Annotated in this window: 39 protein-coding genes (2 of these 39 cut by a window edge); 13 read left to right on the plus strand and 26 right to left on the minus strand. The window is 37.3% G+C overall.

Annotated features, from left to right (window positions below):
* Positions 1-449: the beginning of a MipA/OmpV family protein gene (locus C1E24_RS05055; protein ID WP_171040790.1), read on the minus strand. The gene continues 487 nt to the left of window position 1, outside the view; 449 of the gene's 936 nt are visible here — the first part of the coding sequence; the start codon lies at positions 447-449; its stop codon lies beyond the left edge, outside the window.
* Positions 450-623: 174 nt separating this feature from the next.
* Between C1E24_RS05055 and C1E24_RS05060 the strand changes: the two genes are divergently transcribed.
* Positions 624-2,669 (plus strand): beta-propeller domain-containing protein, encoded by a 2,046-nt coding sequence (locus tag C1E24_RS05060; protein WP_171040791.1) that lies wholly within the window; start codon positions 624-626, stop codon positions 2,667-2,669.
* A gap of 473 nt (positions 2,670-3,142) precedes the next feature.
* On the opposite strand, the gene C1E24_RS05065 is transcribed toward C1E24_RS05060, so the two are convergent.
* The gene (locus C1E24_RS05065; RefSeq protein WP_138479334.1) at positions 3,143-5,320 is read right to left on the minus strand and encodes a malate synthase G; all 2,178 of its coding nucleotides are present in this window, start codon (positions 5,318-5,320) and stop codon (positions 3,143-3,145) included.
* Between the two features lie 249 nt (positions 5,321-5,569).
* On the opposite strand from C1E24_RS05065, the gene C1E24_RS05070 reads away from it, so the two are divergent.
* The 3 genes from C1E24_RS05070 (at position 5,570) to C1E24_RS05080 (ending at position 9,974) form a co-directional block, all read left to right on the plus strand.
* Positions 5,570-7,174 carry an isocitrate lyase gene (locus tag C1E24_RS05070; protein WP_138479336.1) on the plus strand — a complete coding sequence of 535 codons (1,605 nt, stop codon included), beginning with the start codon at positions 5,570-5,572 and terminating at the stop codon, positions 7,172-7,174.
* A 159-nt stretch (positions 7,175-7,333) separates the two neighbouring features.
* Complete coding sequence (locus C1E24_RS05075; RefSeq protein WP_138479338.1) at positions 7,334-9,367, plus strand: ATP-binding protein; 2,034 nt, start codon at positions 7,334-7,336, stop codon at positions 9,365-9,367.
* A 115-nt stretch (positions 9,368-9,482) separates the two neighbouring features.
* Positions 9,483-9,974 (plus strand): hypothetical protein, encoded by a 492-nt coding sequence (locus C1E24_RS05080; RefSeq protein WP_138479340.1) that lies wholly within the window; start codon positions 9,483-9,485, stop codon positions 9,972-9,974.
* A gap of 49 nt (positions 9,975-10,023) precedes the next feature.
* Here the strand turns inward: C1E24_RS05080 and rmuC are convergent, their stop codons facing one another.
* The 6 genes from rmuC to C1E24_RS05110 all read right to left on the minus strand — a co-directional run bounded on the left by rmuC (position 10,024) and on the right by C1E24_RS05110 (position 18,153).
* Positions 10,024-11,487 (minus strand): DNA recombination protein RmuC, encoded by a 1,464-nt coding sequence (gene rmuC / locus C1E24_RS05085; RefSeq protein ID WP_138479342.1) that lies wholly within the window; start codon positions 11,485-11,487, stop codon positions 10,024-10,026.
* A gap of 65 nt (positions 11,488-11,552) precedes the next feature.
* Positions 11,553-12,236, minus strand: a complete 684-nt coding sequence (locus C1E24_RS05090; RefSeq protein WP_138479344.1) for a response regulator — start codon at positions 12,234-12,236, stop codon at positions 11,553-11,555.
* Between the two features lie 14 nt (positions 12,237-12,250).
* A complete protein-coding gene (locus C1E24_RS05095; protein WP_138479346.1) occupies positions 12,251-12,451 on the minus strand; it encodes a hypothetical protein in 201 nt (66 codons plus the stop codon).
* Between the two features lie 229 nt (positions 12,452-12,680).
* Positions 12,681-15,785 carry a DEAD/DEAH box helicase gene (locus tag C1E24_RS05100; RefSeq protein ID WP_138479348.1) on the minus strand — a complete coding sequence of 1,035 codons (3,105 nt, stop codon included), beginning with the start codon at positions 15,783-15,785 and terminating at the stop codon, positions 12,681-12,683.
* Between the two features lie 156 nt (positions 15,786-15,941).
* Positions 15,942-16,904 (minus strand): transcriptional regulator, encoded by a 963-nt coding sequence (locus C1E24_RS05105; protein ID WP_138479350.1) that lies wholly within the window; start codon positions 16,902-16,904, stop codon positions 15,942-15,944.
* 10 nt (positions 16,905-16,914) lie between these two features.
* Positions 16,915-18,153 (minus strand): AAA family ATPase, encoded by a 1,239-nt coding sequence (locus C1E24_RS05110; protein ID WP_138479352.1) that lies wholly within the window; start codon positions 18,151-18,153, stop codon positions 16,915-16,917.
* Positions 18,154-18,828: 675 nt separating this feature from the next.
* On the opposite strand from C1E24_RS05110, the gene C1E24_RS05115 reads away from it, so the two are divergent.
* Complete coding sequence (locus C1E24_RS05115; RefSeq protein ID WP_130254783.1) at positions 18,829-20,043, plus strand: replication protein A; 1,215 nt, start codon at positions 18,829-18,831, stop codon at positions 20,041-20,043.
* Positions 20,044-20,052: 9 nt separating this feature from the next.
* On the opposite strand, the gene C1E24_RS05120 is transcribed toward C1E24_RS05115, so the two are convergent.
* Positions 20,053-20,922, minus strand: coding sequence for a DNA replication terminus site-binding protein (locus C1E24_RS05120; RefSeq protein ID WP_138479354.1), 870 nt, complete (start codon positions 20,920-20,922; stop codon positions 20,053-20,055).
* 2,297 nt (positions 20,923-23,219) lie between these two features.
* Between C1E24_RS05120 and C1E24_RS05125 the strand changes: the two genes are divergently transcribed.
* Positions 23,220-24,569 carry a class II 3-deoxy-7-phosphoheptulonate synthase gene (locus C1E24_RS05125; protein ID WP_138479355.1) on the plus strand — a complete coding sequence of 450 codons (1,350 nt, stop codon included), beginning with the start codon at positions 23,220-23,222 and terminating at the stop codon, positions 24,567-24,569.
* Between the two features lie 106 nt (positions 24,570-24,675).
* Here the strand turns inward: C1E24_RS05125 and ppsR are convergent, their stop codons facing one another.
* Positions 24,676-25,485, minus strand: coding sequence for a posphoenolpyruvate synthetase regulatory kinase/phosphorylase PpsR (gene ppsR, locus C1E24_RS05130; RefSeq protein ID WP_138479357.1), 810 nt, complete (start codon positions 25,483-25,485; stop codon positions 24,676-24,678).
* A 139-nt stretch (positions 25,486-25,624) separates the two neighbouring features.
* On the opposite strand from ppsR, the gene ppsA reads away from it, so the two are divergent.
* Both ppsA and ydiJ read left to right on the plus strand, forming a co-directional pair.
* Complete coding sequence (ppsA, locus tag C1E24_RS05135) at positions 25,625-28,003, plus strand: phosphoenolpyruvate synthase (RefSeq protein WP_138479359.1); 2,379 nt, start codon at positions 25,625-25,627, stop codon at positions 28,001-28,003.
* A 368-nt stretch (positions 28,004-28,371) separates the two neighbouring features.
* Positions 28,372-31,407 carry a D-2-hydroxyglutarate dehydrogenase YdiJ gene (gene ydiJ / locus C1E24_RS05145; protein WP_138479363.1) on the plus strand — a complete coding sequence of 1,012 codons (3,036 nt, stop codon included), beginning with the start codon at positions 28,372-28,374 and terminating at the stop codon, positions 31,405-31,407.
* A gap of 64 nt (positions 31,408-31,471) precedes the next feature.
* Here the strand turns inward: ydiJ and C1E24_RS05150 are convergent, their stop codons facing one another.
* Positions 31,472-32,683 (minus strand): tyrosine-type recombinase/integrase, encoded by a 1,212-nt coding sequence (locus C1E24_RS05150; RefSeq protein WP_138479365.1) that lies wholly within the window; start codon positions 32,681-32,683, stop codon positions 31,472-31,474.
* 191 nt (positions 32,684-32,874) lie between these two features.
* On the opposite strand from C1E24_RS05150, the gene C1E24_RS05155 reads away from it, so the two are divergent.
* On the plus strand, positions 32,875-33,381 hold the full coding sequence (locus tag C1E24_RS05155) for a DUF4240 domain-containing protein (RefSeq protein ID WP_138479367.1): 507 nt from the start codon (positions 32,875-32,877) through the stop codon (positions 33,379-33,381).
* On the opposite strand, the gene asd is transcribed toward C1E24_RS05155, so the two are convergent.
* The 10 genes from asd to C1E24_RS05205 form a co-directional block, all read right to left on the minus strand.
* Positions 33,378-34,487, minus strand: coding sequence for an aspartate-semialdehyde dehydrogenase (gene asd, locus C1E24_RS05160; RefSeq protein ID WP_138479369.1), 1,110 nt, complete (start codon positions 34,485-34,487; stop codon positions 33,378-33,380). The two genes, C1E24_RS05155 and asd, sit on opposite strands and share 4 nt — an antisense overlap.
* Positions 34,488-34,700: 213 nt before the next feature.
* Positions 34,701-37,415 (minus strand): TonB-dependent receptor plug domain-containing protein, encoded by a 2,715-nt coding sequence (locus C1E24_RS05165; RefSeq protein ID WP_138479371.1) that lies wholly within the window; start codon positions 37,413-37,415, stop codon positions 34,701-34,703.
* 75 nt (positions 37,416-37,490) lie between these two features.
* The gene (locus tag C1E24_RS05170; RefSeq protein WP_138479373.1) at positions 37,491-39,146 is read right to left on the minus strand and encodes a hypothetical protein; all 1,656 of its coding nucleotides are present in this window, start codon (positions 39,144-39,146) and stop codon (positions 37,491-37,493) included.
* 216 nt (positions 39,147-39,362) lie between these two features.
* Positions 39,363-40,664 (minus strand): tetratricopeptide repeat protein, encoded by a 1,302-nt coding sequence (locus tag C1E24_RS05175; RefSeq protein ID WP_138479375.1) that lies wholly within the window; start codon positions 40,662-40,664, stop codon positions 39,363-39,365.
* A gap of 28 nt (positions 40,665-40,692) precedes the next feature.
* Positions 40,693-41,298, minus strand: coding sequence for an energy transducer TonB (locus C1E24_RS05180; RefSeq protein ID WP_138479377.1), 606 nt, complete (start codon positions 41,296-41,298; stop codon positions 40,693-40,695).
* Between the two features lie 8 nt (positions 41,299-41,306).
* Positions 41,307-41,717: an ExbD/TolR family protein gene (locus tag C1E24_RS05185; protein WP_058032525.1), complete on the minus strand. Its 411-nt coding sequence runs from the start codon at positions 41,715-41,717 to the stop codon at positions 41,307-41,309.
* Between the two features lie 20 nt (positions 41,718-41,737).
* A complete protein-coding gene (locus tag C1E24_RS05190) occupies positions 41,738-42,265 on the minus strand; it encodes a MotA/TolQ/ExbB proton channel family protein (RefSeq protein WP_058032524.1) in 528 nt (175 codons plus the stop codon).
* A gap of 2 nt (positions 42,266-42,267) precedes the next feature.
* Entirely contained in the window at positions 42,268-43,632 is a 1,365-nt protein-coding gene (locus C1E24_RS05195) for a MotA/TolQ/ExbB proton channel family protein (protein WP_138479379.1), read from the minus strand.
* 11 nt (positions 43,633-43,643) lie between these two features.
* On the minus strand, positions 43,644-44,396 hold the full coding sequence (locus C1E24_RS05200) for a DUF3450 domain-containing protein (RefSeq protein WP_138479381.1): 753 nt from the start codon (positions 44,394-44,396) through the stop codon (positions 43,644-43,646).
* Between the two features lie 240 nt (positions 44,397-44,636).
* The gene (locus C1E24_RS05205; RefSeq protein ID WP_138479382.1) at positions 44,637-46,526 is read right to left on the minus strand and encodes a methyl-accepting chemotaxis protein; all 1,890 of its coding nucleotides are present in this window, start codon (positions 46,524-46,526) and stop codon (positions 44,637-44,639) included.
* Between the two features lie 442 nt (positions 46,527-46,968).
* On the opposite strand from C1E24_RS05205, the gene C1E24_RS05210 reads away from it, so the two are divergent.
* Complete coding sequence (locus tag C1E24_RS05210; protein ID WP_171040793.1) at positions 46,969-48,891, plus strand: tetratricopeptide repeat-containing sensor histidine kinase; 1,923 nt, start codon at positions 46,969-46,971, stop codon at positions 48,889-48,891.
* Positions 48,892-48,947: 56 nt separating this feature from the next.
* Here the strand turns inward: C1E24_RS05210 and C1E24_RS05215 are convergent, their stop codons facing one another.
* From C1E24_RS05215 to C1E24_RS05225, 3 genes are all read right to left on the minus strand, one after another.
* The gene (locus C1E24_RS05215) at positions 48,948-49,445 is read right to left on the minus strand and encodes a YcgN family cysteine cluster protein (RefSeq protein WP_138479386.1); all 498 of its coding nucleotides are present in this window, start codon (positions 49,443-49,445) and stop codon (positions 48,948-48,950) included.
* A gap of 91 nt (positions 49,446-49,536) precedes the next feature.
* The gene (locus tag C1E24_RS05220; RefSeq protein WP_138479643.1) at positions 49,537-51,339 is read right to left on the minus strand and encodes a DUF885 domain-containing protein; all 1,803 of its coding nucleotides are present in this window, start codon (positions 51,337-51,339) and stop codon (positions 49,537-49,539) included.
* Positions 51,340-51,422: 83 nt separating this feature from the next.
* Complete coding sequence (locus C1E24_RS05225) at positions 51,423-53,306, minus strand: sensor histidine kinase (protein WP_171040794.1); 1,884 nt, start codon at positions 53,304-53,306, stop codon at positions 51,423-51,425.
* Positions 53,307-53,653: 347 nt separating this feature from the next.
* On the opposite strand from C1E24_RS05225, the gene C1E24_RS05230 reads away from it, so the two are divergent.
* Together C1E24_RS05230 and C1E24_RS05235 are read left to right on the plus strand one after the other, a co-directional pair.
* Positions 53,654-54,793, plus strand: a complete 1,140-nt coding sequence (locus C1E24_RS05230) for a Na/Pi symporter (RefSeq protein ID WP_138479388.1) — start codon at positions 53,654-53,656, stop codon at positions 54,791-54,793.
* A gap of 141 nt (positions 54,794-54,934) precedes the next feature.
* Positions 54,935-55,477, plus strand: coding sequence for a GbsR/MarR family transcriptional regulator (locus C1E24_RS05235; protein WP_138479389.1), 543 nt, complete (start codon positions 54,935-54,937; stop codon positions 55,475-55,477).
* A gap of 73 nt (positions 55,478-55,550) precedes the next feature.
* On the opposite strand, the gene C1E24_RS05240 is transcribed toward C1E24_RS05235, so the two are convergent.
* The gene (locus tag C1E24_RS05240; protein ID WP_431188314.1) at positions 55,551-56,567 is read right to left on the minus strand and encodes a lytic murein transglycosylase; all 1,017 of its coding nucleotides are present in this window, start codon (positions 56,565-56,567) and stop codon (positions 55,551-55,553) included.
* Complete coding sequence (locus tag C1E24_RS05245; protein WP_138479391.1) at positions 56,560-56,841, minus strand: YcgL domain-containing protein; 282 nt, start codon at positions 56,839-56,841, stop codon at positions 56,560-56,562. Before C1E24_RS05245 ends, C1E24_RS05240 begins: the two co-directional genes overlap by 8 nt.
* Positions 56,842-57,008: 167 nt before the next feature.
* Between C1E24_RS05245 and minC the strand changes: the two genes are divergently transcribed.
* Positions 57,009-57,671, plus strand: the 5' portion of a protein-coding gene (gene minC / locus C1E24_RS05250; protein WP_138479392.1) for a septum site-determining protein MinC. 36 nt of this gene lie beyond the right edge of the window; only the first 663 of its 699 coding nucleotides appear in the window; it begins with the start codon at positions 57,009-57,011; the stop codon falls past the right edge of the window.

Here is a 57,671-nt window from a genome sequence, read left to right on the forward strand (position 1 = left end):
TTATCTGTATCAGGGAAAAGGTCTTCAGACCCATCAGAATCAGGAGAGGTTGGCACCTCAGAGTTTCCACCATCACTCAGTGCCCCATCAACGCCAATAATATTACCGGCATGCAGCCGATTAAAATGCTTTTGCTCACCATTGAGTTCTAAAATAGCACTTATGTCAAAGTGTTCAGCTTCTTGAAATGTATAACCAAGTGTGGTGTTTTCAAGAAAAAACTGTTCATTGTAGTAACTGACATAAGGCACCACAATGAGAGGAATATTTTCGCCACCTTGCAAAGGGTTTGTCAGTACACCGCCCCCAACAGCTAACGACACCTGCCATTGACCAATTTCGATACATTCCTCATTGGCTTGCAAGCAAGTTGCTGGCTCAGCAGCTAAACCTAATCGTGGCGTTGTTAACGCAGCCAACAACAATAAATACTTTAAAGAAGCTTTCAAAATCAAACCTTTCTATTTCCCTGACTATAATTTACCACTCCTAAGTTATTTTTCTACGCTCGGTTACATTAAATAACAATTCGTCTAGCTAAAATAACAGATATTCTAGACAGGCTGATTAAGATTAAAAAATACACAACGACTTTTAACTTAATCACTTTCAAGGAGCCCAAAGTGAAACGTTCTCTTTTACTTAGTTCACTGACATTAGGTATTTTAATCGGCTGTGGGGGTAGTAATAACACAGATACACCACCAATAGATGAACAAAGAATTCCAAAATTAAATGATATAAAAGTATCGGCAGCGCCACTTATCAAAGCATCTGAGTTTCAATTTTCTCAAAACCTTAAGAACGGATTATTCAAACGTTATCAAGCGCGCCTTTCAAGCTATGACGCACCAGAAAACGATGCAACCGCTTCGCCTTCAACATCAAAAGACTTCTCTCAAACAAATCAACAAGAGCAAAATGTTGATGAAGCTGACAGAATTAAATATGACGGTGAGTTTTTATTTATTGCGGCTAATTCATTTCACGATATAGATCATGATTCAAATGAAGGTGAAAACTATATTCGTATTATGCAACGCAATGAAAAGGGTGAAATGAACCCGATACAAAACCTGACTTATTCTGACGTACACAGTTCAGACCAACAGCTCTACCTTCATGATAATACACTCGCTATTTTAAATTTTTCACCTAGCTACTTTTCATTCCCCATAGCAAATGACATGGCAGCGACTGTAGAGCCATTTTTCTATTACGGTGATAATGAATTTGAGTTAAGCCTGGTTGATGTCAGTCAACCTAGTCAAGCCGCCATCAAGCACCAATTTAAAATTGAAGGAGGATTAATCGATAGCAGAGTTATTGATGGGTCTCTTTACCTAGTGAGCAACTACCACCCTAATTTTACTGGATTTGATACGAGTAATAATGATGAAGCGACTGTGCTGGCAAACTATCAAAACCTCAGTAAAGTGCAACTGGCTGAACTGACACCTAACATTACTAATACAGCCACTCAGGATAGTGAGGAGTTGGTCACGCCAGATAACTGTTATATTTCATCTGATACATCAGATAAAGATGGATTCGACAGTATTATTACTATCACTAAAGTTAATTTAAGTAACCCTGAACAAAGGGAGTCACTTTGTATAAATACGAATATCTATGGGATATATGCTTCAGAGAACGCACTCTATACACATGGTACTGTATCTCAAGATGATACCGTAAAAACCGTTATTCATAAGTTTGACTTGGCTAGCGATACCCTTGAATACACAGCAACAGGCGCTGTCGAAGGGCACTTAGGTAGAGGGCCTGAGAATTTAAGATTCAGCGAATTTAATAACGATTTGCGTATTGTCACCACAACTAATTTACCGTTTAACGAGTCTGCTGGTTTCTCGCCATTTAAACATCAGTTATTTGTTTTACAACAACAAGAGAACTCATTAGCGCCCATTGCAAAACTGCCTAACGATACGTATCCCACTCCCATCGGCAAAACCAATGAGCAGGGCTTAGTTGATGAGAATATTTATGCAGTTCGTTTTTCTGAAGATAGAGCGTTTATCGTGACGTTTAGACAAATAGACCCACTTTATGTCGTCGATTTAGCTGATAAAACAAAGCCTAAAATTGCAGGCGCATTAGAGATCCCTGGGTATTCAGCCTACTTGCATCCGGTCAGTGAAAACTTACTGCTTGGTATCGGACAAAATATTCAAGATTGGCAGGCTCCAAATGCGCAAGAGGTTGAAAATGGCGCCAAAGTCACACTCTTTGATATTTCAGATATCACAAATCCGAAAGTCGTTAATGAGAAAGTATTTGCAAATGCTTACACTCCTGCAGAGTGGGACTATAAATCACTCAGCTTTTTGGCGACCGGATCAGGGGTATTACGATTCACCATGCCTGTAGAGACATGGCAAAGTCAATCTGATAACAACACTTCATATTTATGGCATAGAGTGAGTGAGCTTGCTTCATTTGAAATAGATACAACAGAAGCGCCCGCACTTAATTACCTTGGTAGCAGCAAAGTAGATTATTCAAGTATTAGCTCAGAGAGCGCGCCATATGTATGGGGTGGATTAGACAGGGCTGTAATTCATAGCGATGATTTATATTACATTCATGGCAATTACATCTGGCATAGTTTATGGCAAACGCCGAGTGACAATAAAGGTCCACTCTAACAATAAAGTTTACGCATAATGCCCTAATTGGGTATTACCAAAGCTGGCAAATGCCAGCTTTTTTTTATTTTGGAATGCACGAATACCGGTGCTCGATTGCGTTGAGAAACTAAATTTTACCCTAGTTTAGTCAGAGATGTTTTACTAACTTGTAAAGGGGCTTTACATACTTAAAGAGGAGTAATGAGATATAAAAAAGGCGGAGGGAAACTGAGAAAACCCTCCGCCTCAAGCGTACTCTTTAACTGAATCGATACTCATCAACTAATACGGGCGATTAGTAATAAGTCCACCTTTTCAAGGGAAAAGAAAGTACATCACTTAAAACAGTTGTTACAATATAACAAAAACAAAAGTGTTACAACATCACATTTTGAGTTTTTTTAATTAATTATATTTTTATGAGTAATAAACAAAAAATGCCAACTTTACGTTGGCATCAATCTAGGAAAGAAATTGGTTAAATGAGCGCTTTAGTTATTTGCCGCTTTGTATTTAAGGCGGTAACTATGTAACAGTGGCTCAGTATAGCCATTAGGTTGCTGTTCACCTTCGAATACCAAGGCTAACGCAGCTTGATAAGCAAGATTACTTGTTAGGCTCTCATTACTTGATGCCATTGGCGTATAGTGTGTGTCGTGCTGATTTTGCGTATCGACCACTTCGGCCATCTTGGCAAATGTCGCCTGCACTTGCTCTGGTGTACAAATGCCATGTTTCAACCAGTTTGCGATATGCTGGCTTGAAATACGTAAAGTCGCTCTGTCTTCCATTAAACCAATATGATTAATATCTGGTACTTTTGAACAACCAACACCTTGGTCTATCCAACGTACTACATAACCCAAAATACCTTGTGCATTATTCTCAAGTTCAGATTGAATATCTTCTTTACTTAGCTCTACATCAAGCAACAAAGGTGGCGTTAATAAGTCGTCGAGTGACGCTTGTTGACGCGCTTGCAGTTCAGTCTGAATAGCAAAAACATCCACTTGATGATAATGCATCGCATGCAGCGTTGCCGCTGTTGGAGAAGGCACCCAAGCCGTATTGGCACCAGATTTAGGATGATCCAACTTTTGTTCCATCATCATTGCCATTTTATCTGGCATCGGCCACATGCCTTTACCGATCTGCGCCTTGCCACTGAAACCACACTTCAGACCAATATCGACATTCTGATCTTCATACGCCGCTATCCAAGGTTGTGCCTTGATCTGAGCTTTAGGCAATACCGGACCCGCGACCATTGAAGTGTGAATTTCATCACCCGTTCTGTCCAAAAACCCTGTGTTAATAAATACCACGCGAGATTTAGCTTGATTAATACACGTCATTAAATTCACGGAAGTGCGACGCTCTTCGTCCATAATACCCATTTTTAATGTGTTTTCTGGCAAACCTAATAAACTTTCAACACGAGAGAATAGGGTATTGGTAAAGGCGACTTCTTCTGGACCATGCATCTTAGGTTTAACGATATTTACACTCGCTGCCGTCGAATTTTTAAATGGGCTGTTGCCTTGTAGATCATGCATTGCACACAGCGACGTGATCACCGCATCCATGATACCCTCAAAGATCTCTTCACCATTTTGATCTAAGATCGCAGGGTTCGTCATTAAATGCCCTACATTACGCACAAACATCATGCTACGACCTTTCAAGCTCAAACGCTCACCACTCTTACTGGTATATTCGCGATCGGTTGCTAAGCTGCGCGTCAGTTCTTGACCATCTTTTATAAACGTATCCGTCAAGGTACCTTTCATCAAGCCCAGCCAGTTACTGTAAACACTGACTTTATCTTCAGCATCAACAGCGGCCACAGAGTCTTCACAGTCCATGATGGTCGTTAACGCGGCTTCAAGTAATACGTCTTTGATCCCCGCTTTGTCGGCTTGTCCGATAGGGTTATGTGGGTCAATTTGAATTTCGATGTGTAAATCATGATGCTTGAACAATAAAGCCGTTGGATTCTGTGCTTGACCTTGATAACCCACAAGCTGTGCAGGTGTCGATAGTGAGACTTGCGAGCTGTCATTCAACGTAACAACTAGTTGTTCGTCAAGCACTGAGTAATTAGTACTCTCAATATGAGAGCCTGATTGCAGCGGCAGGGCAATATCTAAAAATTGTCTAGCGTAAGCCATTACTTTAAAGCCACGCACCGGATTATACGCTTTTTGCTTTTCAGCGCCGTCTTTTTCTGACAATAAATCCGTGCCGTACAAAGCATCATAGAGCGAGCCCCACCTTGCATTCGCCGCATTCAATGCAAAACGTGCATTGCTTACAGGCACAACCAGCTGTGGGGCTGCTGTAAGCGCAACCTCAGGTTCAACGTGTTCAGTTGTAATTGTTGCTTCTTCTGGCTCAGGTACTAGATAACCTATTTCAGTCAAAAATGATTTATAAGCCTCAGCATCCCATTGCACTTGCTGCTTATGGAAGGCATCAATCTGCAACTGCAGCGTATCGCGCTTTGTCAGTAATGATTTATTGATTGGTGTAAGTTCATTGACCAGATCAGCAAAACCTTGCCAAAAAGCCTCTGCTTGCAAACCGGTGCCGGGCAAAGCCTGTTGATTAACGAAGTCATAAAGTTGCTGATCTATGGTTAAGCCAGCTTGTTGAACTGTTGCACTCATGAATATCTTCCTAAGCATAAAATTTGAACGGGTTTAGACAAACCATATCTTAAAAACAGCGAAAACCTAACCCCTAGGCCATTCATAAAAAGAATACCCAGGATAACAACTATAAATTTAAAAAATCACAAAAATCGGCCTAGTGTTGAATTAAGCGCCAAACAGAGCAAATAACCAACAGCTTTATGGTGTCACTCTCATAAACATGAATAAAAAGTTACACAGCAACCCGTTCGAAGGATTTTTATTATGACTAGCTATCAATCAAAACTTGACCACTTCAGCACACTTTGCCAAACACAGGGCAATACGTGGCAATCAATCAGTCCTGAGTTTGCAAGCCGCATGAATTTGCAAAACCGCTTTAAAACAGGCTTAGACATCGCAAAGTACACTGCAAAAGTGATGCGTGAAGACATGGCGGCCTATGACGCAGATAGCAGTCAATACACCCAATCTCTAGGGTGTTGGCACGGCTTCACTGCACAGCAAATGATGATGGCAGTTAAGCGTCATCAAAAAACCACAAAGCGCTCTTACGTTTACCTAAGTGGCTGGATGGTTGCGGCACTTCGCTCTGAATTTGGTCCACTACCAGACCAAAGTATGCATGAAAAAACCTCTGTGCCTGCACTTATCGAAGAAATCTATACTTTCTTGAAGCAAGCAGATGCACGTGAACTAGATCACCTATACAAAGAGCTAGATGAAGCAAAAGCAAACGGCGGCGACGTTGAAGCGGTACTAAGCAAAATCGACAACTTCGAAACACATGTAGTACCAATTATTGCAGATATCGACGCAGGTTTCGGTAACGAAGAAGCAACTTATCTACTGGCTAAGAAAATGATTGAGGCGGGCGCATGTGCCATCCAAATTGAAAACCAGGTATCTGATGCAAAACAATGTGGTCACCAAGCTGGTAAAGTAACTGTGCCACACGAAGACTTCTTAGCAAAAATCAACGCTGTTCGTTATGCATTCCTTGAGCTAGGTGTTGAAGATGGTGTGATTGTTGCACGTACTGATTCATTAGGTGCAAGCCTGACACAAAAAGTGCCAGTATCTAAAACACCAGGTGATTTAGCTAGCCAGTACACTGCATTCTTAGACACAACGCCAATCTCTGGCGGTGCGGATCTAGAAGAAGGAGAGATGGCAATTAAGCTAAACGGTGAACTTTGCAAGCCAGTACGTCTAGACAATGGTTTATACCAATTCAAAGAAGGCACAGAAAAAGACCGCGTAGTATTAGATTGTGTGACTAGCCTACAATCAGGTGCTGATTTACTATGGATTGAAACTGAAAAACCTCACGTTAAACAAATCGCTGAGCTTGTTAATCGCGTTCGTGAGCAAGTACCAAACGCGAAGCTAGTATACAACAACTCACCGTCATTCAACTGGACGCTTAAGTTCCGCGAGCAAGTATACGCAGAGTGGCAGGCACAAGGTAAAGACCTATCTGCTTATCCAGATCCGTCTCAAGACATCAAAGCATTGATGGCACCTGAGCTTGATAGCTCAGAGCTTGCAGCAGCGGCAGATGTACTAGTACAAAACTTCCAAAAGGATGGCGCACGTGAAGCGGGTATTTTCCACCACTTAATCACGCTACCGACTTATCACACGGCCGCACTAAGCACAGATATTCTTGCTGAAGGCTACTTCGGTGACCTAGGCATGCTGGCTTACGTACGAGATGTTCAACGTCAAGAAATCCGCCGTGAGCAAGCATCAGTGAAGCACCAAGACCTAGCAGGTTCAAACATCGGTGATACACACAAAGAATATTTCTCTGGTGAAAATGCGCTAAAAGCAGGTGGTGAAGCCAACACCATGAACCAGTTCTAATTTTTGAGTCATATAGTTCCTTATCAGCAAAGGGCCCAGTCGGGCCCTTTTATCGTTTTAAGTAACCCCTCTGAAAACATGTAAAGGGCCTTTACACTCCACATTTCAATCACAATTTACGCTTAGTATTAAATAAATAATTCCCTTTTGAAAAGCCACATGAAACGTTTTACCTTGTTGTTAGCGGCTTGGGCCTTTAGTTTAAGCGCCACACCGTTAACATCAGAAGTTATTTCTGAAGCCAAAAAGCTCACCAAGGAAGGTAAACTCGATGTCGCATTGAAAACGCTCGAACGTGAAAAACAGTTAATTTTTCAACCTCAGGTTAATTTGCAAAGAGCTAAAATAGCCCGTGAGCAAGCGCAATATAACCAAGCCATAGAGCTTTTATTACCACTACTCACACTACCTGAACAAAGCCTAGAGTTCAGATATGAGGTTAATAAAGAGTTAGGTGTTAACTTCCGTCGAAACATGAATACAGATAAAGCGGAATATTATTATTTAGCTGCAAAACAAGTTGCGCTTTCTCTCAATAATAATGACCTTAAAGCGCAGTCAATGATCAACCTTGGTGTTTTATATGAAGCCCAAGGTGCATTTGATAAAGCGATGGAGCAACAAACTAAGGCACAAAAAGCGTTAGAAAGCTCAGAAAACAATGAACTAAAAGCTGCCAATTACTACAACCTGTTTGGTTTATCTAATATGCTGCGTCAAGGGACACAAGCGCGTTTTTTCCTTGAACAAGCCCTTGTTTACGATAAAAAAACCGGCCATAAACGCAATATAGCTTCAACAGCCCTAACGCTCGCACAACTATCAGCTAAGGAAGATGACTATCAAAACGCCATTCCTCAATTGAATGAAGCTATCTCGTTATTAGAACAGCTAAATGCCAATGAAGGCTTATCTAGTGCACATGGCACCTTATTCAGTATCTATGCAAAACAAAATAAGTTTTCTGAAAGTTTATGGCATGCCAAAAAAGAAAACGCTTATGCTGAAAAGACTGAATCTACAGTTCGTAAGTTTTGGTCATATATTCATTTGGCACAAGCCTACGTCCAACTTAAGCAACCAGATTTGGCAATCAATTACCTTGAGATGGCCAAACCGCTTACAGAGCAATTTAAATCTGCTTTTTTTGCTCATCAATATAATTTATATACCAGTGAGACTTATGCACAGAAAGAGAACTTTGAGCAAGCATATAAGTACCTTCTCAAGGCATCTAAAAATTACAAAGCTGTTTCTGAAAACAAAGAGGAGCGGGATACCGCCACAATTAAAAAGCGCTTGGATAACTTATTAAAGTCATTGAAACTTGCGCAGGAAGAAAAGAAACACGCACTAACAACCATAGAATTAGAAAATGAAACCTTGCAAAAACGCATTTGGTTATTAGCCAGCTTACTCATCTCAGTTGTGAGTGGTTTTATTATTTATGCTTACTATATAAAGCAAAAAAATACTCACTATAAGGCTCAAATGTATCAGCATAACCTTGAACAAAAGGAACAAATGCTTGCTGATATTTCTCATGAACTTCGCACTCCCCTGAGTGTACTCAAACTGCATATTGAAGCGCTCGAACATAACCTGATCGATGATAAGTTTTTAGCCTACGGCAAGATCAATGACAAAATTGCACAGCTTAATAATCTTATTTCGGATGTATACCAACTATCTCAATTGCAAAATAAAGCTCTCTATATCGATTTGCAAGAAGTCAATTTACACCAGCTTACGCAAAAGTTTATGTCCGATATTAAAGTACTGACAGAGCAAAACCAGCTTAGATTTATAAGTGACATCGACTTTGCTGCAAATACGGTATTGAAAACGGATCAATCAAAGCTCGTACAAGTGATACTCAACCTTGCGAAAAATGCTTGTCTCTACACGGATGCGCCGGGACATGTCAGACTAAAAGTAAGAGCAAATCATACCCAGGTGTTTATTCAACTCGATGATTCTAGCCCTGGTGTGAGTGATGAAGACTTACCAAGACTTTTTGATCGACTTTACAGGATTGACAAGTCTCGCTCTCGGGCCTTAGGCGGTTCAGGATTAGGGCTGTCAATTTGCCAAAGCTTAGTTCAGGCTTTAGGAGGAAAAATAGTACTTAAACATGGAAAGTCTGGCGGTTTGTGTGTTCAGATCACTTTGCCAATTAAGCGCAATACCTAAAGCTTCATAACTCAATTTGTAGGCTCTTCTAAGCCTACAAATTTACTCCACATTCACTCCATTTTTCTTCCACATTGGTTTGTTTTAATAATGCCATTAACACGGGAGAAAGAATATGTCTCAACCAACTTTAAAACATGGCGATTGGGCGAAAATCATTGAAACGCGCCAAAAGCAAAATAGTACCCAAAAATCACGAAAATCATCGTTCAAATTTGTCTCTATTGGGCTCGTCTTCCTGGCTATTTTTGCAGTTTTTTATTGGACTAGTTTACCTGCAACTCAAGCGCAAACACCACTGTCAGATGACTCGCAGACTCGTATTGCACGCTATTTTTCAAAACAATTTATGATGGGCACTTGGCAACTAGATGAAGTAAAGTTTAGTGAATACGGTGTTATCACACATGTTCGAGTACCTGAAAAGCTAAACATGGACGGTGACGTACTAAGAAATTACATACAGCACTCTCTTTGTCCGCCTGCAAGCAGTGTGATCTGGCAAGATGTTAAAACACATCCTCTGACTCTAAATTTATTTGTGTCATTGCAACGAAAAGGGCAAAAAGCCAAATGTAATAACCCTAATTCAAGACACAACAGTTAACCCAACAAAACTGAGAGAACAAAGGAGCCAAAAGGCTCCTTTTTTATTGCTATTCTAGCTCTAATCGAGCTTTTTCTTGCAAAGAATCTGGAAGCTCTTTAGTGACTGACACGCCGAGCTCTTTAAACTCTGAAGCTTGTTTGATTAAATTACCTTTGCCGGCATAAAGCTGAGAAAAGGCTTTCTCATAACTCTCTTTGGCTTTATCTAACTGAGTACCGACCCCTTCCATACTATTGAGAAAACCATTGAGCTTGTTATAAAAACGCTCAGCACGTAAAGCGAGTTCACGGCTATGCTTTGATTGTTCTTCAAAACGCCAAAGCTGTTTGACTATGTTAAGGCTGGTTAAAAGCGTAGTGGGTGTCGCAACTAAAACATTATGCTCTAACGCATGTTGATAAATGGCTGGATTATGTTTAACTGCCGCAACAAATGCCGATTCTATAGGAATAAACATGATCACCACTTCAGGTGAGTTGATCCCAGGTAGCTTTTCATACCGTTTATCGCCCAACTCCTTAATACGATCTGCCACAGCCTCATAGTGCTGGATTAAGGCGGTTTGCGCTTCAGCGTCACATTCCGCATTCACGTAACGAGTGTATGCATTTAATGATGTTTTAGCATCAATGATTAAGTGCTTTTGCTGGGGAAGGTAGACCAATACATCCGGTCTAAACTTGCCAACTTCAGTGGTAAAAGACGCTTCTCTTTTGTAATCATCACCCGCTCTTAAGCCCGCACTGTCTAAAACATTTTCAAGCATTAGCTCTCCCCAGTTACCTTGGGTTTTCTTCTGTCCTTGCAGTGCAGTCGTTAATTTATCAGCTTGTTCAGTGATTGATTTATTATTAGCTTGTAGGTGTAACAGCTCGGTTTTTAATGCTGCGCGCTGCTTCAGCTCTTCACTATGAATGGCTTCCATTTTGTCACGAAAGCCTTTTAATTCACCTTGAACTGGTTGCAGCAATTGACCAATTCGTTCTTGGCTTTGTTGTCCAAAACGCTGCGACTTTTCTTCGAAAATTTGATTAGCTAAGTTTTCAAACTCTTGTTTCAGTTGAGTCTTAGTTTGCTCTAAATGGTTAAGTTGTGCTTCTAATGCCGCTTGTTTTTGCTCTGATGACGCCTTTAATTCAGCTAACTCAACTGCAATGAGGCTTTTCTCTTGCTGTAGCGTTTGTAAATTTTGTTCACCCTGTTGCCAAAGCTTATGGAATTGTTGAGCCTGAAGTTGTTTCTCACTTAAGCGAGCTTGAGTTTGTTGAACTTGACCATGTAGCTGCAACTTATCATTTTGTAGCTGTTGCGCTAATTCCTGCTCAGTTTTGTGAGCTTGTTGCAATTGCGCTTGTTGAGCAGTGTGTTGCTCAAGTTGCAATTCAAGTTGATGGATTAAAGATTGTTTTTTTACAAGGCGTTGCCAAAAAAAAGGCAAAGGAGTAGCAACGACTAGGATGCCAACTATGCCATGCACCCAAGTTAATTGCGAGATAAATGAATCAATCATATCAACCTCTTAATATTATTATTAGGTTGATAATACCTTAGTCAAGGCGAGGGTTCACTAATGGGTTAAACTGCCGTGTCTATTTGCTGTTCATCAAAACGATACCCAGCCCCATATACCGAACCTACCAGCTTAGAAGATACACCTATTTGCTTAATTTTCTTACGGATATTTTTGATGTGGCTGTCTATAACACGATCTGAAATATCAAAGTTATCTGGTTGAATAAAGTCTAGAATTTGTTGACGAGAGAAAACACGACTAGGCGCTTTGTAAAGCAGTGCAAATATATCAAACTCAACTTTAGTTAACGGTAAAGCTTGCCCTTTAAGCTTTATCAATAGTTGCTCTTCATCCACCAGTATTTTTTCTGCTTTAGCCTCTAAAGGGGCACAGCGACGAAGAATAGCCCTAACTCGCATCACTAGTTCAGCAGCACTAAAAGGCTTACAGACATAATCATCAGCACCAAACTCAAGGCCTCTTAGCCTGTCAGCTTCAGCGACTTTTGCCGTCATCATCAAAATAGGCACCATTGAAAATTGTCTGATCTGCTTCATACATTCAACCCCATCTTGGTTGGGGATCATAATGTCCATTAAAATGGCATCAGGTTTATGTTGAGCAACCCAATCGACAACCTCTGCCCCATCGGCAATATGGGTGACTTCGAATTGAGCGGCTTTAAAAAATAACATCACCTGCTCGGCAATGTCATATTCATCTTCAACAATTAGAATATGTGGCATGGTTTCTTATTTTATTACTGAGTCTTTAGACATTTTAGTTGTTTAAGCTGAGCTTTAACACTTTGCTTTAGCTCATACGATAAAGTTTCATCAAATAAAAGCATAGTTAAAATGCTTGAAAGATCTTCACTACTAGCAACTTCTGAAAGCAAATCCTGATCACAAGGTGAAAGTGGCTCAATAAAACTTAATTCAGATTGTTGATAGCAAAGCATAATCGACTCCAAATCGGCTGTAATTAACTAAAGTAAGTAAGCGATAGTGTAATTAAAGCAACACAATGTGGATCAAATATGGAATAGAGTAAAAAGCATAAAAAAATGGCCAACTATAAGTTGGCCATTAAAAACAAGTAAGTTAAGGGGGGAAATAAAACAGTAATTCTGCATCACTGTACTTATAGACTGCCCTTTATCGAGTTAGTTCAAAATAATTTTAACTTTTTTAGCTTTGCAATAGTGCAAGCATTTGCTCCTCATTAAAACTATTGAAACTCATATGTTTATCATTAAATAAAGCATCAACCAGAGCCTGCTTTTGTTGCTGCATAGTAAACACTTTTTGCTCTATTGAATCTGCCATAATTAATTTATAGACAAAAACAGGCTTATCTTGTCCTATTCGATACGCTCTATCAGTCGCTTGATTTTCTACCGCCGGATTCCACCAGGGATCAAAATGGATCACTGTGTCAGCTTGCGTCAAATTCAGTCCTGTTCCACCCGCTTTTAAACTAATCAAAAACACGTTGCTCTCACCTTCCGTGAACGTCGAGATCACTTTGTCTCTGTGACGTGTTTGGCCAGTAAGCATACTAAATGTGATACCAAGCTCCTTGCAATGCGCTGCAATCAAATCAAGTACTGACGTGAACTGACTGAAAATAATCACTTTACGACCCTGCGTAAGCATTTCAGGTAGATGTTCTCCCAGCCACGCCAATTTAGCACCTACTTCGGAAGTTTCATTGTCGACTAATTTAGGGTGACAACAAATTTGTCTAAGCTTCAAGAGGGCATCTAAAAATGCCAATTTACTTCGCTCAACACCTTGTTCTTTAAAAAGCTCTAATAGCTTATTTTCTAGTTGTTTTTGTATATTTGAATATAACTGAGCTTGTATTGGTGCGAACTGTAACTCTTTCACTAATTCAGTTTTACTAGGTAGCTCGGTCGCTACTTGTTGCTTGGTTCGACGTAAGATAAATGGTGAAATAAGGTCTTTGAGCTCAGAAACACGACTTTGGTCTTGCTCTTTTTCTATAGGCTGCTGGAAATAACCTTTAAATTGCTGCTTTGTGCCTAATATTTCGGGCATAACGAAATCGAGCAATGATTTAAGCTCAAGCAAATTATTTTCAACGGGCGTGCCACTGAGACAAAGCTTAAACTGTGCAGACAATTGCTTAACACATTTAGAGACTTGCGCTGCCTCATTTTTAATGTACTGCGCTTCATCTAGTACAATCGAATCGAAATTGAGCCCTTTATAATACTCAAGATCACGTTTCAATAATGGATAAGTAGTTAAGATAAAACGTGCACCATGAAGGTTATTTAATACCTTATCACGTTGACTGCCGTGGACCGTCGTCAACTGTAAATTAGGCGCAAAACGCGCAAACTCATTTTGCCAATTTCCTACCAAACTCGTTGGACACACAATTAGGCTCGGCTTAGTCACTAAGGTATTATGCTGATTAATAAAGTAAGCGATAACTTGTAGTGTTTTACCTAATCCCATGTCATCCGCAAGGATCCCCCCAAGCTGATGACGATGTAAGAACTTTAACCAGTTTACGCCCAGCTCTTGATAATCTCTCAATGTAAATAAATCACTGTTATGATTACTTGGTTTCAATTGAGTTTGATCGGGGCTATTGAGCTCACTTAAATAGTCAAGCAGCTTCTTATCTTTACATTCAATGTTGAGCTCATCGATAGTAAATAGTTGCTTGATCACCGACAGAGGGAATTTAAATTGCGCACTTGAAGCGTAATAACTAAACCGGGCTTTTAAAGACATCAACTTGTCATAAGCCCGTCTTTCTAGCGCATAAGTATGTTTGGCAATTTCGACATAATAAAAGTGATTAGCAAGTGTATTTACTTCGAGTTCAGCATGTTTATCCCAGTCAAGTAAGACAGGATTAGAGTCGAGTAATACTTTACCTGAGATATGATGATGCTTGTCCCTTTTCAACAATAAAGACACTTTAGTTGATATAACCGAACTCGATTCAGTGATCTCATCTACCTGCCAACCTTTGCTTTGCAAGTGGCCTCTTATTTCATGGTTAAACCAATGGATAAATGCACCATCTTGTTGAGGCAAAACAAAAAGGTCATCTTCAAAACGTAAGCCTAGACCTAGTAAATATTGCTCAGAGCGTTTTAAAGTTTTGCTGATTTCTGTATTTTTTGCATCGGTCTTTAGCGATGAGATCAGCTTAAAGCCAAAATATGCGTCTGAGGCAACTAATTTAAGCTTTAAAGGTACACCTGATGACTCTAGCTCCGTTTGCGCACCATTTGGCATGCTGACAATATTATCAGCAAATACCTCTTGGAATCGCTTCACCACTTGCATGAGTTGATCATTCGGTACTGCAGGCATGGTGTTGATATGTGCTAGCTCTTGGGCACTGAGCGCACTATTGATTCGACCTATGGTATGTGTATCTGTATCCAAATAGAGCGGCGGATCAGTTTTGATAAGATGCCAAGTTTCGACCCCCTCAACCGACGCCACTAGTTGTGACTTATCATTCTTTTGCTGCCAGCTCAGCGCAAGGTTGGCCTGATGACCGAGCTTTAAAGGTGTTCTACTGTTTTGTAAGAAAAGTCGCTTTGTTTGTAAAAGCTGATTAACCGCTTCAAAGCCCCACTTGCCTGAAAGCTCATAATGACCTGGTGAGTTTTGCGAGCGAACCCAACTAAATAGTCTAAAGTCAGACTCAAGCAAGCCAGGAGGCGCTACAGGGCTATTTAACTGAGGTTCAGTCAACAGACGACCTAATGGATACTGACCATCGGGACGATAGGGCGACATTTTGGGATAAAGTAATAGTTCCTGACCAATTGGTTCGAGCGTGAACAACAAGACATTGTCAGTCTCAATAGATTCGCCATGCTGCAAACTTGCTAATTCATTAAACCAGTCATTCACTAGAAATGCTTCACCAAAGCCACCAGAATGCTCAACTTTTAGCTTGAGGAGAACAGCAGCAATGTGTCGACATTTAGCATTATTGGAGCAGGTACATTGCGCATCTACACTCGGGTTATTATTAACTTTGGTAATTTTGATATGTTGAGAGAAGGTATTACCAAAATTGCCAATGACTTGACTATCGATCGTAGAAAAGTCTTCGCTATGCTCTAAAAAACTAATTTGGGAATTATGAAGATACTCTTTTGCTTTAGATAAGAGACTACTATTGAAGTACTGCTTTAAAAAACGCTCAGAAAGGGGAAATTGAGTCGCTTGCTCTTGTTTTATTTCCTCAAAGAGAGCAAATAATTGTTCTTTAGATAACTGCGTTGACATTTAATTCGCGTAAAAATCAAATCATCCGTCCAGTATATGGAAATATGACCAACGAATAAACCTAATAAACTTTTTATAGCAAAAAACTTAACTGGTAAGACAAGATATAAATTGAACAATGAAATATAGGAATAAAAAAAGGGCCGAAGCCCTTTATCAATTATAAGTAGCGAGGAGCTTTTGTAATTGCTCTAAACGTTTATCAGTGATGACCTGATTATTAATTTTAATTGTTATGTCGCCACTTTTGTTACTTCTTTGCAAATCAATAAATTCATTGCTAAAGAGAGACTCGTTTCGGCGAACAGGTTGCTCAAAGTTAATCAAGAACTGTGTAATTTTGATAGCACGTTTCTCATCACTCATTTCTTCAGACATAAAAGATTGGTTACGCAAATCTTCTAACAGCAAGAAAAACATATCTTGATCTTTTTTAATTGCGTCAATTAATTTCTTTGCAGCCTCACGACCTAAGTGATTTGGCGTAGGGTAGTGTTGCAAAACTTTTAAAGGAATTTGTTCAAAAGCTTTTAATGAATCAGCGATTGCAGTGTGAGATACCCCTTCAAGCTCCGCAATCTCTCTGTAAGAGCCTTTCTTACCTTGAGCAATCAGTTCTTGCTTAGTATCAGCATAAGCTTGTCCTAGCTCCCACAGGCTAGGCGCTATATATTGATCGGAAGAAACCGCTAACAGTTTTGCATCTTCATCAGTAAAATCAGGAGAAGATAATACAACATAATCAGCATCAGCAAGTAAACAGGCCTTACGGCGTCTAGAACCAGATAAAACCCATTGAACATCACCTTTTGACCAGCACAATGCAGGGTGGAGGTTTCGTTGGTCATTTTTGATTGCTGGGAGAATGTCAGCAACTGATTTTTGTGAGAGCAAGCTTTGTTCACGGCGATTTTGACCGAATACTCTCGTTTGAGATTCAATATCACTATGTTTGATCACCTGACACGTCAAAGTGATCATTCTATTTGGATCACTCGGTGCCGGCATAGTTAATACTTCACCGACAGAAGCTTGTTCTAATAACTCATCTAAACTACTGGTACTTACAGGCGAAGCAAAAGGGTCTAAGCGAGTGTCATTTTTACGTTTTTTAGCCATGTAAAACCTATTAACCTTGTTGTTCTAGAGACGATTGAGTCGAAATCCAGTTTGAACGTATCAGCATTTCAAGTTCATCAACAACATCTTTGATATTTTCTTGAGATTTGATCAAAGATTCACGACTAGCAAGGCTATCTGATGTTTTTTGATCGAAGATCGTATTGAAAGAAGAGGAACTCGCTGTAATCGCAGAGCTATGATTGATTGGATAACTCATAACCTGGCGCCCAAAAGCACTACGAACATCTTTAACGATATCACGTTGTGAGTGATTACCTTTGACATAGTTGGTAACTAAAAACTGCATGAAATCCCAGCCATGGTGACCTAAAGCTGCAACTGTATGATAAATCTCACCTAAACGTTTTAGATATTTATTGTTTGCATCAAAGTCGACGGCTTCAGGGTGAACTGGTATAAGCATGGCTGTTGAAGCCATTAATGCGTTATAAAACATAAAGTTTAGGGATGGAGCAGTATCAATTAAGATAATATCAAATTGGTCTTCAACAGGCTTTATCACTTTCTCTAATAATTTATGATAATGACGAGTTTGTTCATAACTAGATGACTCTTTTAATTCAGTCGCTGTTTCATGTTCAAAATAAAAATCATCCATTCCTGATGGTAAAAGTCGAATATTAGGTATATGAGTCGATTGGAAAGCTTCACTAACAACATCGGACCAAACTTCACCTTCATCTAATTCAATACAATCACGCATAAGATCGCCAACAGTGATCGGTTCTGGATCTTGAGAAGGAAAGAAACTAGAAGAAGAACCTTGAGGATCGAGATCAATAATTCCGATACGATAACGTTTGATATTCGTTGTTGCTAATGCGGCTGCTATATTCACTAAAGATGTTGTCTTACCACACCCACCCTTTAAAGAATTAATAACAATGACTTGAAGTTTGTCATTTTCTTTACGCTGATCATGAGGAATACCCATAATTTCAGCCATAGCAAAAATATTGGATAGTGTGTAAGCATAATGCCCGTTAGCGCCCTTTTGAATGTTTAAATCATCAAAGTCACCTTGGTCATGTCTACGTTTTAACGTTCTATTGTTGCAGCCAAGTAAATCAGCTGCAGCTTTTTGTGTGTATGTGCGGAGCTCTTTTTCATCGCTTTTTAAATGAGCACGATAATGTTGGATCCTACCTTCTAAAGATTGTTCAGCAACTTCAGCTGTAGCCTTTAAAAGTTTATAAGTTGATAGTGCGCGAGTATTAATTGACATACATAATATCCTTAACTTTATGCTAAAGATTATAATGTCCATAACTTTAATAGTAAACAACAAAAAAAGAAGACATTTATAAATTGATTACATATAAAGAATAAATAAGAAGTTTAATTATGGTTAAAGTATAAGGTAATAAAGGTTAGATGAGTAAAACTTGCAACTAAGTAATTGATTTTAAATACTAATAGTGAAAAAGTGAGATCACTTTATTACGAAGTAAAGATCTGATCTTTATTAACTATTAGATCTATATTTTACTAACTTGAAAATCAGATTGAGACTTATGCACAGTTTGCAAACAAAATTGTTAACAGAAGTATGCTAGAGATCAGATTTTTACTAAGGTAAATCATGGAGTTATACACGGATCATTTATATTAAATGTTAAATTACTTAATAAAGATCTGATCTGTTCTTAGTACAGATCAGATCTTTATCAATATAGAACCAAGTTATACACAGCAAAAAACGAGAAGAAATAGGTTGAAGCCAGCAAAATATATGACAAATCGACGATGACTTAGTAAAATTTTGATTTGTTGGGTAAGTTAGTAAAAACATGATCTCAATAAAAAACATCTTCAGATCACTTTTTTACTAACTTTAATTATTAACTTTTGCTGTGGAATATGTTGTTATAGCATGTCGTCGAAATTTGGAAGTAAAACAATGAGCCGAAAGGTGAACATCTCAGTAGATAATCTACCTGATTCATTACGTGGGCAAATTCATGGAGTCGAAAGTGCTACCGATAATGAAAACTTAGCACTATTTACAGACAATAAAGATGTTCGCATCACTCTTGACAGTGCTGCCCATGAACTTCGAGCATATTCTAATACATTCAACCATTATGATCTTTGGGGTCGCTTTGTTCGTTCAGGTCATAAAAAGTTACCACTAGAAGAAGCACCAAAAAAAACAATAATCACTCGACGTATTTCAGAAAAAGTTGATGGTATTCTTTATGAAGGTGAGATAAAAATTACACCTGCCGTTGTGAGTACTAAGCTAGAAGGTGAAGAAGTTGAATGCCTAGTTTGGCCATCTGATCGTGAAGAAAAAGTTGAAAGGGCGTTAATTCGATTGGCGTCAAAAGGTAAAATTGTAAAAATCAATTTTAAGTCCGGTATTCAATATGCAGTGATTTTTTCTATGAATGAGTTGGCGCAGGAATTAAAAGCTGTAGGCCAATCTATGCCATATCCTCAAATTAAAGAATCGCTAGAAGCACTTCAAGGTTCGAAACTATCATTTAAATATTCAGCAACAGATACTAAAAACACAGATATTGATGATTCTTTCTACGAATCAAACATGAATTTTCTTTCTTCATTACACTTTAGTGGCAAAAAAGGCCAGGGTGGCAATGTAAAATGTGTTGCTTGTTTGAACGCTTTTGTTCATAACATGATCGATAACCTGGAATATAAAGGTTATTACTTCAACAGAGCACAAGAATTAAAGCGGGGTTTATCTCGTTGGATGATGCTTCGTTTATATCATTTATGGCGATATGCTGCGCCAGGTAAAACTTACCACTTCAGATTGCTTTCAATCATGGAAAAATATGGTTCAATTTATTCAACTGATGAGATAACAGAGAATAAATTGAAAGCATTGCGTCGAGATATGACTACGACAATGAAGGATTTGATCGAAAAAGGTGCTATTTCTGAATACGATATAACCAATGTGAAAGATGATAAAACTGGAAAAATTATCGACTACGTATATGAAATGCATCCTTCAGAAGAGTTTTGTGATGAAATTCTTACATTAAACAAACAAAACAAGAGAATTGAAATTCAAGGTGGAAAACGACTAGTTGAAGCCGTTGAAGTAATTGACGAGGATGTACTTGAAGAGATTGTAAAAGAGTAAATTTTTCATTTACTCTTTTTTTTCTAAATATATTCTATCGACCAAAAAGTTATATTCTCGCTTTCTTGGATCATTCACACTTGCATCATAATTGGGTAGGCTTCCCACTTTTAATTTTTTGCTTGGATTTAACATAATAAAAGGCAAAGCACCACTTACATGATATCTATTGGTAGCAGTAAAGCGAATATTTACTTCTGGTGTTACTCTAGTTGGTCTGCGTATTCTCAGTTTTGAGTCAGATTGCAAACTTTGGACTCGCAGCTTTTCAGTTTCTACAGCCTTTAACCATGATTCTTGATCTATAGCTCTTGGATTTGAATATTTAGAAGAACGATCTAGCATTTCTAGAGCCGCATCTTTGGTTAAGGTTTTTGTTGCGTGCTTTTTCATCCAAGAGAATCGAACCGAAAAAGGTGATTCAGACTCACTATGGATTTTACGATATGCAGCTAATGTAATTAAATTTGGAACTGCTGAATGAACGGCTTCAAAACGCGCATCATTATTAGGGATACTAAGAATTAATTCCTTAAACTTTGTCTTTTCAATGTTTATTGAATTGATCCTATTTTGTAAATGCTTGAATTTGTCTTCAACTAAAACAATGCCTGGATGGCGTGTTAAAACTTTACCACTTTTACCGGATTCTAAAAATAAATCATTGAATGAAAATATAATCTTTTTTAAAGCCTCATCACCCGTTAATTCATTTACAACAATTTTTTCAGGAGCAGTGTGTTCTTGCTCTTTATTATAGCCTGGCAGAGAGTAATAATTAGCTGAAATAATATTTGCTGATTCAAGTTCTTTAGAGAAAAGTTCTAAATGATTTTGCAGCAAATCGAATTGTGCTTTGATAAGAAAACTGATATTCATTTAAATAGTTTCTTTAAACATTTGAGTATGATGTGTTCTTTAATTATAACATAAAATAAGATCTTATAAAATTTATTCTTGTCTTGCGTTTTCGTGAGGGAAGATAGCTTTATCGCTATAGTCGAAGCCAAAAAGTACCTGTATTAAAAACTCTTAAACGGGATGGATGTATTTTTCAACAACAATAAATCTAAATATTGTTTAATAGAAGGTTGGTAGTTCAGATAGTTTCATTCTCTCAAAAATGCATAAAGAATATAGGTTATACGAAACTATAATTTGACTGAGAAATATGAAGGTTTTGGAGTTTAAGTATCCAGCTGAATATTGATAAATAAAAACACATTAATCAAACTTAGATAAGATAATTGTGTCCATGATTCATTAACAGTGTTTGTAAAATACAACTTAAAGACGGAGCTATATTCGATAGTAAGTATCTCCTGGCAAAACGTTTGCTATCTTTGAGACAACATATTTTTTAAGTAAATTATATGTAATTGTATCTAGTGTATAGGAATCAACCAATGAAAGTAACCTTATTACCTTGAAAGAGAATAGGTTCATGATAATGCTACATATCATGTTTATGTATGATGTGTTCTCCCCATAGCACATTAGACTTATGATTGTCTAATGTTGTTAACCTTACGAATTCACATGCTTAAGGTTATGTTAAATTAACTTATAAATTATTGTCGCAACACAATATACAAATAAGTATTAACTCTGCTTCAAAGAGGGCAAATAATTATGCTGATCGTAATTCAATATTTCAGAAATTAAACTTTTAAGGTACAAAGTTAGACTTATAGATACTAAAACAGTGAGTCAATACAATAGATAAAAGACAAAACCTTGATAGCAAAGTAGCTATATCAGTTCTTAATAGAAAAATTAAACATAGATATAAGTACCAAGCTTCTCTTAAAACTCAAAATTACCATCCGTTCATTTATATTTTTTAAGAGTAATTTTGTAAGCTTTCATGCAGAACTAGCTTCTACCAAATTAGTACAGCTGTTAATAGAATTTGTGAAACTTAAAAATTATCAATGCAACCAATTGATATTCTACGAACAACTAACTCCCGACTCAAAAAAATATGAATATATCATAAAACTAATTTAGATAAGCGAAATTAAGATTATCTAAAATGTAGTTTAATGTTTTTAAAACCAGAAATTTACAATGACAGTAAAGAGAACAACTTCCTCTTTATTGATGTAGCTTTCAATGAAATGAAATAAAATGCATTGGTTATCGAATCGACCTATTGATTATTAAGTTGGTATCAACGTTTACATTCAATTCTCTTTACGAAACAAGAGTATATAATTACATAGGTATAAATTTTAAATAGATTAAATCTCATTGAACACGATATTTATCGTAAGATTTTCCTTACTAATAATAGCGAGACCTTGTTGGGACTATAACAATGGAATTAGTGAAACAAACACATCAACATTAAAAGAACATTTTATTTGTTAAAAAAAACTTAGTCTTGCCGTATAAATAATAAGAACATATTCAGCTAATTTCCTAGACATTTATCACTTTAGACTAATTGTTGCATGAATATTATTGAACGTTCTGTTTTTAGTTGAAGAACATTAAAGTACTTTTAATCTAAACTCAAAATTGCAGTATTTTTAAAACTAATCTAACTCATTTATGCAAAGGGACTGACAGAAACGGCTTTTCAATGATGCTTTAAACTCAAAAAATTAGTATAAAATTCATAGTATTAACTATTTAAATTTATTGCTAAATATAACTAATGCTATGAAAATTTGTTCATATTAAAAATATTTAGGAGCCTAAATAAGCTAACAATAACTTCATATAAGAAATAGAACCAGAATTTATGAAACAATCCAATACTTAATGAAGCATTTCAGAAACACCAAAAGTCTAATAAATACACTCAATTTTGATTTACATATCACTGAAAACTATAGATTACAAAATGATATGTTAAATTATCAATATACTCTCTAATAAACAATGATTTAGCCGATTTTATAGAAGCAAGCTTATTTCTTTGATAATACTAAAAACTTGTATTTTAGCTAAGCATAAAGCATTTAGTATGATGTGTTCTTGTATCCATTTAAGTTGATCTTATGATGTGTACTTTATAAGGTGTGTAATCTCAATTACTTGTTGTAACCCAGTGTTTACGGTTGTCTACTTACTTTGTATGTTGTGTTCTTAATTGGTGACTTAGCTGTTGAGTTCAATATAGCAATGTTGTAAGTTGTTGGAGTTCAGATTAAATATAGGAATGAGGAATGAACAACTGGAATCCAAATAGCTGGAGAGATTTTCCAATCGTCCAGCAGCCTGAATATCCGGATCAGGCACAATTAAAACAAGTCGAAAAACAACTAAACTCTGCTCCACCATTAGTATTCGCAGAAGAAACAAGAAGTCTGTACAAAAGTTTAGCTGACGTTTGTGAAGGAAAGGCTTTTTTACTTCAAGGGGGTGATTGTGCTGAATCATTCTCTGATTTTAGTGCTGCAAATATTAGAGATACGTTTAAAACATTACTTCAAATGGCTGTAGTTTTAACTTATGGCGGAAAATGCCCTGTAGTTAAAATTGCGAGAATGGCCGGACAATATGCTAAACCAAGATCTTCAGATTATGAAGCGATTGATGGTGTGTCATTGCCATCTTACCGAGGCGATATTGTAAACAGCTTTGAATTTACAGAATCAGCTCGTATACCTGATCCAAACAGATTAATGACTGCTTATCATCACAGTGCAGCGACATTAAATTTATTAAGAGCATTTGCGCAAGGTGGTTTAGCAGATTTACATCAAGTGAATCGTTGGAACATGAGTTTCGTTGCAGCAAACCCGCTAAAAGAAAAGTTCCAGCAATTAGCAGATAGAATTCAAGACGCGCTTCAGTTTATGGAAGTATGTGGAATTGACTCATCTGTAGCTCCTAGTTTAAAAGAAACTTCTCTTTATACATCACACGAAGCATTACTGTTAGGTTATGAAGAAGCCCTCACTCGTAGAGATCACCTAACTGGTGATTGGTATGACTGTTCATCGCACTTTGTATGGATAGGTGAACGAACTCGACAACTAGACCATGCACATATCGAGTTCTTCAGAGGAATTAAAAACCCGATCGGTGTTAAAGTGGGTCCAGGTATGAAGCCTGATGAACTAATTAAATTAATAGATGCCTTAAACCCAGAAAATATCCCAGGTAGATTAACACTTATAACAAGAATGGGAGCTGATATCCTGCCTGAAAAGCTTCCGGCACTTGTTAGAAAAGTACAAGAGGAAGGTCGTAAGGTAATATGGTCTTCTGATCCAATGCACGGTAATACTGAAAAAGCGACAACTGGTTATAAAACACGAAGCTTTAACAATATCTTACGTGAAATTAGCCAATTCTTTGCTGTACATAAATCAGAAGGTTCATATGCAGGCGGAGTTCATTTAGAGATGACTGGTCAACACGTTACCGAATGTACTGGTGGTGCTTATGGTTTATCTGATGAAGATTTAGCACAAAGATACAGAACGCAATGTGACCCAAGACTTAATGCTGACCAGGTATTAGAACTTGGCTTTTTAGTCGCTGATTTATTGAAAGATGCTAGAAAGTAATTGAATTATTGATTGAGTAAAGCTTAATTAACTTATAAACCCCACATAAAGTTGTGGGGTTTATTTTTAGAATAGTCCTTAAACTTCCTAAGAACAGATATAAAACCTAATATTTGCGCCTTACTAACCCAGCTTCAGAAATAATTTTTGCAGAAATCTCTTCTACTGAGTGTTTCGTCGAATTTAAGTAAGGTGTTTTATGCTTCTTAAATAACATTTCAACTTCTCTCACTTCAATCCGACACTGACGTATTGACGCATACTTTGAATTAGCCATACGTTCCTGTCTGATTAAAGAAAGCCTTTCAGGGTCGATTGTTAAACCAAAAAGTTTATTTTTATAAGGTAATAAGCATTTCGGGTAACTACCTTTTTCAAGATCGTCTTCTGTCATCGGATAATTGGCAGCTTTAATGCCATACTGTAATGCAAGATATAGACTAGTCGGTGTTTTACCACTACGACTCACACCAACCAAAATGATATCTGCTTCATCGTAGTTCTTTATGTTTGCGCCATCATCATTTGCTAAAGCATAGTTAACAGCGTCAATCCTAAAGTCATAGCTTGATTCGTGTATTGAGTGCGTTCTATGAATACGAGGGACAGGTTCTGTTTTTAGTTCTTTTTTAAGAACATGGCTGGCTAATGTTAAAAAGTCATAACAAACGGCATTACTCGAAGAAATAATATCGGACAATTCTGGATTCACAAAAGTGAAAAATACTAATGGCTTATCTCCATCTGCACTAACAGTATTGTTTATAAGCTCTTTAATTTCATGCGCTCTATCGACTGTTTCAACGAAAGGTATGGTTTTGTGTTGAAATTCAACAGGAAAAAGTGAAAGGGTCGCATGACCAAAAACTTCAGATGTGATAGCTGTACCATCAGAAATATAAAAAGCAGTTCTCATAAAATAAGCCTAATGAAATTTGTTTATTTTCCTTATCGCGGTTTACGCGACTAGCTTTGCCAGTGTAGAATGCACTCGACTATACTAATGGTCAAACAATCTCTCACATTTATTACAATTTGTTTATGGAGACAGTTCCGTGCAAGACTACGTTCTCTGGTATCAAGAGTTAGGTATGCAAGATGTACCTCGAGTGGGTGGCAAAAATGCGTCACTTGGGGAAATGATTTCAAACCTAGCAAACGCTGGTGTACAAGTACCAGGCGGATTCGCTACAACCGCCGAAGCCTTCAATGAATTTTTAGAGCAATCAGGCTTAAACGAAAAAATTCACAAAATCCTAGACACATTAGACGTTGATGACGTTAACACCCTTGCTAAAGTTGGTGCTGATATTCGTCAATGGATCATCGATACACCTTTCCAACCAGAACTAGATAAAGCTATTCGCGACGCATATAACACGCTCCATGGTGATGCATCTGCAGATGTTTCTTTCGCAGTTCGTTCATCTGCAACTGCAGAAGATATGCCTGACGCTTCGTTTGCGGGTCAGCAAGAAACATTCTTAAATGTTCGTGGTATTGACGCTGTAATGGTTGCAATCAAACACGTATTTGCATCGTTATTCAACGACCGTGCAATTTCTTATCGTGTGCACCAAGGTTATGACCACCGTGGCGTTGCGCTATCGGCTGGTATACAACGCATGGTACGTTCAGACAAAGCATCTTCAGGTGTAATGTTCAGTATCGATACTGAATCAGGTTTTGAGGATGTTGTTTTTGTAACGTCAAGTTATGGTCTTGGCGAAATGGTTGTACAGGGCGCTGTTAATCCAGATGAGTTTTATGTTCACAAACCAACTTTGGCCAAAGGTAAACCTTCTGTAGTTAGAAGAAACCTTGGTTCTAAAGCAATTCAAATGGTTTACTCAAGTGATGAATCACACGGTAAACAAGTTGAAATTGTAGATATGGAACCTGAACTATCAAATCGTTTTTCAATCACAGATGCAGAAGTACAAGAACTAGCAAAGCAAGCTGTAATCATTGAAAAGCATTATGGCCGTCCGATGGATATCGAATGGGCTAAAGATGGTAATGACGGTAAACTTTATATCGTTCAAGCACGTCCTGAAACAGTTCGCTCTAATGAAGACGCAAACGTGATGGAGCGATTCCAACTTAAAGCACAATCTAATGTTATTGCAGAAGGTCGTGCAATCGGTCATAAAATTGGTTCTGGTGTTGTACGAGTGCTTAATTCAATTGACGAGATGGATAAAGTACAAGTTGGTGATGTATTAGTCACTGATATGACAGACCCTGATTGGGAACCAATCATGAAGCGTGCAGCTGCGATCGTTACAAACCGTGGCGGCCGTACATGTCACGCAGCAATCATTGCTCGTGAACTTGGTATTCCAGCTGTAGTTGGTTGTGGTAACGCAACAGACTTAATCACTAATAATCAAGAAGTAACTGTTTCTTGTGCTGAAGGTGATACAGGCTATATCTACGAAGGCAAACTTGATTATGAAGTAATTACTTCAGAAATTGATTCTATGCCTGATTTACCAATGAAAATCATGATGAATGTTGGTAATCCAGATCGTGCGTTTGACTTCGCTAAATTACCACATGCTGGTATTGGACTTGCGCGTTTAGAATTTATTATCAACCGTATGATTGGTATACACCCTAAAGCTTTAATCAACTTTGATACTCAACCCGCTGATTTACAGACGGAAATCAAAGAAATGATTGCAGGTTATGCTTCACCAGTTGAATTCTATATAGAAAAATTAGTTGAAGGTATTGCAACTTTAGGCTCAGCATTTGCGCCAGAACGCGTTATTGTTCGTATGTCAGACTTTAAGTCGAATGAATATGCGAACTTAGTTGGCGGCCAACAATATGAGCCAGAAGAAGAAAACCCAATGATTGGTTTCCGCGGCGCATCTCGTTATATTTCTGAAGATTTCCGCGAATGTTTTGCACTAGAATGTGAAGCAATTAAGCGCGTTAGAAATGGCATGGATTTAACGAATGTTGAAATCATGATCCCATTTGTTCGAACTTTAGAAGAAGCAGCACAAGTAATACAATTGCTTGAACAGCATGGCTTAAAACGTGGTGAAAATGGCTTAAAAGTAATAATGATGTGTGAATTACCATCAAATGCATTACTTGCAGAAGAGTTCCTAGAATACTTCGACGGTTTCTCTATTGGTTCTAACGATTTAACTCAGTTAACATTAGGTCTTGACCGTGATTCTGGTTTAATCGCACACCTATTCGATGAAAGAAATCCTGCAATTAAGAAACTTTTATCTATGGCTATTCAAACTGCTAAAGCCAAAGGCAAATATGTTGGTATCTGTGGCCAAGGTCCTTCAGATCATGAAGATTTTGCTGCCTGGCTTGTTGAACAAGGTATTGATTCTGTATCTTTGAATCCTGATACAGTGTTAGAAACTTGGTTGTATTTAGCAGATAAACTTAAAGCAAACTAATTGAAAAGCCGGCAATCGCCGGCTTTTTTTCATTTTACTTTGTCTAATCTGTAACAAACATTTCTAAAAATTCGCTGTAATTTCTTCAAATAGATTCTAGCTTTAGGGTAATAAAAAGAAAAACACATTAAAGCAGCCAAACCAAATATGATTGAAGGGCCAGGCACAACAAAAAAGATAATTGCTAATATTACAAATAGACAACCTAAACTCAAAGTAAAAAATTTCTTCATAGCAGCCTCCTGTATTAAATAATAGCAAGTTAAATATAATTTTCTGTTTCTAACTGTAACAAAGAATATAAAACTCAATTTTCTTAACATTCTACCGTGATACAATAGAGTCATAAGTAATAAGTAAAAACCGTCATGATTGCTCAAATTTCTCAACAAGATAACGCAAATGAATTAATCAATAGCTATATAGATAGGCTTAAAAGTTCAGGCTTTACTGGTGATCTTGATACCAGTTACGCAACACGTATTGTTAATTCAACTGATAACAGTATTTATCAAGAAGTACCTCAAGCTGTAGTTTTTCCTAAATCAAATAAAGATATTCAAATTGCACTTCATACAGCCAACCAAGATCCATTTTTGTCTTTAACTTTTGGTCCAAGAGGTGGAGGCACTGGCACTAATGGGCAATCACTTACACCCGGCATCATTCTAGATTTATCACGACATATGCGTGAAATTATAGAAATAAATGAAGAAGAAAAATGGGTCAAAGTTCAAGCGGGTGTAATTAAAGATCAGTTAAATGATTTTTTAAGACCTTATGGATATTTCTTCGCTCCAGATTTATCAACGAGTAATAGAGCAACAATTGGCGGTATGATAAATACCGATGCTTCTGGACAAGGTTCGTTAGTATATGGAAAAACCAGTGACCATGTTTTAGGGTTAAAATCATATCTTGTTGATGGCACTGAATTAAATACAAGTAAAATTACTAAAGAACAAGCTGAGTTATTAGCAGAGCAGCAAACAACTACATCATCTGTATATAAGCAAGTACTTACTTCATGTGAAAGTAACAGAGAATTAATTCTGAAGAAATTCCCGAGACTCAATCGCTTTTTAACTGGTTATGATTTAGAAAATGTTTTCAATGAAGAATTATCTACATTCGATTTATCTAGAGTTATAACAGGAAGTGAGGGCTCACTAGCGATAGTTGCAGAAGCAAAACTTAATATTACACCTATTGCACCATTTAAAACTTTAATAAATATAAAATATGATAGTTTTGATTCTGCACTTCGTAATTCTCCATTTTTAGTTGATGCAGAAGCAACGTCCGTAGAAACCGTAGATAGTAAAGTTCTTAATCTAGCAAAAGAAGATATTATCTGGCATTCAGTTTCGGATCTTATTCAAGATGTCCCTGACAAAGAAATGTTGGGTTTAAACATGGTTGAATTCAATGGAGAAACAGAAAATGAAATGGATGACAAAATTAATAACCTTTGTAACAAGCTTGACTCCCTTATCGAAAATAAACAAGCAGGTGTTATCGGTTATCAACTAACAAACGATAAATCTGAAATTCTAAAAATTTATGCGATGCGTAAAAAGGCAGTCGGGTTACTTGGTAATACAAAAGGAAAACAAAAACCTCTCGCTTTCGCGGAAGATACGGCCGTTCCTCCTGAAAATTTAGCAGACTTTATTTCTGAATTTAGAACATTGCTTGATACCCATAATCTAAATTATGGTATGTTCGGTCATGTTGATGCAGGTGTATTACATGTTAGACCAGCACTCGATATGTGCGATCCTGAGCAAGAAAAGTTACTTAGAAAAATTTCTGATCAAGTCGTATCACTTACAGCTAAATATAATGGCTTGATGTGGGGTGAGCATGGTAAGGGCTATCGCAGTGAATATGGTCCTGAATTTTTTGGTGAAGAACTTTTTAACGAACTTAGAAAAATAAAAGCAGTGTTCGATAAAAATAATAGACTAAACCCTGGAAAAATTTGTACGCCAATAGAAAGTAAAGACTCACTTGTTTCAGTTGATGGACAAAAAAGAAGTTGGTTTGATCGCAAAATAAATGTAACTGTTAAAGACAGTTTTGAAAATGCGATGAATTGTAATGGTAATGGACTTTGTTTTAATTATGATGATGACACACCAATGTGTCCATCTTATAAAGTTACCAAAGATAGACGTCATTCACCAAAAGGGCGAGCATCATTATTTAGAGAATGGTTAAGACTTCAAGAAGAGCAGGGCGTTAATCTTCTAGAAGTTGAAAAGCAATTAATTAATAAAGAAAGTGATACTACCTGGTGGGAAAGATACCGAAACTCTGGCTCTAATAATTACGACTTTAACCACGAAGTCAAAGAAGCGATGGATGAATGCTTGGCTTGTAAAGCATGTTCTTCAGCCTGTCCAATTAAAGTGGATGTTCCTACATTTAGAGCTCGATTCTTAAATTTCTATCACAGCATTTATTTACGACCTGCTAAAGATTTACTCGTAGGAAATGTCGAAGCAACAGCACCAATCATGTCTAAGTTTCCTAGATTGAATAATTTTATTGTAAATAATTTTCCTGGGAAACAATTCATTAATAATATAATTGGCTACGTAGATACACCTAACTTGAGTGTACCTACAATATCTGAACGCATAAAAACAAAAAACAAATTTGATTTCGAAAAAGTTACTTTACTTTCTAAATCTGAAAAAAATAATTCAGTTTTAATTGTACAAGATCCATTTACTAGTTTCTATGAAGCAGAACTTGTTGCAGCAACGATTAAACTTATCGAAGCATTAGGAAAAAACGTTTTTGTTCTACCATTTGTTCCAAATGGCAAACCTCAACACGTTAAAGGTTTTCTCAAAGAATTTAAAACGACTGCAAAAAAATCAAGCCAATTTCTGAGTCAAGTAGCTGAATTAAACATTCCTATGATTGGTTTAGATGCGTCTTTAGTTATGGTATATAGAGATGAATATAAAACAATTTTAAACTCTGAAGATAGAGGTCGCTTCGAAGTTAAACTTGCACATGAATTGTTTGAATCATTTGATTTTAGCGGGCTGAAAATAAACAGTGAAAATAGCTTTACCTTATTGTCACACTGTACTGAAACAACAGCTATGCCGTCAGCATCAAAAACTTGGAAAAATATCTTTTCTCAGATAGGTTTAGAGTTAAATACCCCTACAACAGGTTGCTGTGGTATGGCTGGTACATATGGACATGAAAAGCAAAATTATGAAAAGTCTAAGTTATTGTATGAATCTTCTTGGAAAAAAAAGATAACAAATGAACAATTGAATACTATTTTGTCGACTGGCTTTTCTTGTCGTTCACAAGTTAAGCGATTTGAAGGTAAGAAGCCACTTCATCCAATTGAATTTATTGCTTCTAAACTTTAAATATATGAGTAATGTGGTTGAAATAATTCAACCACATTCAATTTAACATAATCAAAATGCGCTATTATAAAGTTCTCTTAGAGCCAGACTTTGCACGTTCTGACACATTAGTTTGTATGTAAATCTGGTCTGTCGTCGCAATTTTTGAATGCCCAAGATCTTCGGAAAGGTGTTTCAGTGGTCGATGTTTTGCATCATGCGTTGCACCTGTATGACGAAGCCAATGAGATGTAGCTGCTTTAAGTTGTTCTGATTCATCTTCGAAACCATCTTTTTCTAATTTTTCGATTGCAAGATCAAAACTTTCTTGAACAATTCTTCTGATCTGTCTGACATTCATACCACCTTGGCCACGTAATTTATGAAGGATAGGGGATGGATCATCTGCGCGAGGTAAAGGTTCAAAACCTCTATGAATACGATACCTTTTCAAATATTCCAAAAATTCTTCGCTTAAAGTAACATCTCTAAGTTTGTTACCTTTACCCATAACACGCAAAAACCAGTAATTATCAGAATCTTGCCAAAAATGACTCATAACTGGTGACCACTGTGGTCTATCTGATAATTCAGAAATTCTAAGATATAGCCCTTTTAAACAAGCTAAGGTGAATAAATTCCTTTCGAATTTAGGCTCTTTTACGCATTTATCTTTTGTCACACCGAAGACATATTCCCATTGAAGGTCACTTAGAGTATCTGGCGTATTGATTTGAGATTGCACAACTAAATATGGAGAATTTTTTTTAACTACAGGCACATAGTTAAAAGCTGATTTTTCTTCTAATTGTGCAAATTTATAAAATACATTTAACGCAGTAAACATGGCTGCAAGCGTTTGTTGACTGACACCATTTGCTTTTTCTATAAAAGGACGCCATTTTTCATTAATGCATTTTATGCCGTCTTTATCTTTAAACCGCCATTGTACAGAATTTGTCGACCAAGCTTTTTCAGGCTTTACCATGAAATCAACGTAAGCTTCTATATCTTCACGCTTTAAATTGAAAACTGATGATTTTGTAAAATGCCAAGACCATAGATAGAATCGTTCGATTTCATTTCGAAAACGATTAAATGTTGCTTCAGATTTTCTTCCGTAAACATATAGAAACTTTAATAAAAATTCATAATCTGAAATTATAAAATCATGTTTAGAGTTCAATGCTGTCAGTTGAGATTCTAATTCAGGATATTCGGTTCTAAGGGTAGCATCTTCAACATGGGCAATCATATATCTTAATTGCTTTACAGTATCAACTAACGGGAAAACCATATTAAGTCCGATATTGGTTAGTATTGGACATAGTTTAGAGATTTAGAGAGGCTATGTAAACTAAAGTTTTTAACCCAGAGTGCTCTTAAATATATAAATACAATGATTTAACATAACGTAAATTATGCGATATTAACTATAGAAGAAAATAATGTTAGAATTTGACCTTAGTTATTAATTGGCCTATTAAAATGAATGTAGAAACCTTTTGGGAAATTTTAGAAAAAGTAAGTCAATCTCCAGAAGATCCAAATGAAACCCTTAAATCAATATTAGCTAAATTAACAAGCAATGATATCGAAGGTTTTGATGTAATTTATACAGAAAAGCTTAAAGAGCTTTGGCATTGGGATAACTGGGCGGTTGCATTTATTATATGTGGCTGTAATACAGAGTATGATTTTTTAGATTTTTGTAATTGGTGTTTAGTACAAGGAAAAGAATTTAATATAAATCTTACTAGTAAACCAGACGAGTTGTTCGATTATAACTATCCTATTAAGGACAGTTTACCTTACCCTTATATTGACGAACTAGATTTGGTACCTGGATTATTATTTGAAGAATTAACTGGTAAAGAACTCACTTATCATCAAGTAGTTAACTTTAAACCTAAGGGAAAGAGGTTTAAAAACAAACCTAAATCCCTAAAAGAAAACTATCCAAATTTATTTAATAAATTTTGGAAAAAGAATTAATCTATAATAATTCTTAACATCCTTCTTAATGGTTCAGCTGCTCCCCAAAGTAGCTGATCACCCACAGTAAATGCACTAATATATTTCGGTCCCATCGTTAATTTTCTAATACGACCAACTGGTATATCCAATGTTCCTGTTACTTTTACAGGTGTTAATTCTTCTGCTGTGATATCTCTATCATTTGGAATAACACGTACCCATTCATTATGGTTAGCAAGAATACTTTCAATCTCTTCGACGCTTAAGTCTTCTCTTAACTTAATGGTCATTGCTTGAGAATGACAACGCATTGCGCCAATTCTCACGCATAATCCATCAATTGGAATTGGTGAACGACTAGAGCCTAAAATTTTGTTTGCTTCCACTTGCGCTTTCCACTCTTCTTTTGACTGGCCAGATTCCATTGGCACATCAATCCATGGAATTAAACTGCCAGCTAGCGGCACACCGAATTGGTCTTTGGGTAACGAATCAGATTTAATTTTCTCAGCTACAAGTTTATCAATCTCGAGTATTGCTGAACTTGGATCATCTAGTAGCGATTTAACTTCTGAATTAATCTCACCCATTTGTGTGATCAGCTCTCGCATATTACGCGCGCCAGCACCAGATGCAGCCTGGTAAGTCATTGGAGAAACCCACTCAACTAAATCACGTTCGAATAGACCGCCTAGAGCTAATAACATTAACGATACGGTACAATTACCGCCTACAAAAGTTTTAACGCCCTGCTCTAACCCTTGCTTAATAACATCGTTATTAACTGGATCTAAAACAATAATACTATCGCTTTCCATTCTAAGTGCAGAAGCAGCATCAATCCAATATCCGCTCCAGCCTGACTCCCTTAAATGTGGATAGACAGATTTTGTATAATCACCACCTTGGCAAGAAATAATAATCTCCATTTGGGACAAAGCAGTCACGTCATTTGCATCAAGCAACGGTTTAGGCGAACCAGCAATATCAGGTCCTAATTGACCAGTTTGAGAAGTTGTAAAAAAATGCGCTTCAATCTTATCAAAATCATTTTCTTGCTGCATACGCTCCATTAAAACGGAGCCAACCATACCACGCCAACCAACGAGTCCTACTTTATTCATAGTCTTTTACCTTGTATCAAATTATTTAGAATCATTGCGTGAGTCTAGACGTCTAAAACTAACAAAAATAAACAAATAGCACTAGCTTTATCTTGTTAAATTTTAAAACTTTCAACTGTTTTACTTTTACTGCAAGCAGTAAGATGTGTTCTCTATAGGTTTTAAAATAAGCCCACTCACTTTAGTGGGCTTACTGATGCTTTTTAGCTCAGATTAGAATTCCATTGAAACATCTAAGCTGATCTGTTGAGCCATTTCTTTTTCACGGATCACAACGTTATTTTGTTGTACTTCAAAGTTCTGACCTAATAGATTCTTCACTTTAAAAGTAACTGTTGTATTAAAGTTCGGATAATAACTATAAACTAGATCTAATGAATTGATCGGCTGCTCGTAAGCATCATCAAAATCATTAACGCCTGCCGCTAAAATACGATCGCCAAATACATTATAAATTACTGATGCCTGATGATTACCATTATGTGAATCATAGTTAAGTTGGAAGTTAGCAACATACTTAGAATGACCTGTCATTCTTCGTTTCAGGTTTGTCAGATCACCCTTGTCAGCTTCTAATATTTCAACTTCTGAATCACTCAATGTAACGTTACCTGATGTAAATATTGCGCCACCTAGTGCATCAGCAGATAGCTCAAGCAACCATTCAGCTTCAATACCATAAACAAAAGCCGTATCAGCATTGTCGAACTCTAAAGTGAAACGACCGTCCGCTTCTGTTAATAAAGCTTCAATTGGTTTATCTATATCTTTATAGAAGGCGCCGATTGAATAATTGTCACCATTTTCCATATAAAACTCAGCTCTGAAATCAAAGTTATCTAAGTAACTTGATTCAAGCGTTGGATTACCGAGTGTACGATAATCTGTTAATGGGTCTTGGTACTGAACTGGTGTTAATTCACGCAAGTCTGGGCGAACAATTGTTTGACCATAACCAAATCGCAACTGATAAGACTTTTCACTATATGTGACAGAGAAAGAGCCAAAATAATCATCTTCCATCACACTCGCTTGTTGAATAGCTTCTTCACTAAGCTTGTCAGCAAGCAAAGCTGGATCAAAAATTGAGCGAGAATATGCCAGAGCTACCTGACGGAAGTCTTCATAACGAACACCACCAGAAAAGCGCCATTTTTCACCCATTAGATAATCAAAGCTACCAAAATATGCATCGATTTTCTGAGCTGCTAGGTAATCATCAGCAGCCGGCTCTTGGAAAAGAAGTTCAACATCAGTCATATCAACAGTTGAATCATCTCTGAAGTAAGAGCCTATTCCTAAAGCTTGAGTTGGTGTGTCAGCAAGTGAAAGGCTTTCATTTTGACCAAAACGATATTTTAAGAAATCTGTTCGGTAATCACGCGTTTTATCGACAAAGAAACCACCGCCTTTAAGTTCTAACTCTGAACCATCAAAATAAAAAGCTTTACTGGCATTCCAAGCAAAATTTTCTACTTCATCTTCCATCGCTACATAACGATACAGATAAGGATTACCACCTGAACTACCGGTATAGATCGTTTCTGAGTATTGACCGTTTACGTATAAATCACGCACTGATATTTCTAATTCACTTGGAATATCAGTCGTTGCGGTTGAATCTGTGTAGTGCCAATCAACACCGACACCATCAAGTAGTGACCAAGTTAAATTATGAGTACCTCTAACCTGAAGGATTTCAAGTTCACGTTGTTCAAATGAAGTCAGGTTTTTACGTGTAACTTGCCCACTTTCTATACTTAATGACTTGGATGGCTCTTGATACATTGCATAAGACGCCTCATTCTCGGTGTCACGAAGCATCATATAACCTGCATTAATATCGTGTCCGTCAAGTTTGTAACCAACATTTAATGAGGCATTTAGTTTGATGTTGTTCTTGGTAGACTGTTTTTCTTCTTTTGCAGAATAACAAGTGAAAGTATCTTTACTACACTCTAGTTCCTCAGTGTCTTTTGTTGCCAAAACTGAGTTGAACTCTGTGCTATTAGACCATTCATTATCATAGGCAACAGAAGTCAAAAAACCTAATTGACCACCAAAACCAAATAGATCATCGAAACGATCACCAAACACAACCTTTGCACCGAAGTCAGGGTCAATACTTTTTTCGACCATACCGAAATCACGAGGTAATGCTTTGATTAAACTCTTATTAAGTGCAATTGCCGCATCTTGACCTATGTCTGAACCCTGCATTTTAGATTCAACTTGACGAATATTACGCACAGATAAATCAGATAAACCGTTTATATAAGTATTTAATGCCATTTGAATTTCTGCTGGCATTTGGCGTAGACCGTCGTCTTTGCCTAACCAGTCGTCATCACTACCGTTATAAACAAGGCCAGTATCATTAGTGTCTTTATAAGCACCACCAACTTCAATTTTAAATACTCGATCTGATGGAATACTTTTAGTACGAATATTTACATCACCACCACCAAATGCAGCTGGCATATCAGGTGAATAAGCTTTTTGAACAGCAAGCGATTCGATAATACTAGAAGGGAAAATATCAAGTGGAATAACATTACGTGTTAAATCAGGACTTGGTACGATTGCACCATTTAAACGAACACTTGAATAGCGTTCACCCAAGCCACGTACATAGATAAATTTGTCATTTACTAAGCTTAAACCTGTTACACGACGAAGTGCTGACGCAGCATCACTATCACCGGTTCTTGAAATCTGTTCAGAACCCATGATATCTGCAACGAACGCTTGATTTTTTCGCTCTTCAATCACAGCGCTCGCACTTCCTTTAAGGCGACTACCAACAGCAACAACTTCTTCTATTTCTTGTGCAGTTTCATCTGCAGCTAAAACTTGTGATGCTGGTGCCAATAAAGAAAGTAAAGATAAGGTAATTAAATTTGCCTTAAATTGCTTTATTGGTTTCATTTTTAATTCCTCTAAACCAAATTGATTCAACAAGGGCGCAAATGTGCGCCCTATCTGTTTATTTTGTGGTTTAGATTAGTTTTTACGTGCCATTGACGCTTTTACAAACTCAACCCACTCGTTGCTAGCACCTTCACCGACTGCACCGATAAATGCTACGTCGTCGAAGAATGAATTATCAGCATTCAGTTTCGCAGACTCAATTGCAACAGCATTACCATCTTTATCAGTAACTGTGCCTTTAGTAGTTACGCCATCTTCAGCGAGTACATTTGAGAAATCGGCAAAGCCAATTAACTTGTTCATTTCACCAGCTAAAAACCACTGCTCGATGTCAAAACCTGCTAAGTCACCAGTAAGTTCAGTGTTAATTTCTTCGAAGTTTAAACCACAAGCGAAAATAGAGTTTGAGAACGAAATGTCACCAGCTTTTGCGTTTGCGTGAACACCCGCTTCATGTGATTGGTCTTTATCATTGAATAGGTCGAAACAACCTGCACCAGATTGAGTAGAAGAGTTAACAAATAGCATATTTACTAATTTCGCTTTGCCCCACTCTTTCATTTCCATACCAGCACCAGTGTTCTTACGTGCTTCAGCATCAACCTTACCATTAGTAACAACAGTTGCGTTTGCAATAGTAGGGAAAGAAACAGAAGTTACTAATTCAGAATCTGCACTTGGCGCTTTCTTAGCACCATCAGTTTCAAAACCGTGGTTACCATGTTCTTTTGAATGAACTAAAATGAACTGGCCATTACCTTTCCAACCCTCATCCCAGTCAATACCATCATCTACTGATTCAGTGATTACAATGTGCTTAATATCTACAGAGCCACCGAATAATTCGATACCATCATCAGCACCATTGTGTACATGGATGTATTCAATCTCAGTACCTGAACCAACTGCGTTAAGCGTTAGACCATTTAGTTCATTATCTGGTGTTACTTCGTAACCAGCGTATTTGATAACAACATGCTTTAACGTACCGCTGTCGTCAGCTGCATCATTACCACCGTAGTAAGAAACAATACCTTCTGCTTTGTGGTTACACTGGCCAGCTTCAGCATCAGCTTTAGCACAACGAATTGATTGGCCCATACCGTTAATTTGAATACCGCCCCAGTCACCAATTTGTGCAGTCGTTGAATCATCACCGTCAATGTCGCTGATACTTGTAAATAGGATAGGCTTGTCAATCTCACCGATTGCTTCGATGTTTGCACCACGTGCAATACGGATAAAGCTTTCTGGCTTAGTGAAGGCAATGTTTACACCGGCTTCGATTGTTAAAGTAGGACCGTTTACATCAATCACACCACCTTTTGATGTGTCTACATCAGCACCGATGAATAGTTCACCTTCAAAAATGTGTGCACCGCCATCTGGTAAAGCAGGAATTAAGAAAGAAGCAGTAATATCTTTTGCGTTACTTGCAAATGCTTGGCTGTACACACAGTTTTTATTTGCGTCATCTGGCTTACCCTTAAACTCAACACCATCCATTGTGTATGACGCACATTCAATTGCAGTAGTTGGAGGTGTTGTAGTACCGCCACCGTTATTTCCTGAGTTATCACTTCCAGTATTATTTGTTACATTGCTGGTAGAGTTGTCTACACGGTTATCATTTGTTGTTGGTGTTACGTTGATATCACCACCGCCACAACCAGCAAGTACAAGAGCAGAAGTAATTAGGCTAGCTTTAAAAAACCCAGAAAGTTTCATTTTAATCTCCAAAAATATAATAAGTCGTTATAAGCGCAAAAAAGCTTGATGCATAAAGTAATGGAGTTTTGTTACTGTTGGGTTACATTAAATATAAAGTTAAATGACAGTATTAATACAGTTTGATTAAGGACAATAAAAATTATATTGCATTATAAAATAGAAAAAGCCGCTCCAGCTATACTGAACGCGGCTTTGGTGTTGCGATTTTTTATTTTATAAAAGTGCTTGTTTTAAGCTTTCTGAATGTAATTTCTCTTTCTTAACAAACTTAATCCACTGTTTGGCAAGTCTTGAAGATTTCTTATGTTTTTCGGCTTGTTCAAAGGCCAAAATTGAGGCGTCAAAGTTTTCAAGGTTATATTGTGCCATACCTAGGGCAACATATGCGTTAGATTCAAAATTTAAATCACCTTTATCAAGGGCTTCTCTGGCATAATCCGCAGCTTCTTCAAACTTCTCTAAGTTTAAATAAACCTCAGCTAACCTTTGAGAATAATTACCATGTTCAACCTTAGCGGCAGCTTGCTTAAAATGAGAAATGGACTTTTCATCCTCTTTAGCTTGTACAAAAGCCTCTGCGATGAATGCCTGGTTTTTTGCACTATTTTCAATCTTACCGCTTGAAACGCCCTCTTTTAAGACCGCCGCAGCTTTATAGTTTAGTCCGTTGTACATATATACTTGGGCTAACTGCATGATCTCGTTTTTAGAACGAATAAAACCTTGCTGCTTGGCAGCCTCTAATATAGCAAGTTGTTTTTTTCCATCGCCCACTTCGCCATACATGCCACCGAGTTGTACCCAATATTCAGGCTTATTATAAAGTTTAACCATTTTTTCAAGAACTTGAACCACTTGCTCAGGTTGATTCAAAGAATAATAAAGCGCACGTTGTAAAACCAACCAATTCTCTTTAGGTTGTTCGCTTTGGCTTTCAGCAAAACTTATCGCAACATTTATGCTTTCTAGCGCTTCATTATATTGCTTTTGCAGGTAATGCGCGTTAGCACGTAAAACATAATAACTGTTCGCAATCGGCTTCGTGTTACCCAATTTCCACTTATCAAGATATGAAATAACCTTCGGATAATCATTGTTTGCCATGGCAAGCTGAGCAAGACTAAAAGTCGTAGACTGCCTTAATGATTCTGGAATTTGTTCTTCTGAAATCACTTGCTCAAAAGATTCAATGGCCTTACCTAACTGGTTTTCGTTATAATAAATAAAACCATAGAAGTTATACATCATCGCAACTTCGTAAGCATTCATACTGCTTGCTCTTGCTTTAATATTATCTAACGCTTCTAGGCCTTCTTGAACCTTACCATCATCAGCCAGTTTTTGAGCTCTTGCCAATTGGCTATACACTTTGTTTCTAAGTGCAGGCACTCGTTTAGTTTTAGTTTCTGCGTAAACTGTATTGATGTCAGTGAAAGGCGTCACTGATAGCAAGCTTGGTAAAACAGAAGCTGATAAAACAATACTAACAGTTAAAGTTAACTTTCTAATATTCATTTAAATTTCCTCGCAACACACGCAAAATCTAGCCATTGATCTGGAAAGAGATTTTGTTTTGAACACCGGCCACTTCAACCGCTTCGCCGTTCACAACACGGGGTTTATACTTAAATTTCAAGGCTGCATCCAATGCGGCTCTGTCGAAAATGCTCTGTGGTTCAGCTGTAATCACTTTAGGTTCACGAACTGTACCTTGCTTAGTTACTATAAACTCAACAATTACGTATCCTTCAATCCCTCTTGAAAGAGCACGTCTTGGATAGACTGGAGCGACTTTTACAATTGGAAGATACTCACCATCACTTGATTCCAAAGCTAAACCACCACCCAAATCAACATCTGCTTGCACATCAGCACTAAAATCAAAGTCAGTGCCTGCTGCATCTAAATTATTAGCCTGCATTTGAGGCGCCTCCATTGGCGGTGGGGGCTCCTTAGGTGTTGGTGGTTTCTGTGGTTTACGCTCTTTCTTTTGAACCGTTTCTTCTTTCATTAACCTAACAAAGTCAAGTACCTGACCTTTTGCAGGCTCAGTCATTGCACCTTCGCCACTCTGGATCAAAGCCTGCATTCCCAAAAATAGGAAGAAGGTGATAGTGGCAGCAATTAATAAAGCGGTTAAATAACGCATTTTTGCTCCTATGATTCCTGCGCAGCAATTGATACATCAAACGCGCCTGCAGCTCGTGAAGCATCCATTACTTTGATAAGTAGCTCAGTTGTCGCCTTCTTATCTGCTTGGATAACTACACTGCCTTGTGGGTTTTCAGCTTTTAGACGTTCGATATTTGCTTGGACAGCACGAATGTCAATCTGACGTTTGTTTATCCAAATCTCACCTTTGTCAGAAATTGCCACTAAAATATTTGCACGTTGCTTTTTAACTGCTGTGGCTGCTTCCGGACGGTTTACATCAATACCTGCTTCTTTTACGAAAGAAGCGGTAACGATGAAGAAAATTAGCATGATGAATACAACATCTAGCATTGGGGTCATATTAATTTCTTCTGCTTCTTCTTCTTGAAAAACTTTTGCTAATGGCGCTCTCATAATTCTTTACCTTATGTTGCTTAGTGATCTAACAACAATTTATCTTCTAATAACTCGACTTCACGTTTTGCTTTTCGCTGTAAAAATGTCACAGCAAATACACCAGAAAGTGCACCGACCATACCGGCCATGGTTGGAATGGTTGCTTTAGACACACCCGCAGCCATTGAACGTGCACTACCTGTACCTGTAATGGCCATCACATTGAAAACTTCAATCATGCCTGTAACTGTACCTAATAGCCCCAATAGAGGACATAAAGCAACCATGACACCAATGTATGGCAGGTTTGTATTTAACTTAATCCCAATGCGTGAAATCTGAGCTTGTTTAATTTGTTCCGCATTCCAGCTATTACGCTCTGAACGTGCTTTCCAGCTAGCGATTACCTCTTTGCGCTGTTGACGGTATAAACCGAATAGATAAATAAAGCGCTCTAAAATAAGTAACCACATTGCGAAGATAAGGACACCGATGACCAGGAGTACCTGGCCACCTGTATCAAGAAAGCTGCGTAGTGCGTTAATTGCATCTAGCAATAAAACCACGTTTACGCTCCTTTCTCGCTACGCTCTGCAATAATGCCAGCGCTTTGTTCTTGCAAAATAAGTAACAAGTTACGTGAACGAGTATTTAAAAGCGTGTATAAGAATACAGTTGGGATAGCAACAACTAGACCCAGTACGGTTGTAACAAGTGCCTGCGAAATACCACCCGCCATCAGTTTAGGATCACCCGTACCGAATAAAGTGATAGCCTGGAAGGTGTTAATCATACCCGTTACTGTACCTAGTAGACCTAGCAGTGGCGCTACAACTGAGATAATCTTGATCAGGGTTAGATTACGAGTAATCTTTGGCATTTCACGTAGGATTGCTTCGCTTAGCTTTAACTCAAGCGTGTCGTAAGCAACATCTGGATACTGCTCTTTAACTTTCATCACACGACCTAGCGGGTTATCTTCACGCGGTGTCCTGTCTTTAAGTTGACGACGGATTTTAGCACTCATCAACATTAAACTAATGAAACGTTCAAGTGCGATAAGTAAAGCGATAACACCAGTTGCTAAAATCACATAACCAACAGAGCCACCTTGGTGAACCTGCTCTTCTGTATTAGGCGCTTGAACTAATAGGCCTAAAATAGAACCACCGGTTGGATCTAGTGCGAAATCAACTACACCGCTATTTGCCGCTTGTAAATCTGCAGCTGAAGTCTGATAACGTGCAACCGGTTGTCTTGTTAGTTCTGAAATTGTGTTTGTGACAGGGTTGAAAGCTAAATATTTGCCATCAGCGATTAAGTTAAACGCACCAACACGAAGAACTTCTTTATTTACTTTCTCGCCACCAGCAACAATGACTTCTGCGTTATAACGAGAAACTTTACCTTGCTCTGTCATTTCACGTTGTAGTTCAAACCAAACCTTTTCAATATCTTCAATTGATGCGAGTTTTGAGCTTGAGCCCATCTTTGCTGCCATTTCATCCATGAACACGCTGCGACCAGCAATTTCAGCAGAAACAACTGATGTTTGGAATTTATTGCTAGCATCACCTGATACTTGCTGAAGTACACCAAATAGCTCTTTTAGTGTACCCATACGTTTACTTAACGTATCAGACAAGTTTTGAAGCTTGATTTCATTTTCTTCAAATGACGTTTCTAAACGCTCTGAACGAGTTAGTTGCGCATTTCTGTCTGAAGTAAGCTTGCGAAGTGCTGCATCTTGTTCATTACGTTTTGCGACAAATTCCGCTTCTCTGGCTTTATTTTCGGAAGTTTGTGCAACCTGCCCTTGCTCTAATGTTTTAAGTAATGCATCTAAGTTAAGTTCGTCGGCCATTGCTGCGCCTGATAAACCGAATGTCGTCGCTAAAATCGCAGCTTGACTAAATTTCTTTAACAGTTTCATTTTAAGACCTCTTATTTCGCAGCATTGATTGGTAGCGTTAACATATCTGGGGCTAGCTGTTTACGTGCTATGCGTAGCGCTTTATTGATTTGGCTAATGTTTGTGTCTGGTAATTCTTTGAATTGTTTTGATTCTTTTTCCCAAATACCAGCCATTTTTCCATCTTTAGTGACATACATCAGTTCGAGACGACCGATACGTAAGAAGTCAACTTCACGCTCTTGACCAGCAACGTTAATAAGCGCTGGATAGGCTTCAATTGTGCGACCGTATTCAACTTCAACTTGGTAAGCTTCAAGTACACGACGGAATTTTTCACTTGATGTCACATCAGCACGTTCCATCATTTCACGAAGCTTTGAAACGCGCTGCTTACGCTCTTCCAATAAGAAAGGCACATCTAGAGCAACAAACTGCTCAAGACCTGTGATCATGTTAAGCATTAACGGGGTGATCTGGCGCTCAATTACTGACACTTGGTCCATTGATGCATTGATATCAGCCATCTCTGCTAATTGGTTTTGAATTTGTTTATCTAATTGACTGTTGTAAACCATCAAACCATCAATTTCTTTATTTAATGTTTTGAATTGTTGCAATTTCGACTGCATAGAGTCAGAAATAGAGTCAATTTTTCCCTGAGTTTTTAAAGCAGAGTCATTAATCGCTGCACTTTTTTCAACAACAGGATTTAAAGAATTGGCGTGAACACCAGTTACTGTTGTTAAAACACCTGCAAGAAGCAGAGGGTTAATGCACTTCATCGCATACACCTTAGATTGATTGTTATGAAATTGCGTGCAGTTTAAAGCGGTAAAATGACAGTGGTGTTGCGCAAAAAATACAATTTTATTACAGGTGTAATAATTGATATAAATACACTCGAGGGATGAAGATATAATTAATTACGGCTTATATCTCCTTCTAATCCATATTTATATCTATCAGTGCCAAAAATATAAAAAGCCCCAACAGGAGCTTTTTATATTAGAGTTGATATGTAATTAAACTTTAAATTTTAATAACATCTCTTCTAAGTTTCTAAATTGAGCTTGAAGTGTTCTACATTCTTCTAAGGTCTGATGAAGGTTATCGACACCTTGTTTACTGATGTCACTGATGTGATGAATATCAGAATCAAGGTTATGTATAACGTCGTTTTGTTGTTGAGTTGCGCTAGCCACAGCATGATTAACACCATCAATTGCATCAATGGCAGATGTAACAGATTGCATTTTATCACCTGCAGCAGCAGCTTTATCTGCACTTTCTGATGAGTCCTTCAATGCTTCAACCATAACGGCAACAGCTGTACTAGAGCCAAGTTGCAGGTCTGAAATGGTATTTTCGATTTCTTGAGTTGACTCTTGTGTGCGTTGTGCAAGTTGTCTCACTTCATCAGCAACGACAGCGAAACCTCTACCGGCTTCACCCGCCCTTGCAGCTTCTATTGCGGCATTAAGGGCTAAAAGATTAGTTTGTTCACTGACACCTTTTATTACTTCAAGTACTTGTCCAATACTAGCTGAATGTTGATCAAGACTTGTTACTGTGTCTTGCGCTTGAGCCATCTTGTCACTCAAAGAAGAAATACCAGCAATATTTGAATTAAGTACATCTTGACTATCTGCACTAAGATTATTTGCTTCAGAAGCAAGTTCAGATGCGTTATGTGCATTACTACTTATTTCTTGCGCGCTAGAAGACAATTCATTGATGGCAGTTGCTACACTATCAGTACGTTTCGTTTGATCGTTATACAAAGAAAGCGCATCATTCGCTTGCTCATTCATACTGGTAATAGATTGTTGTAGGGTTAAGGTAGATTCTCGCACTTGCTTAATTGAGTCATGAATCTTGTCGACAAAGATATTAAATTGTGTCGACAGTTCTCCAAATTCATCTTCACTGGAGCAACTTAAACGTTGTGTTAAATCTCCTTCGCCTTGAGCAATGTCTTTAATGGCATCATTTAGTTCTTTAACTGGTCTCATCAAGTATTTAAGCAATAATTGAAGCATCACAACAATTGCCACAACACCGATCACAAGATAAATCAAAGCCATGTTTCTAAATGAAGATACCGATGAGTAGGCAATCTCTTTATTAATTACGACACCCAGATACCAATTCACGTTATTAATGCCATTCATAGGCACGAAAGACACGATTTTTTCTACACCCTCTAACTGCATTTCAATAAACTCACTTTGCAGAGAGAGGCGCTTTCCAAACAAGTTAGTCATTGGTTTGTCATTTAATCTTGTATTAGGGTGAGAAAGAATTCTGCCTTCACTATCTAGTAAAAAGCCATAACCAAAACCTAAAAAATCAATTTCGTTTATGATATCTGTGATGGTGGCCATATCAATATCGCCACCAGCAACAGCGCTTAGTCGACCACTTTCAAATAAGGGCACCACAGCAGAGATAGTTAACTCATTTGTCGTGACATCTATATAAGGCGTAGTAAATGCTGTAGAGCGCTTTTGTTCTGCCAGTTTATACCAGGGCCTTGTTGTCGCATCATAATCTGCTGGTAACTGAATTGATGGGTCATCTAAAACGAATGTACCATCTGGCATACCGATGTAAGTATTTTTAAATTCACCTGCGATATCAGCTGTTTTCAGACGACGTAAGATATCTGATTCAGTATCTGACTGTTTATGGCCTTTTGCAACAGACTCAACAATTTTGAGCCTATCATTCAACCAGTTGGCGATATTTTGAGAAACTGAATTTGATATTTCGTGCAAAACAGCGGTAAGTTGTTCTTGTGTTTGGGCTCTCATAACAATGAAGTTATTGATTGTGAACAGCCCTAAGATGATCACTAAAACCAAAGACGCCGCGGCAGTTACTTTGGTAGAAAAACGTAATGATTGGAGCATGGGGATCCTACTTATTTTATATGAACGCAACCTTTGCAACTCTTTTTTAACAAATTTTTTAGTGTTACGCTCTATATAATCGACAGAATTTCATAAATCTTAAGCTCATTTAGTATAGAACATGTTTTTTTTGCAATTGCAGCTTAAGTACAAATAAGTAAAATACACAATCTTTTGCAAGGAGCGAAATAGAGTGTCTATGCTCTCAAGGCTATGGTTGTTTTGTTTCCTAGCTTTATTAACTACAACCACACACGTTAACGCTAAAAGTATTGCTGAACTCAAAGCAATTCAAAAGTTACCAAATAATAAGCTCAAACTTAGAGCTTTCGAGCAAATTGATCCTACAAGCCTGACTGACCAAATTGCGGCATGTGAATACTATGTTTCTTATAGTAAAGCGCTCAGTAATGAAGGTCGAAGTGAAGAAGCCAAACAACGGTTGTTAAATGAAATAAATAGCCCAAGCTTTGATTACAATCATAGATGGACAGCAAGACTCTACAAAGATTTAGCAGACATTCAGTACCACAACTATGACTATGAAGATGCACGCGAAACAATAAAAAAAGCGATATACCATTATGAAAAATCTGGCAATATTGAGTTTTTAACGCATGGGATTGTAAGACAAGCTTCAATTGAACTTAGAACAAGTCACTATCTCAAAGGTATCAACATTATAAAAACTTACCAAAAAGAATACCAAAGTTGGCTTACTGAGAAAGATCTTTCTAGTCTCTTTTACTTTTATGGACGTGCCTATGACCATCTTGGTGAGTTTCAAACTGCATTAGAGTTTAAGATCAAGGCCTTTGAGATAGATAAGAAACTGAATGCTGCTGATAAAAAAATGGCAAACAATTTATTTGGTATAGCAGACTCATACAATAAAATTGGTGAGCATCAATTATCTTACAATAAATTTCTTGAAGCGTTAGCGTTAGACAGAAAGTCAGATAATAAACAAGATATTGGTCATAGCCTTGCCAAACTATCATACCAATCTTACAAACTGAAACTCTTCGATCTTGGTATTGAACACGCTGAGGAAGCGATTTCTGTCTTTCGCTATATAAAGCATCAACGAAATATTGCATGGTCTAAGCATAACCTAGCTTTAAACTATGCTGGTAAAGGAGAGCTTCGAAAGGCAATCATACTTGAGGAAGAAAACTATTCCTTCCTAAACAAAACTAAAAAAGACTACCAGTTAAAAACCTCTGTCTGGAATCATCTAGCCGAATTAAGCCTTGTAATTGACAACCCCAAAAAAGCGCTTAGCTATGCGAAACAAGCGTTCGAATTTGGTGATGTAGATACATTGAAAGACAGAAGGCAAGCAAGCCTTAGCATCATGCATCGTGCTTATTCAATAATGAAAGACTTTGAAAACGGTTATTTGGTACAAAACAAATTACTTGAATTACAGTCTATTGAGCATAAAGAAAACTATGCAAATAGATTAGCTTTTTTAAAAAATACAATTGAAGCTAAAGAAAAAGAACAAAAACTTGCTGAGAAAGAACAAGAAAACCTATTAATCAGTAATGCATTAGCTCAGCAACAAAATCAACAAATGGTATTCATCATTCTATTTATTGTATTCGTCTCCTTTACGATGATTATTTACATTAAAATAAGGCAAAATCGTGTTTTAGAACAGCAACAAAGACTGCATCTCAATAAACTACTTGAACAAAGAAACCAACTATTCTCGCAAATAGCACACGACCTGAGTAATCCAGTTACCGTTGCAAGCTTACATATTGAAGCGATGCAACATGAAATCATCGAGTGTAAACCTGAAAACCTTTCTAAAATTAGTGAAAAACTTACAGATCTAAACCATTTAGTTAAGGACTTAGCAGGTCTTGCTAAACTTGAAACTGCAAATTTCACATTAAGTACTCAACAAACAGATTTAAACAAATTTGTTAGTGACATTCATGATGAATTGGCGACTCAAACTACAGAACAAAAACTGACTCTTGGGGCAAATAAATTTAACGAAACTTTCGCACACATAGATCCATTACGGGTTAAACAAATAATTGCTAATTTATATAGCAATGCAAAGAAATACACACATAAGGATGGTGAGATTGACGTGCATTTTGCAGCTTGTGAGCGTTATTTTAAAATAATCGTACAAGATAGTGCGCCATCAGTACCAAAAGAGCATTTAGGGCAAATTTTCGACCATCTGTTTCGTGTTCCAAATATGTCGAACACAGAAACACCCGGCCATGGCATAGGATTATCCATTGTTAAGCAAATTGTTGACTTACATCAGGGTGAGATTAATGCCTCAGAAAGCGAATTAGGTGGGTTGAAAATAGAGGTTGATTTACCGCTAAAATAAAAATATGAAAAGTAAAAAGCTAGAGAGAAAAGGTCTAGCTTTTTACTGAGTTTCAATTAATCACAATCAAATTCTGGCCAATCGACTATGTAGTCTTCAAAATCTTCTTCAATATCGACTGTATTGTCTTTAGTTACTCTACCTTGAATACTGATCCCAAGCTCATTCATTTTGTCCTTTTTGCCTTTATTCAGCAAAGGATGCCAACTTGCTAAGCCCCTGCCTTCATAAAGGCGCCTGTAGCTACAACTATTAGGCATGAAAAAAATATCTTTCAGGTTTTCTTTGGTGAGTTTGACGCAAGATGGTACGAGCGTTTGTCTTTCTGCATAACGTGTACATGCACAAGTCTGCTCATCGATGTACTGACAAACTAAACTTGAATATATAAGTGTTTCTCCCTCTCGTAGATGATCCGTACTTGAAAAGTCCTCTTCATCACTGTCTATAAAAGAATGTAGACAACACTTACCACACCCATCACAAATGCTTTCCCACTCTTGGTCATTCATTTGCTCAAGCGATTTAGTTTGCCAAAATTGTTCTGCGCCCATTGTTTTCTCAAATTACTATAAACACGTAAATTTTACTTGATGGAAGCATGACAAGCAAAGGGCCAACTAATGTTGACCCAAAAAGCAAAAATTATCGTTGTGATTCAACCCACTTTTTAATCTTAGATTCTAGAATTGGCATTGGCAGTGCGCCATCAATCAAGATTTGAGTATGAAATGCTTTAATATTAAACTTGTTACCAAGTTGTTGTTCTGAATATTTTCTTAGCTCTTGAATTTTAAACTGACCAACCTTATATGAGACAGCCTGACCTGGCCAACCAATATAACGTTCAACTTCTGCGGTAACATCTGACTCAGCCATAGACGAGTTCTCTAGCATAAACTTAATTGCTTGCGCTCGTGACCACCCCTTAGCATGCAGACCTGTGTCAACAACAAGACGCATCGCTCTTAATTGTTCGTCAACTAAGCGACCGTACCACATGAGTGGATCTGTAAATAAACCAAGATCTTTACCAAGGCTTTCTGCATAAAGCGCCCAGCCTTCAGCAAATACAGTATATCCACCAAACTTTCTAAAGCTTGGAAGACCCTTTACTTCTTGCTGAAGTGCAATTTGAAAATGGTGTCCAGGTGCGGCTTCATGAATAGACAAGGTTTCTACTAAAAACTTAGGCTGTGCCTTTAAGTTATGCGCATTAATATAAAACACACCAGGTCGACTGCCATCAGGTGCAGGCGCAGCATATGATGCACCCGCTGCAGACTCAGCCCTGAAGGCTTCAACTAACTTAACTTCGTAATCAGCTTTCGGTGCTATATTAAATAACAATGGTACTCTTGCATCTATTTTTTTCTTAACTTCAACATAGGCATTGATCAATTCATCTGCAGAATTGAAATAGAACTGTTCATCTTCTCTTAAAAACTCGAAGAAAGCTTGTAAGTCCCCCTCAAATTTTAATTGACCTTTTACCCATTCCATTTCATTTCTTATACGAGCAACTTCGCTTAAACCAATTTCGTGTATTTCATCAGCGCTCATGTCTAAAGTGGTATGATTCGCAATCTGATATTCATACCAAGCTTTACCATTTGGTAACGAACTATAACCAACAGTTTCACGGCTGTTAGGAAGGTACTCTGTCTTCAAAAAATGCGTCATTTTCTTATATGCAGGTACAAGACTTTCAAGAACCATTGATTTGTATTTAGCTGTTAACTCTTCTTTTTCAGTTTTTGTGAAAGACTCAGGGAGGTTCTTAATTGGCCCCCAGAAAACTGATTGAGTTTCGTCCTCTATAATATGAGCTTCAAACTGAGGAATGAGTTTAGCGGTTAGAGCTTTTGGTAAGACAACGCCTTTTTCTATGCCTAAGCGCATATTCGATTCAATACCTGCAAGCCATTCAATAAATCCATCTGCTCGAGAAACAAAGTTGTTATAATCTTCAACGCTATTAAATGGCTGAGCGCTTTGTCCTGAGCCTAGGCCGGCAAATACATTATGCAAACCAGACATTTGATTGATTGGCATCATATAACTTGGAAATTCAAAACCTTGTTTAGAAAAGGCAAGATCACGTTTTAGAATTTCATAACTTAGTAATGCTTGACCAGACAAGTTATTTTTATCAATTTTATCTAGCTTCTGTTGATATGACGTTAGTAATTGATATGTTTCTTTAAGGCTTTCGTACGTTGCAGCCAAATCAAACTTATCATTGACACCTTGCCTGCCCATATACGTGCCTGAAATTGGGCTAAGTTCAATCATTGAGTTAAAGTAATCTTCGCTCAAACCATTAACTAGATCATTTTGATTCAGCTGTTGGATAGATTCTGAAGAACGCTGTGTGTCAGTGCCTGTGGCACTGCAACCAACCAAAGAAGCGGTTAAAGCGACAGCTATTAAAGAGTATTTAAACATCATGTGTCCTTATTAAGGTATTTATGACAGTGTGCCAGAGCTTAATAAAAAAACCATGTGTAAATTTAAGTTTAAACGCTTTGTTACACTTTTAAAGGCAGCACGATATGAACACTTAATCCACCCAGCGGACCGTTTGAGGCGAAAATATTTCCTAGATTCGCTTCAATAATTTGCTTACATAAACTTAAGCCAACGCCTTTATGTTTACTTGAGTTTTGTCTTGCTTCATCTAAGCGCACAAGGGGGTTGAATATGTCTTTGAATAAATCAGAAGAGATTGCTTCACCTGAATTATCTATATTTATACTAAGTGCATCTGATTCATTATCGATATTTATTGAAATATTCATTTGTGAACCTCCATGTGCAATGGCATTGTCACAACACTCATTAAATACAGTGATCAGGCCTTGTTGATCGTACTCTAAAACCAGCTCCATTTGCTTTGCAGGTAAAGCCTTCTCATCAGGAAGCGCTAAACTCAACTTAGTTTTGTCTACATTGATAGATTGAATGTGTGCTAATAAGTCTTTAACCGTATATTGTTTCACTTTTAAAGATTGTACATTTGGCGATACTTGCATTAAGTGATCGATAAACGAATTAAGTTCATCAATCTTATTCATCAATTTACCGTAGCTTGTGTGCACATTATCGACAATATTGTGCTGTAGTGATTCAACTTGCACTTTCATCACTGTCAGTGGCGTTCTTAATTCGTGAGATAAATCAGCAAATAGCTTTTCTTCTTTTTGTTTAACGGCTTCAATGCTTGATTCTTGCTGAAGTTTCTCTTTATGTAGATTTTGATTTAACACATCAACTTGCGTTTCAAGATATGTGACAAGTTGATTTTGTACTGATTTGTTTTGTATCGCCAGAGCAACGGTAAACAAGCTAACCTCTAGCAAATACCCTATTTTTATATAGTCAGAAATCTCAAGACTTGGAAAAATATTTCCATAACTTGCACCGACAATCGTCAATACATTTACAAATAAAACATGGTTGAAGAGGCTCAATGAAAAAACTCTTATACCCGGAGCTTTTTGATACCAACTCCAATAAGCAGTGTATAAGAACAGCGGAATAATCAAAGTGCTCAAGACTAAGTTGAAGAATACTGTATTGAACCAAAGGGAAACCGGGATCAAAACTAGATATGCATATAATAAATACGTATAGATTTTACAAAGCACACTATTAAATTGCTTAAGTTGTAAAAAACTCTTGATAAAAAGCAAATGAAAAATCGGCACTGATGTCATCAACAGGGTGGAAAACAAACTGGACTCACCGCCTAACATAGGCCAAAAATACTTTGAGGTAAATCCAGACATATCCAATACAATCATTAAAAAAGTGAATGTCCAAAGTGCATAGAAAATATTGGTTCTATTAGGGTTAAAAAATAGATTAACACTAATGATGAGGAGAATAGCCATGACAATACCTGCTATTGCACCATTTATTAGTGTGCTTTTTTGGGAAGTGGCTAAGTAATGTTTGTAACTATGTAATCGAATATTGGCAGGTGCGTTGGCAAACGTTCTGTATTCAATTAAAAGTGTTTGTTTTCTATTTAGGTTTAAATTTATAGGAATATAAAGCTGGGGGTCGTAAATCGGTCTATCATAAAATGTGTCATTGCCATTGAGCTCAAATTTCAACTTTAAGCTTATGTCCTCAATTTCATAAATTCGAAATAAAGGAAGTCTTGCATAACCAAAAGATAGGTACCAATTTTCTAAATCAGACTGGTTTTCAACTTCAAGTTTTAACCATTTACTGTAATTATGAATTTGTGGCTTCTGTTTTAGACTATGCGCTTCAACCCAATTTCTGTTATCTCGAATAGCATTAGAGTCAAATAGGTGATTGTCATAGTTAAGGTGCATCAAGCCAAAGCCCTTTAGCTCATAGACCGTACCATGCTTATCTAATACTAGGTCACTTGCTTTCACAGCAAAACTGTAAAGGACAAAACATAGACTCAAAACAATAAAATAACAAAAACGCATCAAATAGAATCAATTAAGAATTATCAATATTTACAATTTATGAACCAACTATGGATCAAATATGGATTGTATCAGACTACACACTAATCAGATTGTAAATGAATGTAAAATCATAAATCTGTAACTATATGTTTCTATAGTGTTCTCAATTATTTTTATGTCATTAAACACTTGAATGATTACACAATCACCAGGATGAAATATTTCTGTAATATTTCTCTGTTTTAATGCCGCCTGAAACAAAAACTTCATGAAAATGCCATATAAGGCATAAACAAAACGAGAACATTATGAGTGCTTCTAATCAGCAAACACTTTTCAATAAAATCGTAAACTGGGCTGCAATTGCTTTCTTAGTTTATTTAGTATTAGTTGCCGTTGGTACAGTCAGTGGTGGTTTTAAATTAGCATCTGGTGGTAGTGCTGGTGCAAAAGAGATTTTCTCATTCGCAACCAACCCATTTGTTGCTTTATTACTTGGTGCCCTTGCAACTGCACTGGTTCAATCATCTTCAACTGTAACATCTGTGATTGTAGGCTTAGTTGCTGGTGGTTTACCTATCAGTATTGCAATTCCAATGGTGATGGGCGCAAACATTGGTACTACAATCACTAATACATTAGTTTCTATTGGTCATATTCGTTCTAAAGAAGAATTCCAGCGCGCATTTTCAGCATCAACGGTTCATGACTTCTTTAACCTTCTTGCGGTATTAATCTTCTTACCTCTTGAGATCATGTTCGGTTTGTTAGAGAAATTTGCATCTAGCCTGGCACATTTGTTTGTTGGTGATGCAGATCTTTCACTTAAAAGCTACAACTTCATTAAACCTCTAGTAAAACCTGCTGTAGGTTTAGTTAAAGACGCAGTTAGTTTCTTAGATGGCAAAGCTGTTGGTATTGCAATGGTACTAATCGGTATTGCGATGATCCTATTTGCTGTTACTACGCTTGGTAAATTACTGAAAAAAGCTTTAGTTGGTAAAGCAAAAGATTTACTACATGGCGCAATCGGTCGTGGCCCAATTGCAGGTATCACATCAGGTGCTGCAGTTACAGTAATGGTTCAATCTTCTTCAACCACTACTAGCTTAATGATCCCTCTAGCAGGTAGCGGTGTATTCACTACACGTCAAATTTATCCATTCACGCTAGGTGCGAACATTGGTACTACCATCACTGCACTACTTGCAGCTACTTCTATCACAGGTCCTGCAGCAGAAGTGGCACTAACCATTGCCCTAGTTCATGTAATGTTTAATGTATTTGCAGTAGCCCTAATCTACGGCATGCCTTTACTCCGCGAGATACCATTACAACTTGCTGACAAACTTGCAAAGATTGGCGCTGAAAATAAACCAGCAGCGTTAGGTTATGTACTTGGTTCATTCTTCGTACTACCTGGTCTAATCATGTTTGCAGTAAGATAATTAACTTTAGAAAAGATGAAAGAGGAGCCCTGCTCCTCTTTTTAGTTTTAATTGATCTCCTTCATATTAATTCAATAATTTCCTTGCAATTAAATTCTGCTAAGTCTAAATTGACTTTCAAATTTTACTGAAACTTTAAAAATGATTTTATCTCAGAAATTAGAAAACTTTGTATTGCACTGTGGTGAAATGGGTAGCCGCTGGGGTTTTAACCGAACGATAGGTCAAATGGTTGGTCTACTGGTTATCAGTGAGCAGCCTCTTAGTGCAAATGAGATTGCTGAAGCACTTAGGATCAGCCGTGGTAATGTCAGTATGGGGATCAAAGAACTACAATCATGGCAACTGGTTAAAGTCATTCATGTTCCAGGTGACAGAAAAGAATACTATGCACCAAATGGGTCTATTTGGGATTTGGCAAATAAAGTTTTTGAAGAAAGAAGAAAAAGAGAGATCGATCCGACACTTACTTTGCTTAGAGATTCAATTATAGAACCAGCAGAGTCGAATGAAGAAGCTTATGCGCAAGAGCAAATGCAACAAATCCATGATTTATTAGAAACGGTTACTAAATGGTCAGCTGAATTGCAAAGGCTTTCACCAGAGCAATTACAAACACTCATGAAACTGGGCTCTTCGGTCAGTAAAGTAATAGATTTAAAAGATAAGCTTCTAAAGAAATAATTTCACACTTGCAGGCATTATGCCCAATCAAAAAAGGCAGCTATGAAGCTGCCTTTTTTATATGAGAATCGTACTAGATTTTTGGATAGCCTATTCTATCTGATAGATATCCAACGCTTGTTGCAAAGTAATAAGAGCGATTCCAATGCATTAAGGCTTTGTAGTTATCATACGCTAAATACATACGACCATTAATGTCATCAGGCATGACTAACGCAGCTGTAATATCTACTTTAGGTAAGTCTGAGCCATCCGCTCTTCGTAAACCTAGGGCTTGCCAGTCACTTAAAGAACGCTCTGAATCTTTCCAGTATTCCAGCCATTGCTTACGCGTTTTAGTACCACGCTTTAGAACATATTTATGATCGAAATTTTCAGGTAGTTGGATTTGACGACCCCAAGTAAGATTGTCATTCCAACCAGCTTGTTTTAAATAATTAGCAATGGAAGCAAATGCATCAACTTCAGTCGTCCAAATATCTTTTCGCCCGTCACCATCATAATCAACAGCATAAGAATTAAAAGAAGTTGGCATAAACTGAGTTTGACCCATAGCACCAGCCCAAGAGCCTTTGAATTTATCTAAACTAATATGACCATCTTTTAATATATCGAGTGCAGCCCAAAGCTGACGCTTATATAAAGCCTCTCGTCTGCCATCGAATGCGAGAGTCACAACAGAGCTGATAACAGGGTGACCACCTTGAATACGACCGAAATTACTTTCAAGTCCCCATAAGGCAACGATGAATCTAGCTTGTACACCATATTCTTTCGCGATCGTTTCTAAAACAGGCTTATGCTTTGCATATAAGTTTCTGGCTCTATCAACTTTCCACTGAGGCACACGTTTTGGTAAATAAGTTTCTAAAGTTTCAACCACTTCTGGTTGGTTTTTATCCGCTTTTATAACTTTCTTTTTGAATTTAACCGTTGCAAAAGCTTCGTCGACCAAGGCCTGAGAATAACCCTTTTCTAGCGCTTCAACTTTCAATTTTGAAACATATTCATCGAATTTAGCTTGTGTATTAGCAAAGGCTGAAAATGATAAACTCGAAGCAATTAATATAGGAAGAACGAATTTAGACACTATCTACTCCGTTTTGTTTTTTTAATTCATCCAAAAGGTTCTCTTCTTTTGGTGGTAATTGTAAGTAAAACCCTTTTTCAGTTAACTCAGACTGAACAAGACCGATATCAGCAACACCTAAGCGTTCTCTCTTAGATAAATCGAACATCATGACATAAATTGGTGTGCCAAACATACCCATTAAAGGTTCAGGAATTTTGCTAAAATCATCACGTTTTTCAATGTAAAGGTAAGTATCTGCTCTTTTTGAGCTTTTGTAGACCGCAGTTAGCATTATAACCCTATAAATTCTTGCTTATATCTTGACAGCACTATAACATGACTAAAAATATAATTGGAAAGTTTAGCGAGCAACAACTAAGCCTGATTAAGCCTTAGTGAAATGCTCAATATCCTGTCTTTCTAATTTTATAAACTGGATAATTATAAGAACTGCGTAATATGTCTGAACAAACATTCGAGTTAAAAGGCAACCTTTTCACTCTTTCTGTATTACATCTATTTACTGTCGACTTAGCTCTATTACGCAAAGAGCTAGACGAAAAGATTTCACAAGCACCAAAATTTTTCCAAGGTGCGCCTATCGTAGTTAATCTTTCACAGGTTCAAGAAGAATCAATTGATTTTCTTGAACTTCGCAATGCAATTTCTGCTTTACAACTCAACCCTGTTGGTGTGTGTAACGGTTCTGAGCAGCAAAATATTTCTGCTAAAGAAGTTGGCTTGTCAGTACTAAATTACAGTCAAGACGTGCAAAAACCAAAACCTAATACTTCAGCCGAGGTTGTAGAAAAAGAAGTTTATTTACCGCCTCAAGTTATTCAAACAACAGTGCGTTCTGGCCAACAAATTTATGCCAAAGGCAAAGACTTAATTGTGCTTGGAGCGGTAAGTCACGGTGCTGAAGTAATCGCAGATGGTAATATTCATATTTATGGTACTTTGAGAGGCCGTGCAATAGCAGGCGCTTCAGGTGCACAAGATGCGGCAATTTATTGTCAACAATTAAAAGCTGAGTTAGTTTCAATCAATGGCAGCTATTGGTTAAGCGAATCACTTCAAGGTGAGTATTGGGAACAACCGGCACAAATAACACAACGTAAC

The sequence above is a fragment of the Pseudoalteromonas phenolica genome (assembly GCF_005876835.1).
GTDB lineage: Bacteria > Pseudomonadota > Gammaproteobacteria > Enterobacterales > Alteromonadaceae > Pseudoalteromonas > Pseudoalteromonas phenolica_B.

Coding starts and splice junctions, on each gene's coding strand:
- C1E24_RS05075 (WP_138479338.1), top strand. CDS start 7,334: ATGAAACGTTTTACCTTGTTGTTAGCGGCTTGGGCCTTTAGTTTAAGC.
- C1E24_RS05195 (WP_138479379.1), bottom strand. CDS start 43,632: ATGAAACTGTTAAAGAAATTTAGTCAAGCTGCGATTTTAGCGACGACA.
- C1E24_RS05080 (WP_138479340.1), top strand. CDS start 9,483: ATGTCTCAACCAACTTTAAAACATGGCGATTGGGCGAAAATCATTGAA.
- C1E24_RS05185 (WP_058032525.1), bottom strand. CDS start 41,717: ATGAGAGCGCCATTAGCAAAAGTTTTTCAAGAAGAAGAAGCAGAAGAA.
- C1E24_RS05180 (WP_138479377.1), bottom strand. CDS start 41,298: ATGCGTTATTTAACCGCTTTATTAATTGCTGCCACTATCACCTTCTTC.
- C1E24_RS05205 (WP_138479382.1), bottom strand. CDS start 46,526: ATGCTCCAATCATTACGTTTTTCTACCAAAGTAACTGCCGCGGCGTCT.
- C1E24_RS05115 (WP_130254783.1), top strand. CDS start 18,829: ATGAGCCGAAAGGTGAACATCTCAGTAGATAATCTACCTGATTCATTA.
- ppsR (WP_138479357.1), bottom strand. CDS start 25,485: ATGAGAACTGCTTTTTATATTTCTGATGGTACAGCTATCACATCTGAA.
- C1E24_RS05220 (WP_138479643.1), bottom strand. CDS start 51,339: ATGTTTAAATACTCTTTAATAGCTGTCGCTTTAACCGCTTCTTTGGTT.
- C1E24_RS05100 (WP_138479348.1), bottom strand. CDS start 15,785: ATGTCAACGCAGTTATCTAAAGAACAATTATTTGCTCTCTTTGAGGAA.
- C1E24_RS05070 (WP_138479336.1), top strand. CDS start 5,570: ATGACTAGCTATCAATCAAAACTTGACCACTTCAGCACACTTTGCCAA.
- C1E24_RS05175 (WP_138479375.1), bottom strand. CDS start 40,664: ATGAATATTAGAAAGTTAACTTTAACTGTTAGTATTGTTTTATCAGCT.
- rmuC (WP_138479342.1), bottom strand. CDS start 11,487: ATGATTGATTCATTTATCTCGCAATTAACTTGGGTGCATGGCATAGTT.
- asd (WP_138479369.1), bottom strand. CDS start 34,487: ATGAATAAAGTAGGACTCGTTGGTTGGCGTGGTATGGTTGGCTCCGTT.
- C1E24_RS05105 (WP_138479350.1), bottom strand. CDS start 16,904: ATGGCTAAAAAACGTAAAAATGACACTCGCTTAGACCCTTTTGCTTCG.
- C1E24_RS05150 (WP_138479365.1), bottom strand. CDS start 32,683: ATGGTTTTCCCGTTAGTTGATACTGTAAAGCAATTAAGATATATGATT.
- C1E24_RS05215 (WP_138479386.1), bottom strand. CDS start 49,445: ATGGGCGCAGAACAATTTTGGCAAACTAAATCGCTTGAGCAAATGAAT.
- C1E24_RS05110 (WP_138479352.1), bottom strand. CDS start 18,153: ATGTCAATTAATACTCGCGCACTATCAACTTATAAACTTTTAAAGGCT.
- C1E24_RS05095 (WP_138479346.1), bottom strand. CDS start 12,451: ATGCTTTGCTATCAACAATCTGAATTAAGTTTTATTGAGCCACTTTCA.
- ydiJ (WP_138479363.1), top strand. CDS start 28,372: ATGATTGCTCAAATTTCTCAACAAGATAACGCAAATGAATTAATCAAT.
- C1E24_RS05170 (WP_138479373.1), bottom strand. CDS start 39,146: ATGAAACTTTCTGGGTTTTTTAAAGCTAGCCTAATTACTTCTGCTCTT.
- C1E24_RS05155 (WP_138479367.1), top strand. CDS start 32,875: ATGAATGTAGAAACCTTTTGGGAAATTTTAGAAAAAGTAAGTCAATCT.
- C1E24_RS05235 (WP_138479389.1), top strand. CDS start 54,935: ATGATTTTATCTCAGAAATTAGAAAACTTTGTATTGCACTGTGGTGAA.
- C1E24_RS05165 (WP_138479371.1), bottom strand. CDS start 37,415: ATGAAACCAATAAAGCAATTTAAGGCAAATTTAATTACCTTATCTTTA.
- C1E24_RS05090 (WP_138479344.1), bottom strand. CDS start 12,236: ATGCCACATATTCTAATTGTTGAAGATGAATATGACATTGCCGAGCAG.
- C1E24_RS05230 (WP_138479388.1), top strand. CDS start 53,654: ATGAGTGCTTCTAATCAGCAAACACTTTTCAATAAAATCGTAAACTGG.
- C1E24_RS05125 (WP_138479355.1), top strand. CDS start 23,220: ATGAACAACTGGAATCCAAATAGCTGGAGAGATTTTCCAATCGTCCAG.
- C1E24_RS05065 (WP_138479334.1), bottom strand. CDS start 5,320: ATGAGTGCAACAGTTCAACAAGCTGGCTTAACCATAGATCAGCAACTT.
- C1E24_RS05245 (WP_138479391.1), bottom strand. CDS start 56,841: ATGCTAACTGCGGTCTACAAAAGCTCAAAAAGAGCAGATACTTACCTT.
- C1E24_RS05200 (WP_138479381.1), bottom strand. CDS start 44,396: ATGAAGTGCATTAACCCTCTGCTTCTTGCAGGTGTTTTAACAACAGTA.
- C1E24_RS05120 (WP_138479354.1), bottom strand. CDS start 20,922: ATGAATATCAGTTTTCTTATCAAAGCACAATTCGATTTGCTGCAAAAT.